Genomic DNA, 54,683 nt, shown 5'->3' with positions numbered 1-54,683 from the left:
TGACGTTCACGGCAACCAGCACCTCGCCCTTGTCCTGATCGTACATGGACTGGATCTGTTGCGGGGTCAGCGTCGCCACGGCTCGCATATCGCCCTGCGAGCGCTTGATGTAGTTGACCTTCATCGATTTGAGCAGCATCAGCTTGTCGTCAGGCATATTCATCCCCACCACAAAGCCGGTGGAGGTTTCCGCCAGCAAGGCCATCGCCGCCGCATGGACGCCGCGGATATGGTTCTGCACTTTCTTGCGATTGCGGATCGATACCGTCAGCCGGTCATGGCCGACTTCCTCGAAGCGCAGGCCCGCGGTGGCCAGGAACGGGACGATCTTGCCGAACATCATCGACAGCACAGGCCGGCGCCAGCCTACCGGCAACTTGCCGACTTTGTCCGCGATACGACTCATGCTGTTCTTGCGATACTCCATGCTACCCCCTCTATTATGGTTCTCGTGTCGTTATATTTGTTTCAGGCCCAGCATCACCCTTGCCTGCTCCTTCAACAGCGGCAATGCGTTCTCGTCGATGCGCGCCAACTGCAAGCCGCCCTGCAGCGCGGCGAACAGCAGCATGCCTACCGCTTCCGGGGTGCCGGCATAGCGCATGGCGCCGGCTTCGCGGCCCTTGCGCACGATGGCCACCGCCCACTGCCGCATCTCGTCGATGAAGGCGGCGGCTTCCTGCCGCATGTCTTCCGGCAGCGTTTGGAATTCGGTGCTGAAAATTCCGCTGGGGCAGATCTGCTTGCGTTGCTGGTAATACTGGTCCGACAGTCCGAAGTAGCTTTCCAACTGCTCGGCTGCGCCCCAGTCGGCCTGCTGCTCGATAAAGCGTTGAAAACGCCGGCGATAGCGCTGGATCAACGCCACCCCCAGATCGTTTTTTTTGGGAAAATGGTAATGGATGGCGGCATTGCGCACACCCAGCTCGCTGCTGATGTGCTGGTAACTGAAACCGTTGAAGCCGCGCGTCAGCAGCAACTCCTCGGCCAGATCGAGAATGCGCTTGCGGGTGTCGGTTTTGCTGTCGGAACCATTATGCATCGAAACACTCTACTTACTGGTTAGTAAGGTGTCAATCGCCGCTCCCGCTGCGGCGTTCCTCTGTCCGGAGCGGTGCCACATAAACTAAAATGATGGCTGCTCCCATTCCCGAAACGCGCGCCCCGCGCGCCCATTCTGCCAAAACATGACCGAACACATTGCTCCCGATCTGGAATCCGCCCTGCGCCGCCTGTGCCGCGAACCCGGCCAGACCGAAGCCCTGGCGGGGCTGATCGCCGCGCTGCGACCCGATAAGCGACAAGCGCCGCAACAGGCGACCATCAGCCTGCAGGCGCTGTCCTTCCTGCTGGAACATCACGCCGACTACCGCCAGGCATTGCGGCAGTCGCTCAGCACGCTGCTGGCGGAGAGCCGGCAGATTCCGCTGTACACCGAGGCCGGCATTCTGGCCAATGACGGCTTCGGCTCCACCCTGCTGCACCGCCTGGGCGAGCGCATGCTGCCCATGCCCTACAACCCCGACTCCCTGCGCGACCGCTTCGGCCTGCTGTTCAACCGCCAGGATGATTACCAATGGCTGGGCGCGGTGCCGGACGCCACCTGGCACGCCCTGTGGCGCGCCATGGCCTGGCATGAAACGCCGCGCCAGGACAGCGAGCGCCAGACCCGCCTGCAATTGCTGGAATCGGTGCAGGTGCTGTCGGCGCGCATCACCGCCATCGGCCTGGAGCCGGAACTGGTGCGGGTGTGTCCTGAAGTGGAACGCTTCGCCTCGCCTTTCATGCACCTGAACGCCGAAGTGCAGCGTTACGTCGACAGCTATCGGCAGGCGCTGGTGGATGGCGTGCCGCCGCCGGAAGACGAAAAACAGGTGCTGGTGCTGCTGGAGCAGTGCGAGGCCATCCTGGGCCGGGTACGCAAAAACGCCGCGCGCTACGGCATCTCAGTCAATCTGACCTATCACAGCCTGCGCCTGGCGCAAAGCATCGCGCGGCTGCGCGCGCTGCTGGAGCTGCTATCTCCGGAACATGATCCGGCGCAGCGACCGCAGCTGTTCCGCCTGCTGGTGGATTTCTCCCGCGCCGAAAACCGCAAGTACAGCGTGCGCGACCTGTTCAAATCCAATACCGAACTGCTGGCGCTGCAGGTGACCGAGCACGCCGGCCGCCATGGCGAGCATTACATCGCAGAAGACCGCCGCGACTGGTCCAAGATGGGCAAGGCGGCGATGGGCGCGGGCTTCATCGTCGGCTTCATGGCCCTGATCAAGCTGATGCTGGCGCGCGGCCACCTTCCGCTGCTGTGGGAGGGCATAGGCTTTGGCCTGAACTACGCCATCGGCTTCATCATCGTGCAGATCCTGCACTTCACCATCGCCACCAAGCAGCCGGCCATGACAGCGGCCCGGCTGGCTGCGGTCTTGCATGAACAACACGGCCGCAAGAAGCAGCTGGAACAACTGGCGGAGCTGATCGTCAAGGTGGTGCGCACCCAGTTCGTCGCCATCATGGGCAACGTGATGCTGGCCATCCCGACGGCGGCGCTGATCGCGCTGGGCTGGAACGCGCTGTTCGGCGCGCCGGTGGTCGACGCTGCCAAGGCGCAAAAGCTGCTGCACGAGATCGATCCAATCCACAGCCTGGCGCTGCCGCACGCCGCCATCGCCGGGATATTCCTGTTCCTGTCTGGCCTGATCGCCGGCTACTACGACAACAAGGCCATCTACCGGCGCATTCCGGAGCGGATCGCCGGCCACCGCCTGCTGCGCAAGGTGCTGGGAGAGAACCGTGCCTGGCGGCTTGGGCATTACATCGAGCACAATCTGGGCGCGCTGGCCGGCAACTTCTACTTCGGCATGTTCCTGGGTCTGACCGGCACCATAGGCACCATCCTGGGCCTGCCGCTGGATATCCGCCACATCACCTTCTCGTCGGCCAACCTTGCCTTCGCCACCGTGGCGCTGGATTTCCAGGTGCCGCTGACCGTCGTGCTGCTGGGCGTCGCCGGGGTAGCCTTGATCGGCGTGGTCAACCTGGCGGTCAGCTTCTTCCTCGCGCTGTGGGTGGCGTTGCGCTCGCGCAAGCTGTCCGGTTCGCTGCTGCTGCCGCTGATTCCCATGCTGGCCAAGAGCTTCCTGCGCCAGCCGCTGCGCTTCTTCATCCCTCCCGCTTCAGTGGCGCCGGCCGCGGAAGCCGAAACTGCGCCGGCCGATACCACCAAGAACTGACCCGCGCCAGGCGCTAGCGCATACGCTGGCGCTTGGTTCGTCATGCCAGAATCTAAGTTCTAACGCAGACAATCGGCGATCTTCTAGTTATAAATACCTAGTATGCTAATCTCTCGAACCCGGCGAGTTGCGCAGGATGGCTCGCCCGGTCGCCACCGGCCTGCCGAGGTAGCCATGGATTTGGAACAAGAACTAGCCAACCACGCCGAGTTGAAACAATGCCTGAAAGAAGCGCTGTCCAGGCAGAACAGCCTGGATGCTGACGCGGTCTCCCGTGACGACCGTTGCCAACTGGGCCAATGGCTGCACAGTCATGCCAAAGGCGCCTATGGCGGCCTGGGCATCCTGCAGACCTGCATCAGCCGCCATGCCATGCTCCATCGCGAAGCCGGCCAGATCGCGCGCCTGATCAATCAGCGCCGGTTTCAAGACGCGGCGCGCGCCTTGGACGATGATGCCCTGGATGTGGCGATCAGCGCGGCCGCTTCGTCAATCCACCTGCTGCGGCAGGCGATAGGCGAGGACAAGCCAGAGTCCGCATGAACATCACGGCCGCGTTTGGATGCGGCTTTCCAGAATCGATGATGCAGCCAGTGCGCCCCGCCCCATCAAGCCTGGCGAGCAAGTTGCCCTAACTTCGCCTAGCCAGCTGCGCAGACAAGGCCATCGCCGCCCGCCAGGCAAAGGCATAGATGGAAAGCTGCGGATTGGCGCCTATGCTGGTGGGAAATATCGAGCCATCCGCCACCGTCAGATTGCGCCATGACCAGTGGCGTCCATGGTCATCGACCACGCTGCGCGCCGGATCGTCGCCCATCGCCATGCCGCCCATGACATGGGCGCTGACTAACTTGGCCTGCAGCGCCTGCAAGGGCAGTGCCTCTATCATCGCCTTGGCCTGGCCAAGACGGCTTGCCGGATTGGACTGCTCGTGCAAGGGCAGCACGATTTTCGCGCCGGCCGCGAACTGTATCTCCGCCATCGCCAGCCAACTGCGCCGCACGCCATCCCACAACACGTCATTCAGCGGATAATCAAGCAGCGGCGAGCCATCGCCGCGCAGCTTCACTTCGCCGCCGACGCTGTCTTCATTGAAGCCATCACGCAGCAGCGCCAAAGTGGCATGCAGATGCGGAAACTTGCGCCACAGCCCGGCCTGCTCCGGGCCGAAGCCCGGAAACGTCACGCTGGCGAGCAAAGGATGGATAGGCGGCACCTCCAGCTTGAAGCCAAGCGGGCCATCCAGCGGCTGGGTATGCATGTAATGGTCGGAATAGACGGTTTGCGGCGCGCCATTGTAAGGCTCCACCCGCTCCGGCATCAGCGCTGCAGACAGCGCCACCGGATGCAGAAAGGTGCGTTTTCCGGTCAAGCCGGACGGGTCGGCCAGTCCGCTGCGCAACATGATGGCGGGCGTGCCGATCGCGCCTGCCGCCAGCACCACATGGCGCGCGCGCACCGACAATGTGCGCCCGCTGGGCGTAACCCCGTCGGCCGACAGCAGGCTGCCCTGCACCTCGGCGATGCGGCGCTGCGCCTGGTCAGGCTGCAAGCGGTCTACCCGAGCCCGCGTCAACAGCCGCGCGCCCTTGTCCAGCGCGGCGGGAATACAGGTCACCAGCATGGATTGCTTGGCATTGGTCGGACAACCCATGCCGCAATACCCCAAATTCCAGCAACCGCGCACATTGCGGCTGATCCGGGCGTGGCGCAGCCCCAGCGCCAGACAGCCGCGCTCCAGCACCAGATTGTTGGCGTTCGGCTCACCCTGCCAAGGCGCGATGCCCAGCCGCTGCTCGACTTTGTCGAACCACGGCCGCATGGCCTCTTCGCTGAGAGCCGTCAGGCCGTGCTGATCCCGCCACCAGCGCAGAGTATCGCCCGGCGTACGGAACGAACTGGTCCAGTTGACCGTGGTGCCGCCGCCAACCGCGCGGCCCTGCAGAATCGATATGCCCTTGTCCGCGGTCTGGCGCGCGGCCGATTCCTGGTACAACTGCGGATAGGCTTTCGCCTCGCTCAAGCGGAAATCGGACGAACTATACAGGCCGCCTTCTTCCAGAATCAGCACATCCAACCCGGCCTGGCTCAGCACCTCGGCCGTGATGCCGCCGCCGGCGCCGCTGCCTATGATCACCACATCGGCTTCCAGCTTGAGATCCTGGCGCTGCGCCGCGCCATCGATGACCTTCCAGCCTCCCGCGATGCCCTGCCGTATGGGATCGACTATTTTATCGCTCACGGCAAACGCTCCATCACCATGGCTGGCTGCTGATAGCCGATGGCCGCCCAGCTAGCCGGGTTCCCATACCAAGCGGCATTGATCAATTGATGGAGTCCTTGATAGGCGCTGCGCAGCAGCAGAAAGCGGCTGTTGCGCCAGCTTTGCAGAAAGCTGGCCAGCGCATCCGGCGTAGCCTGCCCCCACGGCGCGGACACGCCGGCCAGCCAACGCCTTGCCCAACGATTGCCCAACAGATCAAACAGCTGCCGCACTTCGTCGCGACAGGCCGGCGGCAGTCCGGCCACCGCCTGGTCCACGCCGGCGACAACGGCGGCCAGCGGCAGATCACGGAGCCCCAGCATCACCGGCGCCAGCGCGGCGATGATCTGCGCATCCGCCGGTTGCAGCCAGCGCAGCGCGCCCCATTCCGTTTGAGCCGAGTCGTCCCCTGCCGGCGCTGCCAGATAGCCTGCCAGCGCCAAGGCCGCCGCGCCCAGCGCGCCCGCCTGCAAGAACTGTCGTCTGCTTGGCATGTCAGTGCCGCAACATCAACTTCAACATCCACTCCACCAGGCGGCCATAAGGCGGCCGGGTCATCCAGGTGCCGGCCAGACGGCTCTGCCGGAATACCGGTTTGAGCTTGGAAAAGGTCAGAAAACCCTCTCGCCCATGGTAATGCCCCATGCCGGAAGGGCCGACGCCGCCGAACGGCAGGCTCTCCTGCACCACATGCAGCAGGGTATCGTTGACGCTGACGCCGCCTGAAACCGTTTCTTTCAGCACCCGCTCGATGCGCAAAGCGTCATCGTCGAACAAATACAAGGCCAGCGGCCGCGGCCGGGCGTTGATATAGGCCAGCGCCTCGTCGAACTTGTCGTAGCTGACCACCGGCAGGATGGGGCCAAAAATCTCCTCGCGCATCAATTCGCAGTCATCCGGGCAGTTTTGCACCAGCGTCAACGGCAGCTTGCGGCTGTCTACCGCCGCCTCGCCGTCGGGGCTCAGGCTCTCGATGCGGGCGCCGGCCTGGCGGGCGGCATCCAACCAGCCTTGCAGCCGGCGGTAATGCCGTTGGTTGACGATGGCGCTGTAATCCGGATTGTCCGCCAGCGTCGGATACATGCGCTTGGCGGCGGCGCGGATCTCCTCGAGCAGCGCCTCGCAATCCTTGGCATTGACCAGCAGATAATCCGGCGCCACGCAGGTCTGCCCGGCGTTCAGCATCTTGCCGGCGACGATGGCTTCCGCCGCGCGTTTGAGATTGGCGCCGCGCGCCACCAGCGCCGGAGACTTGCCTCCAAGCTCCAGCGTCACCGGCGTCAGGTTTTCTGCCGCCGCGCGCATCACATTGCGGCCTACCGCGGTGGAACCGGTGAACAGCAGATGATCGAACGGCAGCCGGGTGAAGGCCTGGGCCAGCTCGGCATCGCCATTCACCACCGTCAGCAGATCATCGCCGAAATACTGCCGCGCCAGCTTTTGCAGCAGCTCGCCCGTGGCCGGCGTGTATTCGGACATCTTGACCATGACCCGGTTGCCCGCCGCCAGCGCAGCGGCGACAGGGCCAAAAGACAGAAACAGCGGATAATTCCACGGCACCACCACGCCGACCACGCCCAGCGGCTGCGGAATCACGCTGGCGCTGGCCGGTTGGAACCAGATGGAAACGCTGCGGCGGCGTGGCTTCATCCAGGTTCGCAAATGGCGACGGGCATGGCGCACTCCTTCCAGCGAAGGGAAGAGCTCCGCCAGGCGGGTTTCCACATCGCTGCGATGACCGAAATCGCGGCTGACGGCGTCAACCAGCGCCTGGCGGTTTTCCTGCATCAAGCGTTCCAACGCGGCCAGCCAGGAGCGCCGGGTTTCCGCTGACGGATACGGCGCCGCCCGCGCGACGGCCTTGAGCCGGGAAAACGACTCGAGCAGCGCGCTCTCGGCTTCTGTGGGCATTTTGATGGCGTCCATAGTATGATCCTTGTCTTACATAGCCGAACAACCGTTTAGAGTTCGCGCTCTAGCCTAGATTAGCACCAGCCCCCTCGCCTGTCACTATGCCGGCCGCTTATGTCTCAGCCCAAACAGCCACGCCGCCTCGTCCGTAGTATCATCGTCGGCAGTACCACCACTCTAGCCATCGCCTGACTCCATGCTGATCGATTTCTTTTACGCGCTGCGCAATGCCGGCCTGCCGGTCACCCTGAAAGAATTCCTGCTGCTGCTGGAGGCGCTGCAACGCAATGTCGCCTTCGGCAATCTGGATGAGTTTTACTATCTGTCGCGGGCCGCCCTGGTCAAGGACGAAAAATACTTCGACCGCTTCGACCAAGTGTTCGGCCATCACTTCCAGGGGCTGGAAATGGCGCTGGATGACCTGCAGCGCGCCATTCCCGAGGACTGGCTGCGCAAGCAGGTGGAAAAATATCTCAGCGAAGAAGAAAAGCGGCAGCTGCAGGCCATGGGCTGGGACAAGCTGATGGAAACCCTGCGCCAGCGGCTGGAGGAGCAAAAGGAACGCCACCAGGGCGGCAACAAGTGGATAGGCACCGGCGGCACCAGCCCGTTCGGCGCCTGGGGCTATAACCCGGAGGGCGTGCGCATAGGCCAGAACCAGTCGCGCCACCGCCGCGCGGTGAAGGTGTGGGACCAGCGCGAATTCCGCAACTTCGACGACAAGACGGAATTAGGCACCCGCAACATCAAACTGGCGCTGCGCCGGCTGCGCGAGTTTGCCCGCGACGGCGCCGAAGAAGTGCTGGATCTCGACGCCACCATCGCCGCCACCGCTCGCAAGGCCGGCATGCTGGATATCAAGATGCAGCGCGAACAGCACAATAGCGTCAAGGTTCTTGTGCTGTTCGACGTGGGCGGCTCGATGGACGACCATATCCGCGCCTGCGAGGAACTGTTTTCCGCCGTAAAGACCGAATTCAAGCACCTGGAGTATTTCTACTTCCACAACTGCGTCTACGAATCGGTATGGAAGGACAACAACCGCCGCCACAGCCAACGCTTCCCCACCTGGGATCTGATCCACACCTTCGGCCGCGACTACAAGCTGATCATCGTCGGCGACGCCAGCATGAGTCCGTACGAAATCACCTTCCCCGGCGGCAGCGTCGAGCACATGAACGAGGAATCCGGCGAAGTCTGGCTGCGCCGGCTGCTGGAGCACTTCAAACACGCCGTCTGGCTCAACCCCTTGGCCGAAGAAGCCTGGCCCTACACCCAGTCTGTGAGCATGCTGAAGCAGCTGATGGGAGAACGAATGCATCCGCTCACGCTGGCTGGACTGGACCAAGCGATGCGCGATCTGAAAAAAACCGCCGCTCCGGTCAAAAATTAACGTCGGCACACAAATTTTTGCTTGAGTCCCAAGCAAGTTGTAGCCCAGAATGAACTCAGAGGCGGCCACACATGATCCGAAACCCGCCTCGGATTCAGCCACGGGGAGTCATACCATGCAAATCCTTCTTTTAGCCGCCCTGTTCATTGCGGTGATCGCTGTCGCCAAATTGCTGGCTACCCCGGTTCAACAGCAAGGAAAGCTGGTGCCGATCCGCATCCGGACTGACGAGCAAACTCGTCGCCGCCGCTGATCCCATCGCGTCTTGTCCCGCAAAAGCGCGCCTCTGGCGCGCTTTTTTGTTGCTGCCGCGCCAAGCACGCATTGCAAACCGCTTGAAATACAAATTCACATGTCTTCTTAAAGCTGCAACACAATCACGACTGATTGCCACTAGAATGGCCGCGCATTAAAACAATGTCATTCATAACCGCAAAGGATCATGTCGTGAAGAAACTCGTTCTTGCTGCCTGTCTGCTCGCCCTGCCCCTGGCCGCCCTGGCCGACGCCAAATCCGACTGCCGCGCTGCCGCCGGCAGCTACCTGACCGGCACCGTGGTGAGCGGCCCCAGCTATGCCTATGGCCAGAACCTGAATGGCGTGGAGCTGTCGCACACCCACGTCCGCCTGAAAGCGGACCAAGACGGCCGCACCTATGACGTAGCCATGGACAATGTATTCGCCTCCGGTTATGACTCCGCCGGCGAAGACGTGCCGTACCCGCTGAACACCATCCAGGCCGGCGACCGCCTGCAACTGTGCGGCCAGCTGTATACCAGCGGCGTCGGCATCCACTGGGTGCATACCAATTGCGGCGCGCAGCCCACTCGCCGCCAGCCCAATGGCTGGGTCAAGAAGATCAATGCCGATGGTTCGGTCAGCGGCAACTACGAAGCGAATACCGAATACTGCCAGCTGTGGCCGTAAGCCCGCCTCTGCGGCAGCCATGAAAAAAGCGCACCCGAGGGTGCGCTTTTGCTTGGCCAGCCAGACAGCTTAGAAGTCCCTTTGCGGCACCAGCACGGTCCGGTTGCCATTGCTTTCCATCGGGCTGACGATGCCGGCGGCTTCCATTTCCTCGATCAGCCGAGCCGCGCGGTTGTAGCCGATGCGCAGATGACGCTGCACGCCCGAAATCGACGGTTTGCGCGTGCGCAGCACGATCTCCACCGCCTCATCGTACAGCGGGTCGGTTTCCGTCGCCGCCTGCGCCTTGGCGGTGGCGGCAGCCGAATCCTCGTCCGCTTCGCTTTCTCCGGTCAGCAAGCCCTCCACGTAATCCGGCTCGCCAAACTGCTTCAAGTGCTCCACCACGGCATGCACTTCGTCGTCGGTGACGAAGGCCCCGTGCACGCGCTGCGGATAGCCGGTGCCGGGCGGCAGGAACAGCATGTCGCCCTGGCCCAGCAGCGATTCGGCGCCCATCTGGTCCAGAATGGTCCGGCTATCCACCTTGCTGGACACCTGGAAGGCGATCCGCGTCGGGATATTGGCCTTGATCAGGCCAGTAATCACGTCCACCGAAGGCCGCTGGGTGGCCAGAATCAGGTGGATGCCGGCGGCGCGGGCCTTCTGCGCCAGGCGCGCGATCAACTCCTCGATCTTCTTGCCGGCCACCATCATCAAGTCGGCAAACTCGTCGACCACCACCACGATGAAAGGCAGCTTGTCCAATGGCTCCGGCGTTTCCGGCGTCAGGCTGAACGGATTGGCGATGCGCCGCCCGGCCGCCGCGGCTTCCGCCACCTTCTGGTTGTAGCCGGCCAGATTGCGCACGCCCATGGCGCTCATTAGCCGATAGCGGCGCTCCATCTCGCCCACGCACCAGTTGAGCGCGTTGGCGGCCAGCTTCATATCTGTCACCACCGGCGCCAGCAGATGCGGAATATCGTTGTAGACCGACAATTCCAGCATCTTAGGATCGATCATGATGAAGCGCACTTCATCCGGGGTGGCCTTGTACAGCATGGACAGAATCATCGCGTTGACGCCCACCGACTTGCCGGAGCCCGTGGTGCCCGCCACCAGCAGGTGCGGCGCCTTGGCCAGATCCATCACCACCGGCTCGCCGGTGATGTCCTTGCCCAGCGCCAAGGTCAAGCGCGAGGCATTCTGCTGAAACACGTCGGCGCAGAAAATTTCCGACAGGCGGATCATCTGCCGCTTGGGATTCGGCAACTCCAGCCCCATGCAGGTCTTGCCCGGTATGGTTTCCACCACGCGGATCGACGCCAGGCCCAGCGCACGCGACAGGTCTTTCATCAGGTTCACCACCTGATTGCCGCGCACGCCCACCGCCGGCTCCACCTCGTAACGGGTGATCACCGGGCCGGCGTAAGCATCCACCACGCTCACCTTGACCTTGAACTCGGCGCACTTCTCCTCGATCACGATGCCGCGCTCGATCAATTCGTCCTGGCTGCACGCTTCCTGGACGCCATCGGCCGGTCGCAGCAAATCCAGGCCCGGCAGCATGGCGTCATCGTAGCTTGGCCGCGGGACCGGCTCCGGCGCAAGCGCCGACTCCGATTGCGGCGCGTTGTCGGCAACTAGCGCCGGCATCTCAGCCGCCGGCTTGTCGATCAGGACCCAGGGCAAAGAAACAGCGGGCTCGGCTTCAGCCACCGGGGCAGACCCTTCTTCTTCGGCGGATGTGGCGACGGCAAGCGGTTGCGGCGCAGTCTCCGAGATAGATTCCGCCCCCGCCGCCATAACGGTGGGCATGGCCCGCGGCGACGGAACATCCGCTTCAGGCTCCGATGCCGGCTCAACTACCGGCGCCTCCACCAGCACCCACGGCATGGGCGTGGCAGCCAGGCTGGCGGCAGCCGCCGCCAGGGTCGGGGCGGCTGGTTCGATGCCCGCATGCGCGGCGGCTTTCCGCTCAATTTCCGGCTTGACGTCAGGTGGCGACGATAACACCTCGCGGGTCTGCGGCCAGCGCCACGGCGTGCGCATGGCCGTCGTCTCGACACGCTCCGACGCCACAGGCGCCGGCAGCGGCGCCTGTTCCGGCTCCATCGGTGGCGCAAGCGTCGTCGACTCGAGCGCCGCCTCAGCATCACCGTCCATAAGGGCAATGGCCTCCGATGCGGCGGGCTGCGGCTCCGCCGCCTGTCCTTGGACGGAGGATTCCTCAGTCGCGCCCAACACCGGCCAAGGCTCGGCGGAGGCATCCTCCGCCTCGATCTGGGGGGGCGTCGGCGACTGCGGCGCTGGCTCGGCGACACTTTCAGCCTGCGGCGCCGTACTGGCTACAATCGGCTCGCGAGGAGCGGCATCTCCGGGAGCGGCCTGCGCCGCTTTGGCAGGCTGCGGCGGCGTCTCGGTCGGCGTGATGCGCCATATCGGGTCTGAGGTGACTCTCGGCGCAGCCGGCTCCGGCTTGCGCAGCGGCTCCAACACCACCAAGGGCCGGGCCGGTTCTGGCTTGGCCTCCGGTTTGGATCGCGGAATCGGCACCAGCTCCACCGGCGGCAGCGGCCTGGGGGCGGGCTCGGGAGCACGCCGATGCGCATGCAGATTGGCTACAGCGGCGCGCACTTCCTGGCTGGCTATCGTCGGCAAGGGTCTCTCTTCCTTGCCCGCCGGCTCGATGCCGCGCACGCGTTGGCGGCGTCGATAATCCTGCCGCATATTGCTTTGCATTTCAGACAGGCCGATTACCGGCAGATCACTGGACTCGGGCAGGCGCGGCTGCTGGCGTGGCTTCTTGCGGTGCTCGCGGGAAAGCTCCAGCGTCGGCAGATCCGCTGGCGGAGCGCTGAACTGCGGCGGCCGCCGCTTAGGCAACGTGATGGTCTCGCGGGGCTTTTCCGCGCTGGCATGGAATGGGGCCGGACGCTGACGGGGAGCGGGCCGCAGCGTGGCGAGCGGCGGCTCAGGCGTAGCGGGCGCGGCGGATGACGGCTCCGCATCCGCGACCGCAACCGCTGGCTCGCGGGGAGGCGTCGGCGCCATGGTTGGCGCATCTTCCGACGGCCGCTCGGCTTCTTCTGCGAAATAATCCGGCTCGTAACGCTCGGCGCGCCCCTCCACGCCGAGCACACTATCCAGCTTTTGCTTCAAGCGATCCAGCGGCATCCGGCCGCTCTTGATCAGCCAGCCGGCCAGCCCCAGCAATACCAACACAATGACTACAAACCACACAATCGCAAACCCCGAATCGAATCCGCCCGCGCCAGGCGCGCGGCAGTATTATTCATGGCAGCCTGATGATGGGATTCATCCGTCAAGCCGTCTGTCACTTTATGTCCGAATTGTAACGGTTTTACTGGCGCGGCGGCAGCGGGCATGCCTAACCCAGCGCCAGATCAGCGCCAGATCAGCGCCTGCACGGCAATCGCGAACAAGGCCGCGATCACATCATCGATCATCACGCCGAAACCGCCGCCAACACGCTGATCAAACCAGCGGATCGGCCATGGCTTGACGATGTCGAATAGCCGGAACAGCGCGAAAGCCAGCAACCAGCCCGCCCAGGTGGCCGGCGCAAAGGCCAGCACCAGCAGCATGCCCACCACTTCGTCCCAAACGATGCCGCCGTAGTCATGCACGCCCAGCGCCTTGCCGGTGACATCGCAAACGTAGACGCCGATCAGAAACAGCGGCAGGCACAACGCCGCCAGCGTCCAGCCGCCGACACCCAAGGCGTGCAGCGGAAAGAACAGGGGATAAGCCACCAGCGTGCCCCACGTGCCGGGCGCCTTGCGCATCAGGCCGCTGCCAAAGCCGAAAGCCAGCAAGTGGGCCGGATTGCGCAGCAGAAAACGCCAGTCTGGCGTAATTTTCAGCGTTTCAGCCGAAGTGGTCATAACCATCCTTGTCCAATTTGATTTCCACGTCGGCCGAATCCAACAGCCGCGCGCCCTTCCCCGCCACAATCCGGCCGATGCGGCTGACGCGGCAGCCGCACGCCGCTGCGGCCGCTTCAATGGCGGCGCGCTTGGCAGGCTCTGCAGTGAATACCAGTTCGTAATCGTCGCCGCCGGCCGCCAGGCAGGCCAGAAACTCGCCGCGCCGCGCTTCCAGCGCAGGATGCGACGGCAGCGCATCGGCCCAGACCTCGGCCGCGACGGCCGATTCGTCCAGAATATGCCCCAAGTCGGCCATCAAGCCATCGGACACGTCGGCCGCGGCATGCGCCAGCGGCAACAGCGACGCGCCCAGCGCCAAACGCGGCTCGGGGTATTCGAGTTTGTAACGGGCGGCGGCCAACAGTTCCGCGTCGTTTACATTCAGCCACCCCAAGCGCTGCCGCACCGACAAGGCGCCCAAGCCCAATTCGCCGGAGACCCAGATGTCGTCGCCCGACTGCGCGGCGGCGCGGCGCAAGGCCTGGCCGGCAGGCGCCTCGCCCAATATCGTGACCGACAGCGTCAACGGACCGCAGGTGGTGTCGCCGCCTATCAGCTCCACGCCATGCGCGTCGGCCAGCGCCAGGAAGCCGGCGGCGAACTCGGCCACCCAGGCCTCATCGGCCTTGGGCAGCGCCAGAGACAGCAAAGCCCAGCGCGGGCGCGCGCCCATTGCCGCCAGATCGGACAGATTGACCGCCAGCGCCTTGTGGCCCAGCGCGCGCGGCGCGACGTCGGCGAAGAAATGCCGTCCCTCCACCAGCATGTCCACCGACATGTGCAGATCATGGCCCGGCGTCGGCCGCACGATGGCGGCGTCGTCGCCGACACCCAATAGCGCCGATGGCGCCGGCCGCTTGAAATAACGGCCTATCAGTTCAAACTCGTTCATGGCCCCTCACGCAAAAACACCCGCCTGCGGCGGGTGTCGTCGATGGCGGCACGCCGCGAGGCGCTACGCTCAGTCCTGTTTGCGGCGCTGCTTCTGCGCCAGCACTTCGTCGCCGCGCACATCGGCGGCCAGCTTGTCCAGCACGCCATTGACGAATTTGTGGCCATCGGTGCCGCCAAAGGTCTTGGTGATTTCGATGGCTTCATTGATGATCACCGGATACGGCGTTTCCGGGCTTTGCGTCAATTCCAGCGCGGCCATCAGCAGCACGGCGCGCTCCACCGGGCTGACTTCGTCGTCGGCGCGTTCGTAGTAGCGGCTGACCTGTGCAGACAGCGTTTCCACATCCTTCAACACGCCGTACAGGATGCCGCGAAACAGCGCCTCGTCGGCCTTGACGAAGTATTCGTTCTCGCGCAGGTGTTTTTCGATCAGCGAAGCCGGGCGATCCGGATTCAGCTCCCATTCGTAGATGCCTTGCACGGCGAATTCGCGTGCGCGGCGGCGAGCGGTTTTCATGGTGGCGATTCCTTGGAAAGAACAAGGGAAGCGCGCGATGCGCCTCCCTGTGATGGCTGGCGGCGACTGACTCAGCCGCGCAGCGTCTTGTGCAGATTGGCCATCTCCACCGCGACGCGGGCGGCGTCGCCGCCCTTTTCCTGCATGCGGACTTCCGCCTGCTCGTCGGTCTCGGTGGTCAGGATGGCATTGGCTACCGGGATGTCGAAATCCAGACCGACGCGGGTGACGCCGGCGCCGGATTCGTTCGATACCAGTTCAAAATGATAGGTTTCGCCGCGGATCACCGCGCCCAGCGCCACCAGCGCGTCAAAGCGGCCGGTCTTGGCCATGGTCTGCAGCACCAGCGGCACTTCCAGCGCGCCCGGCACGGTAGCCAGGGTGATGTCCTGCTCGGCCACGCCCAGCTTGCTCAGTTCGGACAGGCAGGCGTCGCGCAGGCCGTGGCACACCGGCGTGTTGAAACGCGCCATCACGATGCCGATTTTCAGGCCCTTGCCGGACAGATTGGGTTCAATACGCTGGATAGCTTCAAGCATCGGAAAGTCCTCGCGGCGAAAACACTAAGGAAAGCCGGCAATTGTAGCGCAAGCGCGGCAATTAAGCCACGCCCGGACCGCCCTCGCCATCGACATGAAAATGGTGCGGCTGGCAGAAACTGGTCACTTCCAGCTCAAAACCGGTCATCGACGGCAGGCTGACCGGGCTGGACATCAGCCGCATCTTGCCGACGCCCAGCGCCTTCAGCATTTGCGCGCCGATGCCGAAAGTCTTGCTGTCCCACTTCTGCCGCGGCGGCTCCTGGCCCAAGGCGCGCTGCGCCAGGTCGGCGCCGGTTTCGTCGCGGTACAACAGCACCACCACGCCGCGTCCCTCTTCCTCTATGGTTTCCAGCGCATTGGGCAGCGTCCACGAGTGATGGCTGCACAGCGGGGCCAGCATATCGATCACCGACAGCGGCTCGTGCACGCGCACCAGAGTGTCATGATCCGCGCTGATCTTGCCCTTGCTCAGCGCCAGATGGGTGGCCGAGGTGGTGATGTCGCGGAACACGTGCAGATCGAAACAGCCGAACGGGGTATCGACCTCGCGCTGGCCGACCTTCTCCACCAGCGATTCGGTGCGGCTGCGGTACTGGATCAGGTCGGCGATGGTGCCGATCTTCAAGCCATGCTCCTCTGCGAACTTCAACAGCTCCGGCAGACGCGCCATGGTGCCGTCGTCATTCATGATTTCGCAGATCACGCCGGCAGGCTCGGCGCCGGCCAGCATCGCCAGATCACAGCCGGCCTCGGTATGGCCGGCGCGCACCAGCACGCCGCCGTTCTGCGCCTTCAGCGGGAACACGTGGCCCGGCTGCACCAGGTCGCTGGCCTTGGCCAGCCGGGCCACGGCGGTCTTGATGGTATGGGCGCGATCGGCGGCGGAGATGCCTGTGGTGACGCCTTCGGCCGCCTCGATGGACACGGTGAAGTTGGTGCCGAAACTGGTGCCGTTGTTGCCGGTCATCATGGGCAGGTTCAGCAGCTTGCAGCGTTCCTCGCTCAGCGTCAGGCAGATCAGGCCGCGGCCATGCTTGGCCATGAAATTGATCGCCTCCGGCGTGACATACTCCGCCGCCATCACCAGGTCGCCTTCGTTCTCGCGGTCTTCCGCGTCCATCAGCACCACCATCTTGCCGGCTTTGATGTCGGCGATGATGTCTTGAATCGGGGATATGGCCATGCTCTCTTCCTTTGTCGGTTCGCCCGTTCTACGCAGGCAGCAGATCCAGCGCCCGGTATTCGCCGAGCTTCGCCACTTCGCCGTCGCGCAGCGCCAGCGGCCGATTGAACAGCGGGCCATCCACCACCAGTGTGTGGAACTCGCCCGCTTCGCCGCAGGGATCGACGCCCTCGGCCAGCATTTCTTCAATCAGGGCCGCGTCGAACACGCGGCCCAGCCATTTTTCATCCGCCAATGCCGTATTGACCATCACGATGCGGGCGACAAAGCCGGCGGCGACGAATTCGCGCGCCAGGTCGGCCCGCTTCTGTTGCCATAGCGGCAAAAAAGCGCGCAAGCCGGCCTCAAGGCAGACTTGCTCTTCCCATTCGCGATGCGCGTCGAGGTCGATGTCGCCAAACACCGCCAGCCTGACGCCGTCATCGGCGGCGCGGCGCAAGGCCTCGACGAAGACCTCGCGATAATCGCCCCAGCTCGCCCGCCCCAGGCGCTGCGGCAAACCCAGCGCCTCCGCCTGCATCGCCAGCACTTCCGGCCGCACGCCATGCGAACGCGAGCGTTCTCCGCTTTCATCGCACATGGTCAACAGCAGGACGGGCTTGACGCCCAGCCGCACCGCGCGCCACAGCGCGAGGCAGCTGTCCTTGCCGCCGCTCCAAGAAGCCAGCGCCGGCTCGCCGGCCAGCATCACACCGCGTCTCCGCGCTGCGCCAGCACCCGCTCCACGGTGTCGACGATGGCCTGGGTTTGCGGATCGATCTCGATATTGATCTGGTCGCCCGGCGCCCGGCCGGCAATATTGGTGCGGGTCAGCGTTTCCGGGATCAGATGGACGCAGAAGCGGCGGTTTTCAACCGCGCCTATGGTGAGGCTGATGCCGTCGATGCCGATATAGCCCTTGGTGAACACGTATTTTTCCAGGCCGGCCGGCAGCGCGAACCACACGGTGCGGTTGTTCGGCGATTCGATCACCTCCACCACCGTAGCCAGCCCCATCACATGGCCGGACATCGCGTGACCACCAATATCGTCGCCAAAACGCGCCGCGCGCTCGACATTGACCCCGTCGCCCACCTTCAGCGCGCCCAGATTGGTGACGCGCAGCGTTTCCTGCATCAGATCGAAGTGAACCCGATCGCCGTCAACGCGGGTGACGGTGAGACAGCAACCGTTGTGCGCCACCGAGGCCCCCAATTGCAAGCCCGGCAGCATGGCCTGCGGCAAACGTACGATGTGGGTCCGGAAATCCTGCTTTTCTTCGATGGCGACCACTTCGGCCACGCCCTGGACAATGCCGGTGAACACGGAACGCTCCTTCAATCTGCTTAAGTACCGTCATTGTACCCCGCTATCGCGCAGGCCGTCGCCATATTCGCAGCCTGAAATCCGCCGAAAAAGCCGCGACAACAGGATTTCCGTGGGGCGGCAAGTCCGGTAAAATAGTCGGCTTTATCGAATTCCAAGCAAGTCACCCCATGTCCGTCGAACTCGCCCGCATCGCCGAAGAAGTTGCGCACCGCCGCACCTTCGCCATCATTTCCCACCCCGACGCCGGTAAAACCACGCTGACGGAAAAACTGCTGCTGTTCTCCGGCGCCATCCAGATGGCAGGCACCGTGAAGGGCAAGAAGGGCGGCAAGTTCGCCACCTCCGACTGGATGGAGATCGAAAAACAGCGCGGAATTTCGGTGGCGTCGTCGGTGATGCAATTCGACTACCGCGAGCACACGGTCAACCTGCTGGACACCCCGGGCCACCAGGACTTCTCCGAAGACACCTATCGCGTGCTGACCGCCGTGGACAGCGCGCTGATGGTGATCGACGCGGCCAAGGGCGTAGAAGAGCAGACCATCAAGCTGCTGAATGTCTGCCGCCTGCGCAACACCCCCATCGTCACCTTCATGAACAAGTGCGACCGCGAAGTCCGCGACAGCCTGGAACTGCTGGACGAAGTGGAAAACGTGCTGAAGATCCGCTGCTCGCCCATCACCTGGCCGATCGGCATGGGCAAGACCTTCCGCGGCGTGTACAGCCTGTTGAACGACGCGGTGATCCTGTTCGAAGCCGGCACCGAGAAGCTGGTATCCGACATCGAAGTGATCCAAGGCATAGACAACCCGCGCCTGGACGAACTGTTCCCGCTGGAAATGGAACAGCTGCGCATGGAGATCGAACTGGTCAAGGGCGCGTCCAACGAGTGGAATCTGGACGAATTCCTGGCCGGCGAGCTGACTCCAGTCTTCTTCGGCTCCGCCATCAACAACTTCGGCGTTCGCGAGATCCTCAACGCGCTGATCGACTGGGCGCCGGCCCCGCAACAGCGCGACGCCACCGTGCGCAGCGTGGACCCGACGGAAGCCAAGTTCTCCGGCTTCGTGTTCAAGATTCAAGCCAATATGGACCCGAAGCACCGCGACCGCATCGCCTTCCTGCGTGTCTGCTCCGGCCAGTTCGAACGCGGCATGAAGATGAAGCATCTGCGCCTGAACCGTGAAATCTCCGCCAGCTCGGTGGTGACCTTCATGTCGCACGACCGCGAGATCGTGGAAGAAGCGTTTGCCGGCGACATCATCGGCATCCCCAACCACGGCAATATCCAAATCGGCGACAGCTTCTCCGAAGGCGAAGAGCTGGCTTTCACCGGCATTCCGTTCTTTGCGCCGGAAATGTTCCGCTCGGTGCGCATCAAGAACCCGCTGAAGCTGAAACAGCTGCAAAAAGGCCTTCAGCAGTTGGGCGAGGAAGGCGCGGTGCAGGTATTCAAGCCGCACAGCGGCGGCGATTTGATCCTGGGCGCGGTCGGCGTGCTGCAGTTCGAAGTGGTAGCCAGCCGCCTGGCCGCCGAATACGGCGTGGACGCGATTTTTGAATCGGCCAGCATCTGGTCGGCGCGCTGGTTCACCTGCGACGACCGCAAGAAGCTGGATGAATTCGTCAAGACGCTGCAGATGAACATTGCCACGGATGCTGGCGGCAACCTGGCCTATCTGGCGCCCAACCGCGTCAATCTGCAGCTGACGCAGGAACGCTGGCCGGACATCGTGTTCCACGAGACGCGCGAGCACGCCGTCAAGCTGAACGACTAAGCAGCCCATGCGCACCTTCCTCGATCTGATCGCCTTCCTGCGGGAAAACTACTCGCACGAGATTACCCGCTCGCTGCTGCTGATTCTGACGCTGCTGATCATCCGCATCGTAGTCGACCGGCTCCTGGCGGCGAATCAGGGCGTGCCGGTCGAGGAGCGCCGCCGCTGGTCGGTCAACACCCGAAACGGCCTATTCCTGGCGGGACTAGCCGGCATAGGCTTCATCTGGGCCAATGAGCTGCAGACGCTGGCCGTCTCCATGCTGGCCTTCGCCGCGGCGCTGATCCTGGCCACCAAGGAATTGATCATGTGCATCTCTGGCGGCGTCGTCCGCCAGATGTCGGACAGCTACAGCCTGGGCGATCATATCGAGATCGGCACGGTGCGCGGACGCGTGGTCGACATCGGCCTGCTGTCGACCACCGTGATGGAAATCGGCCCCAATCACAGTTCGCACCAAATGACCGGCCGCGCCCTCACCTTCCCCAATAGTCTGCTGCTGTCCACGCCGGTGATACGGGAAAACTATATGGGCGAATACGTGATGCACATCATCAATGTGCCGCTCGCCTACACTGTGCCGCCAGCTCAGGCCGAGCGCCTGCTGATGGCGGCCGCGGAAAACACCTGCCTGGCGCATATGGAATTGGCGCGCCAGCACATGGAAGAAATGGCCAAACGTTACCTGGTCGACATCCCATCGGTGGAGCCGCGCATTTCCATTCAGCCAGTCGACGAAAAGCGCTATCAGTTGATCTTGCGCATCGCCATCCCCGCCCGCGAAAGGCAACGTATCGAACAGGCCGTCCTGCATCAGTTCATGGCTGACTGCTACCCCGCAGCCGCCGACTAAGAAATAGAGCAAGAACTCCAAACATCGTATACAATTGCGCTACGCGAAGCCCTCACCAGCCGGTGCCTCATGAGTAAAACCAGAATCAAAACCTACGACCGCATCATCCAGGAAAGCCTCAAGCTGTTTAATGAACAGGGCGAGCGCAGCATCACCACCAACCATATCGCAGCCCACCTGGGCATCAGCCCGGGCAATTTGTATTACCATTTCCGCAACAAAGAGGAAATCGTATATCAGATTTTCATAATGTACAGGGAGTTCATCAACCAGCGCCTGGCCGTGCCGGAAGACCGCAAAATGACGGTCGACGATCTGGTGAACTATCTGGACACCGCCTTCCTGGCGATGTGGCAGTTCCGCTTCATGTTCTACGATTTGCCGGGCCTGCTGGCGCGCAATCCGCAGATGCAGTCGGAGTACCACCAGTTCGTCAACACCGAGCTGAAGAACATACTGGGCGAACACTTCCGCGAATTCATCCGGCTTGGACTGTTGAAAATGGATGAAGAGGATATCGAGGCGGTCAGCATCAATATCTGGCTGGTAGTGAAATTCTGGTTCGCCTTCGAGCAGACATCCCGCCCCAAGGCGCCCATCACCGAGGAGTCCGGCCACCGCGGCGTCCTGCAGGTGCTAGCCCTGCTCAAGCCTTATGTGCAGCCGGAATACATGCATGCCTTCCGGTCTTTGTACGAAAGACACACTACGCAAAAAACGTCATGACCAAAGCAACAAAGCCACCCTGGGGTGGCTTTGTTGCTTATGCTTTACCGCATGCGTCAGGCCGCCTGAGCCGCCCCCGGCACCAGGTAGTCACCCAGCTCGCCGGCAGCCAGCAGCTCGCGCAAATAATTGCCCGGCTTGGTGCCGATGTATTCAAGCTGACGCCCACCCTGCCGCGCCACCGCGCCATCCGCGCACACTTCCATCTCCGCCTCCAGATTCCACTGCGTCGACGGCGCATCCGGGTCCACCGGCTCCAACGACACAGTCAAACGGAAGCGGCCATCGCGGGAACACACATCCAGCAGTCCCAGCAGCCCCAAGTTGTTGCGGACATCGGCATCGTCCGCATCAAAAGCACCTGCAGTCAAAGCCTGCAGCACCAACACTTCAGGAAAAGTTGTAGTCATGGCTCTACCCCGAGGGTTCCCCCTCATAAACAAGCTATTGGATTATTGTGACCGCATCGCGCAAGGCTTGTGGCCCAGGCTCAGCAATCCGACATTCACTGATGTCTACCCTCATCATGCGGACAATTGCCTGCCGAGACAATGCCCACCTAGGGAAAACCCATACTCAAGGGATTAGAACTGTACTTTTGGACACTCACAGCGTGGCTGTCCATGTCACACCAATCCCAACAAAATGACGAATAAAATATAAATTCACATAAAAATCCATTACGTTTACTTTTCGCATGCACTCAATTGACAAAGCCCCGGCATGCCGAGGCCTTCATTCCACTCGCCCACCTGCGCGGTGGCAATTCGGCTCAGAACAATTTGTAGGCAATGTTGAGAATGGTCAGCAAACCAATGGCCGTGACGAAAACATTGTCCACACGCCCCCTGTATGTCGCCAACGCCGGCACTTTGCGGATGGCGTACATCGGCAGCAGGCATAGCAGCGAGGCGATGATGGGTGCGCCCATGGCCTCGATGAGATCCAGGATGTTGGGGTTGACGTAAGCCACCAGCCAGGTGGAGCCCATGATGAACACCATGCTGATCATATTGAGCCGTCTTTCCGGCACGCTCGCCTCATCGCCGTGATAGGCAAACTTGACGATCAGGCCGTTCAAGCCTTCCAAGGTGCCCAGATAATGGCCGAAGAACGACTTGAAGATGGCCACCAGCGCAATCAGCGACGCCGCATACTCCAGAATGGCGGCGAACACGGAACGCTCTCCCGCCATGCCTGAGAAGTGATTGGCCAGATAAGACAGCACCGGAATGTTCTGCGCCTTGGCTTCCGCCATGTTCTGCGGCGACAGCGTGAACAGGCAGCTGAAGGCAAAGAACATCACGACCGCCACCATCAGCATGCTGGCGCGCGAAATGATTTGCGCGCACTTGCGCTCGGTTTGCTCGCGCCCCAACTCCGCCTCGCACTCCTCGCGCTTGGACACCACGAAAGAAGACACGATAGGCGAAAAATTGAACGAGAACACCATGATGGAGACGCCCAGCCAGACTGTCACCAGGATGCCGTCGCCCCCCAGCAAGGACAAAGAGCCCAGATCCACCTGCTCGATGGCCGCGCTGTTCCAATACGGAATCAGCGACAGCGAGATCAGCACCAGGCTGGCTATGAACGGCCACACCAAGTAGCTCATGACTTTCACCATCAGGTCCTTGCCGAAGTAGATGACGAAGGCCATCAGCAACAGCAGGCCCAGCGCAACCAGGCCGCGATTGAGCGCAGGCAGTTGCAACTGGTTCTCCCAGAAGGTCATGAAGGTATTGGTGATGGTGACCCCATAGATCCATAACAGCGGACAGATGGCGAAGAAGTACAAAAAGGTGATGACCACGCCCCCCGTCTTGCCGAAATGCTCTTCCACCGTGCTGGTGATGTTGCCAGAAGGATTACTGCCCGACAGGCACAGCCTGGCCAGCGCGCGGTGGCAGAAAAATGCGATGGGGTAAGCCAGCACCAGCATGATGAGGATAGGAACGAGGCCGCCGAAACCGGCGCGGATCGGAAAGAACAGCACGCCGGCGCCGATGGCCGTGCCAAACAGGCCCAGCGTCCATGTGGTGTCGGTTTTGCGCCAGGCGAGACTGGGCTCGGCAGGGCTGATGGCGATTGTGTTTTGCGGATTCATGATGACACGCCCTTGAGAATTTAGTAGAGGGTTTCCGGCTCGAGTATCTGCGAAACGCGGGAAAGGTCGATATTGCCGCCGGAGATGATGCTCACGGTTTTCCTGCCTTCAATGTGATTTTTCAGCTTCCCGCTCAATAAGGCAGCCGTAGCCAGCGCGCCAGCCCCTTCCGTGATGATCTTGTTGCGCTGGATCAGCGCAATCATGCTGGCGCGAATCTCCTCTTCATTGACCAGCACGATGTCGGTGACGAGATCCTTGACGATCTCAAACGTCAGCTTGCCCGGCCTGGCCACATCGCAACCATCGGCCAGCGTGCCTTGGTTGCGGTGATCGGTGATCTTGCCGCAGTAATACGATGACGCCATGCCGTGCACGTTCTCCGCCTGCACGCCTATGATGTTGATCGTAGGGTTGATGGACTTGATCGCCACTGCCACGCCGGAGATCAGCCCGCCACCACCAATCGGCACAATCACGTTATCCACGTCGTACAGGTCTTCCAGAATTTCCAGGCCTATCGTGCCCTGCCCCGCAATCACCTTGATGTCGTCGTAAGGCGGGATGAAAATACGCCCTTCCATTTCGACGATCTCGCTGACCTTGGCGATGGTATCGTTAAAGTTGTTGCCATGAAGAACGACTTTGGCCGAGTAATCACTCGTCGCCGCCACCTTGGACTTGGGCGCGCCGCAAGGCATCACCACCTTGCCGTCTATGCCGAGCATGGCGCAAGACAGCGATACGCCTTGCGCATGGTTGCCGGCCGAACACGCCACCACCCCTCGTCGCCTTTCCTCTTCCGTCAACGAGCTGAGCTTGTTGAATGCTCCGCGTATCTTGAACGATCCGGTACGCTGCATATTCTCGAACTTGAGGAAAATCTCGCCTTTGCACTGCTCGCTCAGGTAGTTGGAGCGCGGCTGGCCAGTTTTGTAAACACGGCCGCGCAGCCTTCCCTTGGCGGCGGTGATGTCATGGATGGAGAGGGGCAGATTGTCAAAAGTCTTCATTGTGTAACTCCCTATTGCGTCGAGCTAACCTTTACCGCTGTGACTCCGAGCCTGGGTACCAAAGAGCGGACTTCCACCACCCGGCGGCCAGGACTTCCGGCAGATGGCATGGCAAAAGGCTCCCCATGCACAGCAGTCGGCCGGCAAGGCTGCTGAAGCGATAGCATGGGAAAGTCAAGGAAGGAGAAAGAAGCGCTTGGGAAGAAACTGGCAGGCAAGACACGTAAACAAGCTTCACCGAGAACCACCACCGGCAAGTTCGGGTGGTCACCACGGTCTTCACGCTTGCATTGCACCACATATTTCATTCCGCCTCGGCACGGCACAACATGAACATGCGAAACTGCAGCCACCTGTCGGCGCATGAGCCATCACGGGCTCCATAACCGCGCAGGCATGTAATGTCTTCACTACATCGGCAGGGCACCGCAAGTATCCCCGAGTGCCGATGCCTATCCAAGCGCAAAACTGCGATTATTTGATATTTAACAGTTAAAGATTGCTTACTTATTTAGCATTAATTTAAAGCATTAGCTTTAATGCGTCGCACTCATCCCAAAAAAGAAAAACCCCGGCATGCGCCGGGGCAGTTCGGTCAAGCGCGCTCGGGAGTCAGTCAGCCAGCACCTTCGCAATGGCTGCAGCCACGTAATCGACATTCTTGCTGTTCAGCGCGGCCAGGCAGATCCGGCCGGTGGAAACAGCATAGATGCCGAACTCTTCGCGCAGACGCTCGACTTGCGCAGCGGTCAGGCCGGTGTACGAGAACATGCCGCGCTGCGCCGTGATGAACGAGAAATCGGCGGCCACGCCATGCGCCTTGATCGCTTCCAGCAAGGCCAGGCGCATGGCGCGGATGCGGTCTCGCATGCCGGCCAGCTCTTCTTCCCACTGGCGACGCAGTTCCGGACTGGACAGCACCGCCGCCACAATGGCTGCGCCATGGATAGGCGGATTGGAGTAGTTGGTGCGGATCACCCGCTTGAGCTGCGACAGCACGCGAGCCGACTCATCCTTGCCGGAGGTCACGATGGACAAGGCGCCCACGCGCTCGCCATACAGCGAGAAGCTCTTGGAGAAGGAGCTGGCGATGAAGAATTGCAGGCCGGAAACAGCGAACAGGCGAACGGCCAGCGCATCGGCGTCGATGCCGTCGGCGAAACCTTGATAAGCCATATCCAGGAACGGCACCAGGCCGCGCTCGCGGCAAACGGACACTACTTCTTCCCATTGCGCGGCGGACAGATCGGCGCCAGTCGGATTGTGGCAGCAGGCGTGCAGCACAATGACGGAGCCGGCGGCCAGCGATGCCAGGTGCGCCTTCATCGCGGCGAAATCGACGCCGCGCGTCGCCGCCTCGTAGTACGGATAGTTTTCCACTTCAAAGCCGGCCGACTCGAACAAGGCGCGATGGTTCTCCCATGACGGGTCGCTGATGTAAACCTTGGCCGCAGGGTTCAGCCGCTTCAGGAAGTCCGCGCCTATCTTCAAGGCCCCGGTGCCACCCAGTGCCTGAGCCGTCACCACCCGGCCAGCCGACAACAGCTCGCTATCGGCGCCGAACAGCAGCTTCTGCACCGCCACGTCATAAGCGGCCGAGCCTTCGATAGGCTGATAGCCGCGCGCGGGCAGTGCCTCCAGCCTGGCCTTCTCCGCCGCCTGCACCGCCGCCAGCAGCGGAATCTTGCCGTCATCGTTGGAATAGACGCCCACGCCAAGATTCACCTTGGTGCTGCGGGTGTCGGCGTTGAAGGCTTCATTCAGACCGAGAATGGGGTCGCGGGGCGCCAGCTCCACGCCGGCGAAGATCGAAGAGGTCATATCAGACTCCATGAATTTGCAGATGGGCCGACACGCTTCAGTCGACCATGAAAAACGGATTGCGTTGTTGCCTTTCGAAGGCACGTTGTTCGCTGTCGAACAACAGTCTAACACGGCCAGGGCCGGCGCCGACAGGCCCGACGCCTGTCCGGCACGGCAGGATATTGCGCCACTCGGCGTCCAAATCGCCTATGATGGCAAGATCAACAAGCAAAAAGCCCTATCCGTCGTCATCCTGCCGATTTTACGCCACATGGAGACAAACATGAGAAAAGGCATTCTGTTGTTCTGGCCCTCATTCATCATCGCCGTGCTCGCAACCGTCGTCTTCTACTCCGTATTCGACCCCGCCGAGCTCACCCTGCACGGGCACGCGCTATTCGCCGACAAGCTGACGGCCTATTCCGTATTCATGCTGATCAGCTGGGCCTTCGGCGCGCTGAACACCTCCATCGTGCTGCTGCTGGAGAAAAGCGCCCGCGACATCAACGGCTTCGCGCCGCCGCCCGTCATCAGCGGCGACGAAGACGGCTCCCCGACTTGAATCCGCCAAGAAAAAGGGCCGGACTGCATCGTCCGGCCCTTGTTTTTTAGAACACTTTCAAGCCCTTCAACATCACCACCAGAATCAAGGCCGGCGATACGAAGCGCAACACGATGAACAGCACCCGGAGCAAGCCTTCGTTATTCAGCTTGCCGCCATTGCTCAACGCGTCGCGGAAGCGGTCATAGCCCCACACCCAACCAGTGAACAGGCAGAGGAAGATTCCGCCCAAGGGCATCAGCACATTCGATGTGACAAAGTCGAACAGATCGAACATGGTCATGCCATGCAGCTTGAAATCCGCCGCCAGGCTATTGGACAAGGCGCAGCCCGCGCCCACCACGGCCAACAGCAGCAGATTGATCACGGTCGCCTTGACGCGGCTGATGCCGAAACGCTCGCTCAGCACCGACACCGGCACCTCCAGAATGGACAGCATCGCGCCGGTGGCGGCGATCGCCGTCAGCACAAAAAACACCACCATGAAGACATGACCCAGCGGCATGCTGGCGAACACCGCCGGAATGGTGATGAACAGCAGCGACGGCCCCGCCGCCGGCTGGAAGCCAAAAGCGAATACCGCCGGGAAGATGGCGATGCCGGCCAGCAGCGACACGAACAAGTCGGCGCACATCACGCGGAAGGTGGTGGCCGGAATGTTCTGATCGTCGCGGAAATAGCTGCCGTAGGTGATCATGGTGCCCATGCCGATGGACAGCTTGAAGAAGGCCAAGCCCACCGCCGTCAGCACCACGCCGGCGCTGATCTTGGAAAAATCAGGCGTAAACAGGAAGGCCAAGCCTTGGCTCGCGCCTGGCAGCATCAAGCTGCGCACGCCTATCACCACCAGCAGCACGAACAGCAGCGGCATCAGCTTCTTGGTCACCGCCTCAATGCCTTTGGAAACGCCCAGCAGCAGAATGCCGCCGATCAGCGCCAGCACCAGCCACTGCCACAGCAGCGACTGCACCGGATCGGAAATCAAGGCGGTGAATGCGCCCGATGTCACCTTGGGATCGCGCGACAGGATATCGCCGCCAATGGCCTTGAAGATGTAGGCGAACACCCAGGCCGCCACTTCAGAATAGAAGGCCATGATCAGGAAGGCGGCAAACACGCCGAATGCCCCGATCAACCACCACGGCTGCCCCTTTGGGGCCAGCGTCGCCAACGTAGTCACCGCGTCGCGCTTGGCCTTGCGGCCCAGCATGATCTCGGAAATCATCACCGGCAAGCCCACCACCAGCGTGGCCAACACATACACTACCAAAAAACCCGCTCCGCCATTGGTGCCAGTCAGATATGGGAATTTCCAGATATTGCCCAGACCGACCGCTGATCCCAAGGTAGCCGCAAGCACGCCGAAGCTGGAAGTGAATCCGTCGCGCGCCTTGGCCGCCCCACCCGATTTTGTTTTGTCCTGACTCATTGTTTTTCTCTCTACCACCTAAGAAAGAAGCCCGCGCGGAGGTCGTCCGGGCGGGCTCTCATTGACCTTCGATACTACAAGGCCGGGATTTTGAGGCCTAACGCAGCTCCAGGCAAAACTTTTTTTGAGTCTATTTGATCAGCTTGCTAGTCAACGCTCCCAGCCAGTCGAAGCAGGCCGACAACTGGGCCTTCTCTATATACTCGTCCGGACGATGCGCTTGTTCTATCGAGCCCGGACCCAGCACCACGCATGGCATGCCCGCCTGGCTGAACAACCCCGCCTCGGTGGTGTAAGCCACTCCTGCGCCGCCCTCGCAGCCGCACAGGCTGGCCACGTAATGGCGTATTTCCGAAGCCGGGTCGGACTCGAATGCCGGGCTATACACCACAGGCTCGATCACGATGTCCGCCTCCGGCGCGACCTGACGCATCTCCACCAGCAGCGTCTCGGCATAATCCGCTACCGAGGCGACCAAGCGTTGCGGCTCGTCGCCGGGCAGCCAGCGGCACTCGAACATGAATTCGCAATCGGCCGGCACGATATTGCACGCCACGCCGCCATGAACCAACCCTGTCTGCATGGTGGTGAACGGCACATCGTACAGCGGCTGATGATGGCCGAATGCGGCTTCGGCGTCGGCCAGCTTGCGGATATGGGTGATCAGCCGGGCGGCGTATTCGATGGCGTTGACGCCGTGCGGCGTCAACGAGGAGTGCGCGGCGCGCCCCTTCACTTTGCAGCGATAGTGGGCAATGCCCTTGTGCGCGATGACCGGGCGCATCGAAGTCGGCTCGCCGACCAGGCAGCCGGCAATCGACTCGCCATCGGCAAGCAGCCCATCGATCAGCCTCCCCACGCCGAGGCAACCCACTTCCTCGTCGTAGGACAAGGCAATGCCTATGCCTTGCCTCAGCCGGTCTTCATTCGCCAATTGCACAAACAAAGGCACCTGCGCCAGCACGCAGGCGATAAAACCCTTCATGTCCGCGCTGCCGCGTCCATAGAGCCGGCCATCGCCTCCATCGGTCAGCTCGAACGGCGGATAGCGCCACTGCTGCCCATCCACCGGCACCACATCGCTATGCCCAGACAGCACGATCAAGGGCAATCCCGGCTTGCCGATGCGCGCGAACAGATTGGCCTTGCCGCCATCATCATCGTAGGTGAGCCTGCAAGCCAGGCCGAAGCCGGCAAGATAAGCCTGCACCCACTCTATCAATTGCAGATTGGAATGGCGGCTGGTGGTGTCGAAACGGATCAGCTCGGCCAGCAGCGGGACAACGGTTGGATTCATAGTCGGACTCGGCGAATTCTGGATATGGCGTTGCCGTTGAGTCTGCACTCAAGCCTGGCGGTCGGCAATAGCGGCGAATCATTCGCATCTGCGCCAAGAGCGGCCGCATAAAAATGCTTGTCAAATAGTCGAATATTGAATATAATCCGTTCTCTCTATGGCGGGCCTCCCCGCATTGCACGGTAGCGAACCTGGTCAGGTCCGGAAGGAAGCAGCCACAGTTACTTAGTGCAAGTGCCGGGGTTCAGGCTCGCCACCCCTCCCCCAGAATTACCCGTCGAGATGATTGCAGATTTGCGACAGTCAGGCGTCTTTTTTCGCCGGCCTCGCAAAATCCCATTGTCCTTGACAATAAGATTGCGCTAACATTAGCAAAACTGAATTTTCAAATTCATGGAACTTCACTAATTTCCCTGCATCATAAATATTCCTGTTGGATTTTTTTTGCTATTTTTAGTAAGCAGGGCGAAGTCCTAAAAAATACTAGAACCATTTGTTTCAGATACGAGAGGAACACTCATGAAACTGTTTGAAAAGATCCCGAACCCGCGGGAAATCCGCCGCAAGCTCGGCCTGAATCAGCAAGAGTTCTGGAGCCGCATCGGCGTTACCCAGTCCGGCGGCTCCCGCTACGAAAGCGGCCGCAACATGCCGAAACCGGTACGCGAGCTGCTCCGCCTGGTTCACGTCGAGCAAATCGACCTGTCCAAGGTACGCCGCGAAGATTTCGAGATTGTGGAATACCTGAAGGAAACCCACCCCGATCTGTACAAGAGCCTGCGCAAAGCGGTTCGCACCAAGATCGAAGCGCAAGAAGGCGGCGCCGAAGCGGCCGCCAACTGATTGCCATAAATATAAGAAAAACAAAGCCGACGCGGCCTACCCGCGTCGGCTTTTTTGCCGCTTAAGGCCGCCTACTCCCCGGCATAACGGACCAGCAATACCGGCACATCCGCCACCTTGAGCACGCCCTCGGCCACGCTCCCCATCAGCAAATGCATCAGCCCGCCCAAACCGTGCGTGCCCATCACGATCAGATCGGCGCCCCAGGCGCTGGCGTCATCGGCCAACACCAAGGCGATCTTGTCGCCCCAACTCTCAAGAATCTGGCACTCCGACTCCACACCCAGCGATTTCGCCCTATCCACCGCCTGCTGCAGCACCTGCTCCCCAGCCTGCTTGATCGACTTCTGCAGCTCCGTCGCATCCAGGAACTCGGTACCGCCCCAGCCAAACTGCGCCAGATCGACAACATGAACCAGCCGAACCGTCGAAGCGAACGCCTTGGCGAGCTTGCAAGCTTCAATCAGCGCCATCATGGAGGTGTCGCTATCATCCACCGGCACAAAGATTTTCTGATACATGACATGCAGCTCCTATATGAATTTGGCTTACACTCCCAGTCTATCAAGACCCGCATCATGATGTTTGACACAGATTAGGTCTTATAGACATAAAGGCCATATCCGCCTCTCACCTTTTCAGTATACCAAGCCATGGCACGCATCAAACTTGAACTTCCTGAGCGCATGTTTTTCGAGACCACGCTGGACATCCGGATCAGCGACATCAACTACGCCGGCCACCTGGGCAACGACGCGGTGCTGCGGCTAGCCCACGAGGCGCGGCTGCGCTGGCTGAAATCGCTCGGTTACCCGCATGAGCTGCAAGTGGAAGGACTGGGGCTGATCGTGGCGGACACCGCCATCTGCTACCGCGCCGAGGCCTTTCATGGCGATGCCTTGCGCTTTCGCCTCGGTGCCGACGACATCAACCGTCATGGTTTCGATCTGATTTATCAGGCAGTCGATGACAACAGCTGCAAAGAAGTGGCAAGATTGAAAACAGGTGTCGTCTTTTTCGACTATCAGACACGCAAAGTCGCCCCAATGCCGGAAGCCTTTACCGGAAAGCTTAGCCAATAGCAAATAAGGAATAGCGCCATGAGAAATTACTCGCCCAACAGCCCAGAGGCGATGGCCAGGCTCCTGGCCATGTTCATGATCACCGACGGCAACATGGACCCGCGCGAACTCGAGTTGCTGGAAAAGCTGCACGTCTACCACCTGATCAATCTGCCGCGCAAACAGTTTGCCCAAGTGCTGCGCGACTACTGCGACGACCTTTCCGACGAAGCCGGCGAAGACGGCTCCATCCGCCTGCTGGATCGCGAACGGGTGGACAACCTGCTGGCCGAAGTCAGCGACCGGCGCAAGCGCATCCTGACCTGCGTGCTGGCGATGGACATCGCCAAATCCGACGGCACCATCAGCGACAGCGAAATGGCCCTGCTCAGCCACATGATGAAAAGCTGGAGCATCACGCTGGACGACCTGGAGCGCGAGTTCGCCCGCTGATCCGCATGCCCGGGGCGCCTGTCTTTCAGCCGCCGCCCCTTTCTCTCACCCATTGCCATAGTTGACTCAATGAATACCCGTTTTACCGGCACCGAACGCTATATCGCCACCGACGACCTGATGATGGCCGTCAATGCCTCCATCGCCCTGCAACGCCCGCTGCTGATCAAGGGCGAGCCCGGCACCGGCAAAACCATGCTGGCCGAGGAAGTCGCCGCCAGCCTGGGCCGGGAGCTGATCGTCTGGCCGATCAAGTCCACCACCAAGGCGCAGCACGGCCTGTACGAATACGATGCCGTATCGCGGCTGCGCGATTCGCAACTGGGCGACCCGAAAGTCCACGACATCGCCAACTACATCGTCAAGGGCAAGCTGTGGCAGGCCTTCGAAGCCGATCAAGCGCCGGTGCTGCTGATCGACGAAATCGACAAGGCGGACATCGAATTTCCCAACGACCTGCTGCGCGAACTCGATCAGATGGAATTCTTCGTTCACGAGACGCAGCAATTCGTACGCGCCAAACAACGCCCCATCATCATCATCACCTCCAACAATGAGAAGGAGCTGCCGGACGCCTTCCTGCGCCGCTGCTTCTTCCACTACATCCGCTTCCCGGACGCCGAAACGATGCAATCCATCGTCGACGCCCACTTCCCCAACATCCGCCAGCAGTTGGTGCAGCAGGCGCTGGAAGTGTTCTTCTCCATCCGCGAACTGCCGGGCCTGAAAAAGAAACCCACCACCTCGGAGCTGCTGGACTGGCTGAAATTGCTGACCGGCGAAGCCATCAGCGAGACCGAACTCGCCGCGCGGCAGGAACGCAACGCGCCGCCGCCGCTTGCCGGCGCGCTGCTGAAGAACGAACAGGATCTGCAATTGTTTGATCGCCTGATGCAGATGGCGCGGCTGCGGCGCTGACATGCGCGACGACATCGCCCGCTTCATCGACCACCTGACCGTCGCCGGCCGCAGCCCGCACACGCTGGCGGGCTATCGCGCCGATCTGGAAACGCTGACTGGCCAGTTGCAGCCCAAAACCCTGGCCGAAGCCCAAGCCATCGACTTGCGCAAAGCATTGGCGCAACAACATGCGCGCGGCCTGGGCAGCCGCAGCCTGGCGCGACGGCTGTCCGCTTGGCGCCAGTTCTATCAATGGCTGCAGCACAGCGGGCAACGCGAAGACAACCCGGCCAGCGCCTTGCGCGCGCCGAAACGCGACAAACTGCTGCCCAAGGCGTTGCCGGTCGATGGCGCGGCGGCGCTGCTGGACAGGATAGAAGGCGATGACGAACTGGATGCGCGGGACCGCGCCATCTTCGAGCTGGTCTACAGCTGCGGGCTACGCTTGTCGGAAACAGTGGGATTGAATCTGCAAGACGTGGATTTCTCTGATCAGCTATTGCGGATTCGCGGCAAGGGCGGCAAGGAAAGACTGGCGCCGATAGGCGCGGAAGCGATGCGCCGGGTGCAAACATGGCTGGCGCAACGCCAGGCAGCCACAGACGAGCCCGCGCTGTTCACCGGCCGCCACGGCCGCCGCCTGGGCGGCCGCCAGATAGAAAAACGGCTGCGCGACTGGGCCATCAAGACCGGCGCCAGCCAGCATGTCCACCCGCACATGCTGCGCCACTCCTTCGCCTCCCACCTGCTGCAGTCCTCAGGCGATCTGCGGGCAGTGCAGGAGCTGCTGGGCCACGCCAACCTGTCCAGTACGCAAATCTACACAGCGCTCGACTTCCAGCATCTGGCCAAGGTCTACGACCAGGCGCATCCCCGGGCGCGGCAAGCGCCCGCCAAACCCGACACTGACGAAGACAGTTAAGCCGCGCGCACGTGGCCATGGATGCGTTGCAACAGCCGCGCCAACGCTTCTTCGACAGTTTGCTGCCGAACGGCTTCGCGGTCGCCGCAAAAGTGGCAACTCCAAGCCTCCGTCTGTCCGCCGGGATGGGCGATGGCCAGCCAGACCAGGCCCACCGGCTTTTCCGGCGAGCCGCCATCCGGCCCGGCAACGCCGGAAACCGCCACGGCCCAGTCGGCATCGGCCAGTGCCTGCACGCCGACCGCCATTTCCCGCACCACCAGTTCGCTGACCGCGCCGTGATCCATCAACGACGACGCCTGCACGCCCAGCAACTGCTGTTTGGCCTGATTGCCGTAGCTGACCACGCCATGGCTGAACCAGGCAGAGCTGCCCGGAATGTCGGTGATGGCGGCGGCTATCAATCCACCCGTGCAGGACTCGGCCGTAGCGATGCTTTCGCCGCGTCCGAGCAGCAGCGCGCCGAGGTCGGCGGCCAGTTGTCTGCTATTTGCCATGTCGTTCTCTGTAGTGCCTGATCAGGCCGTTGGTGGAGCTGTCGTGCGACAGCGCGCCGGTGTCGCCGGATAGTTCCGGCAGGATGCGCCTGGCCAGCTGCTTGCCGTACTCCACCCCCCACTGATCAAACGAGTTGATGCCCCAGATCACCCCCTGCACAAACACCTTGTGCTCATACAAAGCCATCAGCATGCCCAGGGCATAGGGCGTGACTTTGTCCAGCGCCAGCGTGTTGGAGGGCTGGTTGCCCGGAAACAGTTTTTGCGGCAGCAGCATGTCCAATGCCTCGCCCGATAAATGCCCCAGCTCCTGCATCACCTCGGCCTCGCTTTTGCCGCGCATCAAGGCCTCGGTCTGCGCCAGGCAGTTGGCCACCAGGACGTCGTGCTGATTGCCCAGCGGATAATGACTGTTCAGCGGCAGAATGAAGTCGCATGGCACCAAGCGCGTGCCTTGATGCAGCAGTTGGAAAAAGGCATGCTGGCTGTTGGCGCCCTCCTCGCCCCAGATCACCGGCCCGGTGTCGAAATCCAGCGCTTCGCCGCAGCGCCCGACCCGCTTGCCGTTAGACTCCATATCCAGCTGCTGGATGTGGGCCGGCAAGCGCCGCAGGCCATGATCGTAGGGCATGATGGCATGAGTATGCGCCCGATAGAAGGTGTTGTACCAGATGCCGATGAGCGCCAGCAGCACCGGCATATTGGCTTCGAACGGCGACTCGAAGAAGTGTCGGTCCATGGCGTGGCCGCCGTCGAGAAAGGCCCGGAAATGGTCGTAGCCTACCGACAGCATCACCGGCAAGCCGATGGCGGACCATACCGAGTAGCGCCCCCCCACCCAATCCCAGAAGCCAAACATATGCTGCGGATCGATGCCGAAAGCCCGCACCGCCGGCTCATTGGTGGACACGGCCACAAAATGGCGGGCGATATCGGCTTCCGTCCCCGCCTGCAGGAACCAGCCGCGCGCGGCCTGGGCGTTCAGCAGCGTTTCCGGCGTGGTGAACGATTTGGAAGCCACGATGAACAGCGTGGTGGCCGGATGCAGCGTCTCCAGCGTCCGCGCCAGATGCTGGCCATCGACATTCGACACGAAATGGACGTTCAACTCCGGATGCGCATAGGCGGACAAGCTTTCTTTGACCACCAGCGGCCCCAGATCCGAGCCGCCGATGCCAAGATTCACCACATCCCGAATCCTTTGGCCGTCAAAACCCAGCCACGCGCCGTCGCGCACCTTGTCGCTGAAATCGCGCATCCGCCGCAGCACCTGATGCACATCCGCCACCACATCCTGGCCATCCACCACCAAGCTGGCATCTTCCGGCAGGCGCAGCGCGGTGTGCAGCACGGCGCGGTCTTCGCTGATATTGATGCGCGCGCCATCGCGCATCCGCTCCATCCAGCCTTTCAGATCCGCCGCCCGGGCCAGATCGAACAGCAACTCCAGCGTGCGCTCGGTGATCCGGTTCTTGGAGTAATCGAGCAACAGGCCGTCCAATTCCAACGAGAAGCGCTGGAAGCGGTTTGGATCCAATTGAAACAATTCGCGCATGTGCATCTGGCGCGTCGCCCGCTGGTGCTGATGCAGCTTGGCCCAGGTTGGCGTGCTGTTGATGTCGATGTGGCGGTGTGCGGCCATGTTTTCTGCCGATGGGATATTCTGAATGAAAAAAAGAGGGCTGGCCCAAGGACCGGCCCCGCTCGAATGGCTTGCCTCGCGCTTATAGCTTGAGGAAATGTTCGCGGTAGTAGCGCATCTCCTCGATAGACTCGAGGATGTCCGCCAACGCTTCATGCTTGCCGCGCTTGACCACGCCCTTGGCCACTTCCGGCTTCCAGCGCTTGCACAGCTCTTTCAGGGTGGACACGTCCAGATTGCGGTAATGGAAGTAAGCTTCCAGCCTGGGCATCCAGCGCGCCATGAAGCGGCGGTCTTGATGAATGGTGTTGCCGCACATCGGCGTGGTCCGTTCGGGCACATACTGCATCATGAACTCGAGCAGCGCCTGCTCCGCCTCGGCCTCGCTGACCGCGGAGTTTTTCACCTTCTCGATCAGACCGCTCTTGCCGTGCGTGTTCTTGTTCCAGTCGTCCATCGCGTCCAGCACGGCGTCCGGCTGGTGGATCACCAGCACGGGCGACTCGGCCACCACATTCAGCTGGCTGTCGGTGACGATCATCGCGACTTCGATGATGCGATCGGTATCCGGATTCAGGCCCGTCATTTCCATGTCGAGCCAGATGAGGTTATTGGTATCTTGTGCCATACTAGCCAATCTTGAGAAAACCCTGCCATTTTCCTTCATTGCCGCCGCGGCGGCAAACCCGACACCCATATCGATACCCATGACCGACGCATTTTCCCTACTGTTCGCCTGCGCGCTGGCGTTGACGTTGAGTCTGAAACTGTGGCTGGGCGGACGGCACATCCGCCATATCGCCCGCCACCGCAACCAGGTGCCCGCGGCCTTCCGCGACAGCATCACCCTGGAACAGCACAGCCATGCCGCCGATTACACCATCGCCAAGACCCGGCTCGGCCTGCTGTCGGCTTGGCTGGACACCGCGCTGATCGCCGCCTTGACTTTCGGCGGCGGCCTGCAATGGCTGGCCGTTCACTCGCTGCAATGGTTTGCCCAGCCACTGCTGTCCGGCCTGGCGCTGATCGCCGCCGTTACGGTGATCAGCGGCCTGGTTTCGCTGCCGCTGAGCCTGTATGGCACATTCGGCATTGAGGCCCGCTTCGGTTTCAACAAGACGACAATCGGTCTCTACCTGATGGATCAGGTCAAGGGACTGATGATCGGCGCCGTCATCGGCCTGCCGCTGGTGACCCTGGTGTTGTGGCTGATGGACATTTCCGGGCCGCTATGGTGGCTGTGGGTGTGGTTGGTGTGGTCGGCTTTCCAGTTGCTGATGGTAGCCATCTTCCCCACGGTGATCGCCCCGCTGTTCAACAAGTTCCAGCCGCTGCAGGACGATGCGCTGAAGACGCGCATCGAGTCGTTGCTGCAAAGAGCCGGCTTCAAGAGCCAGGGTGTGTTCGTCATGGACGGCTCGCGCCGCTCCAGCCACGGCAACGCGTATTTCACCGGCTTTGGCTCCGCCAAGCGCATCGTGTTCTTCGATACTTTACTCTCGCAGCTCAACCACGCCGAGATCGAGGCCGTGCTGGCGCACGAGCTGGGCCACTTCAAACGCCGCCACATCGTCAAGCGCATCGCCATGGCCTTTGGCCTGTCGCTGGCGCTGCTGTGGGCGCTGGGCCAGCTGCTGCACGCGCCGTGGTTCTACGCCGGACTCGGCGTCACCGTGCCGAGCACCGCGATGGCGCTGATCCTGTTCTTCACCGCGACACCGGCGTTCACCTTCCCGCTGACGCCGCTGTCCAGCCGCATGTCGCGCCGGCATGAGTACGAGGCGGACGATTTCGCCTCGGAACAGACCCGCGCCGACGATCTGATCGGCGCCCTGGTCAAGCTGTACCGCGACAACGCGTCCACGCTGACGCCGGACCCTATCCACTCCATGTTCTATGATTCGCACCCGCCCGCCGCGCTGCGCATCCAACATCTGAAAGGAAACCACGCATGAATCTGCTGGAATTGTCCTGCACCCCGCAACACGGCCAAAGCCCGCTGGCTGACAACACGGTCAAGCAACTGCTGTCCTCGCTGCCGGAATGGCAGATCGCCGGCATCGAGCTGAACAAAACTTACCGTTTCGCCAACTACCATGAAACGATGGCCTTTGTGAACGCGCTGGCCTGGATCGCCCACCAGGAAGACCATCATCCGGATCTGTCGGTGCATTACAACCGTGTAGTCGTCAACTTCAGCACCCACGATGCCGGCGGCCTGACCCTGAACGACTTCATCTGCGCGGCCAAGACCGAAGCCTTGATCAAGCGCCCATGACAGCCAGCGTAGGTCAAATCATCCGCAGCCACGGCCGCCGCTTCATCGTTGAAGCCAACGGCCAAACCTATGACTGCACCACCCGCGGCAAGCGCGTCGACTATGCTTGCGGCGATATCGTGGACATCCTGGTACAGAATCAGGAGCAGGCGGTGATCGAGCGCGCCCATGAGCGGCGCAGCCTGCTATACCGCCAGGACGACTGGAAGACCAAGGTCATCGCGGCCAACGTCACGCGCATCCTGTTCGTCATCGCCGCCGTGCCCTCGCCGAATGAGGAGCTGCTGGGCCGCTGCCTGATCGCGGCCGAGGCCGGAGACATCGAGCCCGTCATTGTCGTCAACAAGTGCGACCTGCCGGAAACCGCCGCGCTGCTGGAAAAATTGCAACTGTATGTGAAACTTGGATACAAGCTGGTTACACTGTCGGCCAAACAGGACTTCACCCCGCTGAAACCCTTGCTGCAAGGGCATACCAGCGTCTTGGTGGGGCAATCCGGAATGGGTAAGTCCACCCTGACCAATGCCCTGCTGCCTGAGGCCAACGCCCGCATTGGCGACATCTCCACCGCGCTGGATTCCGGCCGTCATACCACCACCCACGCCACGCTTTACCACCTGGACGAAAGCAGCCACCTGATTGACTCGCCCGGATTGCAAGAATTTGGTTTAAAGCACCTTAAAGCGTTTGATCTAACTCATTATTTCCCAGAGCTGCGCAGGTATATTGGACAGTGCCGTTTCCATAACTGCACGCACCGGGTCGAACCTAATTGTGCGATCATAAACGCAGCGGAAAAAGGCGAGATTGCGGCGCATAGACTGGGCTTGTTGCAGCGTTTGACGCAGGAGCTGTCGAAAGCGCATTTGTAAATAAGCAAGCACACACTTCTTATTTACTTTTTATATCGCGCTAAATATTCTGTAAGAAAAGGGGTTCAGTATTACGCAAGCATAAACTCAACACCAAAAGAGGAGCCAGCATCATGACGAAAAAAATCGCGCTAGTCACCGGCGGCATGGGCGGTATCGGAACCGCCATTTGCAAAACTCTGGCCGAAACCGGCCACACCGTAGTCACCACCTATAGCAAATCAGGCCGTGAACAAGCCTGGCTGGCCGACATGAAAGGCCTGGGCTTCACTGACATCCACTGCTACCAGTGCGACGTTGCCGACTTCGCCGCCTGCCAGTCCATGGTGGCGCGCATCGTCAAGGATCTCGGCCCGGTTTCCATTCTGGTCAACAATGCCGGCATCACCCGCGACGCCAGCTTCAAGAAGCAGACCAAGGACGACTGGGACGCCGTCATCCGCACCAATCTGGATTCGGTGTTCAACATGACCAAGCCGGTGCTGGACGGCATGCTGGAAGCCGGTTTCGGCCGCATCATCAATATCTCGTCCATCAATGGCCAGAAAGGCCAGTTTGGCCAGACCAACTACTCCGCGGCCAAGGCCGGCATGCACGGCTTCACCATGGCCCTGGCGCAGGAAGTCGCCAAGAAGGGCGTGACGGTCAACACCATCTCCCCGGGCTACATCGCCACCGAAATGGTCATGGTGGTGCCGGAAGACGTGCGCAACAAGATCATCGCGCAAATTCCGGTCGGCCGCCTCGGCAAGCCGGAAGAGATCGCCGCGCTGGTCGGCTTCCTCAGCTCCGAACACGCCGGCTTCATCACCGGCAGCAATATCGCGATGAACGGCGGCCAACACATGATGTAAGCCCGCCAAGGCTCCGCACACTGACACGCCGCCCCGCCCCGGGCGGCGTTTTCTTTTTGGCCAACCCGTGTATGCTATCGCCTTCCCCAACCCGAATACGCAATATCCATGGCAGAAAATCTGATCATCGAAGGCGACAGCAAGGAAGACAAGTACCGGACGCTGCTGCCGCAAGCGCACGCCCTGATTGATGGCGAAACCGACGTCATCGCCGCGCTGGCCAACCTCTCCTCCGCCCTGGCCATGACTTTTGGCTGGCTATGGACCGGCTTCTATCTGGTCAAGGGCGAGCAATTGGTTCTCGGCCCCTTCCAAGGACCGATCGCCTGCACCAGAATCCCCCACGGCCGCGGCGTTTGCGGCAGCGCCTGGGCGCAGAACCGCACGCTGCTGGTGGAGGACGTGGACGCCTTCCCCGGCCATATCGCCTGCTCATCCAGCGCGCGCTCCGAAGTGGTGGTGCCCGTTCGCGACGCCTCCGGCAAAGTGGTGGCGGTGCTGGATATCGACTCCGACCAGTTGGCCAGTTTCGATCAGATCGATGCCGACTACCTGGAGCGCATCGTCGCGCCGTTGGGCGCGCTGTTCCCGGCCTGACATCCCTCCCGCGACAATGAAACAGGCCCGCAGCAGCGGGCCTGTTTCATTGCCTGGATCGCTTCGCGATTATTTCTGGATATCCAGCAACTCCACCTCGAAGTACAGATCGGTGTTCGGCGGAATCGCGCCCGGCGCGCCGCGGCTGCCATAGGCGGTGGCGGCGGGGCAGAACAGCTTGGCCTTGCTGCCCACGCTCAGCGCGCTGACGCCCTGCGTCCAGCACGGAATCACGCGATTCAAGGGAAAGCTGATCGGGCCGCCATTCTTGTACGAGCTGTCGAACTCGCGTCCATCCTTGAATGTGCCGCGGTAATTGACCTTGACGGTATCGGTTGGCTTAGGTTTGACACCCTTGCCCTGGGTCAGGATTTCGACCGTGACGCCAGACGGCAAGGTCTGCGTAGCAGCGGCCTGGGCCGATGCGGCGAGCGCCAGCAGCGCCAGAGCGGGAACAATGCGGTTCAGCAACATAACTCCTTCATCGGGAAAAATATAAGAACACCGCCAACCGCCGCTAGCGGTACTGAATCGTGCCGGATTCGGCCAGATCCTCCAGCAGGCGTTCAACGCTGGCGCCCGGCATGATGAACGGGTCCAGCACGGGCAAGGACGAGTGGCGCAGCAGGATAGAGGCGTTCAACTGATCCAGCGCCACCTCGGCCATGCTCCAGTTGGCGAATTTGCGCTGCTCGATTTCCGAGAACGACAACAAGGTCAGCGAATGATGGCGAGCATCGCGCGCCAGCTTCAGATACAGACGGCTGACATGGACCCTGCTGCCCTCCAGCACCTGCACGAACACATCCTTGCTGTAACACAGGAGGCCGGTAATGCCCAACGGCGGATTATACTTGCGCGCCGCCAGCAGAATATCGTCCACCAGCGCCTGTTCTATCGGTTGTTGCGCCCGGCTGCAGTAAATCAGGCGAACCAGCATGGCCATGCTCCTCGATCATTTATGCATCAGCGACAGGAATTCCCGACGCAGCGTGGCATCCGTCAGGAACGATCCTCGCATCACGCTGTTGGTCATTTTGCTATTGCTGTCCTTCACGCCGCGCCAGTGCATGCAGAAGTGGTCGGCCTCCATCACGATGGCCAGGCCATTAGGCTGCAGCTTGCGCATCAGCAGGTCGGCGATTTGCGAAACCGCCTCTTCCTGTATTTGCGGGCGGGACATCACCCACTCGATCAGCCTGGCGTACTTCGACAAACCGATCAGATTGGAATTCTCGTTGGGCATCACCCCCACCCATACCCGGCCGATGATGGGGCACAGATGATGGGAGCAGGCGCTGCGCACGGTCACCGGCCCAACGATCATCAATTCGTTCAAACGTTCCACATTGGGGAACTCGGTGCTGGGCGGCATCGGCACATAACGACCGCGGAACACTTCGCGCACAAACATCTTGGCCACGCGTTTGGCCGTCTCATGCGTGTTGTGATCATGCTCGATGTCAATGACCAGGCTCTCCAGCACTGTTTTCAATTTAGCCTGGACTTCGTCTTGCAGCGCATCGAGCTCGCCGTCCTCGATGTAGTCGGCGATATTATCGTTAGCATGGAAACGCGCGCCGGCCTCTTGCAAACGGTAGCGAATCTTTTGGGAAACGGATTCCGGCTGGTTCTGCTTGTCGGTTTTGCTCATTGTTGATTATTAGTTCGCAAGAAAATGGAAATCATTTCGAATATACACCAATCACCCATGGCGGAAGATAGCATCGGGCCTGAATTCTTCATAGCCAGCGTGGCATAGTGAGCCGATGGTAGTGCAGCTGATGGCGGCATGCAAACCTCGCCATCCGCGACCCGCATCCACGGCGATGCCAGCGGCTTTCTCCCGGGCAACTCGCTCAAAGCGTCAATGCTATATAAGTAGACCGCGAACATCAACAAAATGATTTGGCATGAACAATCCTTGCCGCGCCGCATGCGGCATGCCAAAGAAAAACGGCACCCGCTTGCATGGAAGCGAATGCCGTTCTGACTGCATGCACAAAGGCTCAACCGGCCAACAGGCATACCTCGCGCTTAGGCAGCGCAATCTTATGATCCGTGCTGTATTGGTAATCGTGGAACACATGTTCCGCGCTGAGCAACTGGTAGCTGCCGTCCGCCAAACGATGCGTTGTGTCCTTCAGACGATACGCATAGTGGCCGCAGGTCCAGCAATCGAAATTGCGCATATGGGTGCACAGGCAGGTTTTCTCCCAAACGGGCACGCGGCGCTCGCCCGGATGGGCCTCATGCGCTTTATGGTAAGCCTCGATATAGGAGCAGCTGCCCTTCGCATCCAGCAGATAGCCGTAAGCCTCGCAATTGGGCCGGATGCTGTCGCCAATCGCCGGACAGCCCTTGATCATCCGCATCGGATAGCCGGTGGGTGACAGCTGATTGACCTCGATATCGTCTTCGTCGGCCTTGAAATACTCCTGCTGCACCTTCTCCGGCAAGCCGCATTCGCGCGTCACCGTGAAACGGGTCGCCACTTGCACCGCGCCGGCGCCGGCTTCCAAGAAACCCGCAGCGTCGCTGCCAGTGAAAATGCCGCCGGCCGGAATCAGCGGGATATCCAGCTGCTCGGCTTTCAACCAGTCGCGGATTTCAGTAAAGATGCTTGCCAGATCGTACTCGGCCCAGTCCATGCCGAAACCGAGGTGGCCGCCGGCCAGCGGCCCTTCCACCACCACATAATCCGGCATCCGGCCGCAACGGCCGTTCTTTTTCAGGAACAACTGCAGGGCGCGCAGCGAGGACACGATGATGCCGAGCTTGGCATCGCGAAAACGCGGATGATCCTCGATCAGCGCGAACGAACCCAGGTGCAGGCCGGCCGCCAGCGTGATGCCGTCGATGCCGGCATCCAAGGCGGCGCGCATGCGTACCCGTAGCGTTTCCTTGGGCGCGTTCATGGTCAGCTTTTCCATGCAATTGATGAAGACCAAGCCATCGCCCTGCTTCTGCTGCATGGCGTTGCCGACGTGAAGCCGCGTGGCCTCTTCCAGCACGCCCAGATCAAACTGGACAACCGACTTATCCGGGTTGTCCACATTGAATTTGTACTTCGCCAGCTTGGTCTTGACGAACTTGGTGTCGAAACGGCGATCCGTCACCGTCGGCACCATCGCGTCGGATATATGGCCGACGCCACCAAGCCTGGCAGCTTCCAACGCCAACCGGGCAGTGGAAATGTCCACCCCCATGCCGCCGATCATGATCGGCACCAGTTGCTTGTTGCCCAGCTGCAGGCGAAAATCATCAACACACTTCATTTTGACGGCTCTCCCCTAAGTGCTGGGGCGGATTATCACCCGCAAAAAACGGAAAATCCACATTTTTAGAGTTTTTGCTCATAGCGCCCGACGTAGCCGGCCTATCCAGCCAACGTCTCTCTCACCAATATCCGCAGCGCCGGCAGCAACTCACTCTCAAACCAGGGATTTCTCCGTAGCCACAACTGATTGCGCGGACTGGGGTGCGGCAGCGGCACAACGGCAGGCCAGTATTCGCGCCAAGCCGCCACCGTCTCGGTCAGCGTTTTCTTGCGCTGCGGCAGATGATAGGCCTGGGCATACTCGCCCACGGCCAGCACCAGACTGACATCGCGCAGCAAAGGCAAGAGCCGCGGATGCCACAGCGCCCGGCACTCCGGCCTGGGCGGCAGGTCGCCGCTGCGCCCGGCGCCCGGGTAGCAAAAACCCATCGGCACAATGGCGAAGCAGCTTGCATCATAGAACTGCGCCGCATCCACACCCAACCAATCACGCAAACGCTCGCCGCTCGCATCCTGCCAGGGAATGCCGCTTTCGTGGACCTTGCGCCCCGGCGCCTGCCCCGCCAGCAAAATGCGGGAATTCGGCGCGGCCCGCAGCACCGGGCGCGGCCCGTGCGGCAAATGCGCCTCACAGTGCCGGCAAGCGGCGATATCCAGCAGCAGCGCCTCCACAGGCTCAGCCATGCCCATGACCCAGCGAAGCCGCCATCCCCATTCCCGCAAGCAATGCTTCCAAGCTCAACGCCTCGGCCGCATCCATTTCCATCAACACGCCGCATGCGCCGGCAAGCAGCGCCGAAGCGGCCAAAATCGGCGCCAAGCTCGCGCCGCCCGCCGCTACGGGCGCCACCAGCACAGGCAGATGCGTTTCGCGCCGCAAGCAGGCCAACTCGCCCACATCCAGGCCCGCCGCCTCGCCCTCGCTCCCGCAGTCACACAGGATGATTCTATGATTGCCGCCCACCGCCACATGCTCTGCCGCCAGCAGCCATTCGCCAAGCCTCACGCGATTATTCCGCTGCAAGATGACAGGTTTGTTGATGCGGCCGACTTCTCGCAACAATTCCACCTGATGCAGGCAATGCGGCGGCAATAGCAAGCCGCCCAGTTGCAATTCCAGATACACATCCAGCAAGCGCAAATCGCGCAGCTCCGCCACCGCCACCAGCCCATGCTCCGCCGCCACCTCGCTCAGGGTTTCCAGATCGGCCGCGCCCATGGGGCGGTAACGATATGGGTTGTCATGGCCGCTGCGGCCTGCGAATAACAAGCGGCCGCCCGCAGCCTTGATCCGGGCCGCGGCGGCGGTCAGCGCGTCGCGGTTCCAGTCATGGCCGCAACCGCCCAGCCAGGCCGGCGCGCCGCCGCCAAAGGCGACATCGCCGATGCGCACAATGCTGTCTTCAGGCTGCGCCTCGCGCGAAACGATGCGGTAATCGCTGACTACGCGCAAGGCGCGGGCAACGCCCGGCATCGATTCGAACCAGGCCGTCTCCAGACCGCGCTCCTGGCCCACCGCGCCGATCACGGTACGCTCGCTGCCGCGCGACACATGCGCCATCAAACCCTGCGCTTCGATGCGCGCCACCACGGCGGCAATCTCGGCATCCGTCGCAGAGCCATTCATTACGATGATCATTTCCGCACTCCACCATGATGCTGCCCGCCAGCATCCGCTCTATTGCGCCATTTGCGCACCACCCGCCGCACCAGCCTGGACAAGGCCGAAGGCTGGGATAGACGCTGCCGCAGCTTGAACAGGGCAACCCGGGCCCATCGCCACGGCAAGGACGCATGCAGACGCTCAAACACCCAGGCGCGGCAACGATGAAAACCATCATATAGCCGCACAAACCAAGGCACTTCCATCAAAGCCGGCCGCGTCAGCGTGAACAAGCGCGCCACCAGCGCGGTGCCGCCCAGCTTGGCCAGCAGAATCACCGCCAGCCCCAGCAGGGCATGCCCCTGCTCGATCAGGAACAGCGCCGCCAGCTTGACCGGCAACAGCGCCAGGGCCGGCGCCAAAAACAGCGCCAACGCCACCTTGGGCGAGCTGGCGGCGATGCGGCGCTCCAGCGCAGACAGCGGCGGCCACTTGGCAAACCAGGCCACCGCGCCGGCCAATTCGTCCCAGGCATACTCTTCAAACACGATAATGGCCGCCAGCAACAAGGCCAGCGGCCAGGCCAGGACGCGCCGACATCTCGGCCAAATGCCGGATTTGGACGACATCGACGAGGGCCTTGGCATCAGGTCTTGCTCAGGTCCAGCCACTTGGGCACCGGCTGCGGACGATACTCGCGCATCCAATCCAGCAGCGCCGGCAGGCTTTCGCTGCGCTGGAACAGGTTCAGGTTGCCGGCCGGCACGAAGCCCTCTTCAACAGCGCGATCGACCATCGCCTGCAGCGGCTTGAAGAAACCGCCGACATCCAGCATCCCCACCGGCTTGTTGTGCACCGACAGCTGCGCCCAGGTCAGGATCTCGAACAATTCGTCAAACGTGCCGAATCCGCCCGGCAAGGCGACGAACCCGTCGGACAGCTCGGCCATCAACGCCTTGCGCTGATGCATGGTTTCGGTGACATGCAGCTCGCTCAGCCCCAGGTGCGCCACTTCCTTCGCCTTCAGAAACTCGGGGATCACCCCCACCACGCGTCCGCCCGCGGCCAGCGCGGCATCCGCCGCCACGCCCATCAGGCCGATGTTGCCCGCGCCGTAGACCAGCGTGATGCCCTGCTCTGCCAATGTGCGGCCGAATTCGCGCGCCGCTGCCTCGTATTCCGGCCTGGCGCCTTTGTTGGAGCCGCAAAACAAACAAATCGATTTCATCTTCTTTTTCTTCCCAAACTTCCAAAACAATAAGGGCCGGAAAACCGGCCCAGGATCACTCACAGCCCGTCACAGCACCGCCGACGGATAGGAGCCCAGAATCTTGACGTAGGATGTCCGCTCCTGCAGCCCCTTCAGCGCCTGCTGCACTTTCTTGTCCTGGCGATGGCCTTCCAGGTCGATGAAGAACACATAGTCCCACAACCCGGCGCGCGAGGGCCGCGACTCGAACTTGCTCATCGACACGCCATTGGCCGCAATCGGCTCCAGCAGGTAATGCACGGCGCCCGGACGATTCGGCGCGGACACCACGATGGACGTTTTGTCCTGCCCGGTGGCGCCGACATCCTGCAAGCCCAGCACCAGAAAACGCGTAGTGTTGTTAGGCTCGTCCTCGACGTTCTCCGCCAACTTAAGCAGGCCAAAGCGCTCGGCCGCGGCCTGGCCGGCTATCGCCGCCGCCGAGGCGTCTTCGGCCGCCATGCGCGCCGCCTCGGCATTGCTGGCCACGGACACGCGCTCCACGCTGGCCGGCAGATTCTTGTTCAGCCATTCATGGCACTGCGCCAGCGCCTGGGCGTGGGCATAGACGCGGCGGATGCCCTCCATGCCCTCGATGCCGCGCAGCAGATGATGATGGATGCGCAGCACCACCTCGCCGCAAATCTTCAACGGCGAACTGACCATCAGGTCCAGCGTGCGGCCGACCGCGCCTTCGGTGGAGTTCTCCACCGGCGCCACCACGTAATCCAGCGCGCGGGACTCCACCTGGCGGAAAGCCTCGTCTATCGAACTACAGGCCACGGTGCGGGCGGCATGGCCGAAGTGCTTGATGGTGGCCAGTTGGCTGAAGGTGCCTTCAGGCCCTAGATAGGCAATGGACAAGGGTTTTTCCAGCGCCAGGCACTCGGACATCACCTCGCGGAACAAGCGGGCGATCGACTCTCCCGGCAGCGGACCGGGGTTCAAGTCCTTCAGGCGGCGCAGCACCTGGGCTTCGCGCTCTGGGCGGTAAATCACGCCGCCGCCCTTGATCTCGCCGATTTCTCGGGCATGGTTGGCGCGCTGGTTGAGCAAGGTGAGAATTTCGACATCGATGGCGTCGATGGCGTCGCGGTGTTGCTTGAGCAGGTGTTCCATCGTCACGGGCAGGGATCTTTCATGCGGCTAATGGAGGAATAACCATAGTTTCCGCGAGAACCCTATCCATCGCAAGCCTTGCCGGTCGGGGCAAGCGCGCGCAACCAAACTAGAGCCAGCGAGGCGGCCAGAATCAGGATGCCGCCCAGCAGGCCGCGCAGCCCCAGCGACTCCCCAAGAAACAGCACGCCCAGCAGCACGGTCACCACCGGCTCCAGGGTCGACACCACCGAGGCCAAGGTCGGGCCAATGCGGATCAAGCCCGAGATGAAAGCCGCGATGGCGACAGCGGTGCCCAGCAAGGCCAGCGCAGTCACGGCCCCCCAGCCAGCCAGGGTATGCGGTAGCCGCAGCCCCTGGCCGATTGCCAAACTCGAGAAGATCGCTGCCGCCACCGACAATACTAGGGCGGAAGCGCAAACCGGATGGGCATCGGAACGAATACCGCCGCCCAGCAGGATATAGCCCGAATAACACAGCGCGGCGCCGAAGGCCAGAGCCAGTCCCCACGGGCTGCCAGACAAGCCGCCGCCTAGCATGAGCGCCAACCCGGCGCTCGCCAAGGCAATGGCAAACGCCTCCGCCCGGCCGAAACGATCCAGCCCCAGCAAGGCGCCGCCCAATGCCACCAGCGCGGGATAGCTGTACAGCACCAGCGCCACGGTGGCCGATGCGGCGTAATGCAGCGCGGAAAAATACGCCCAGGCCATGGCCGCATAGACCGCTCCCATCAAGCCATACGCCATCGCGGCTCGCCCGCTAGGCCAGCGCCATCCACGCCAGATGCCCCAGCCCGCCAAGACCAGCGCGGCAATGACAAAGCGGTAGGCCAACAGGCTGGCAGTATCGACACCATCGCCATAGGCCAGTTTCGCGAACAACGCCATCGAGCCAAAACCGCAAGCGGACAACAATACCAGCCAGATGCCAAGCCAATCGCCGGAACCGAACAGCTGCCTGGCTGAAACGCACCGCGTTTCAGCCATGGCGCAAACGCTCCACCAAGGCCAGGACATGCTCGGCCGTCTCTATCGGCCGCTCCAGCGGAAACAGGTGGCCGCCAGGGTGGGACTCCACCTCGATGCCGAAATGCCGGCGCATGTAATGGATGTCGGCAGCGCTCAGCACATCGGAATCCGCGCCGGCGATGAAGCCGGTCGGGACTTTCTGGCGGCCTTTGTGGCAGGGGAAATTGTGCGGCAGCGTGGCGTAGATATCATGCTCCACTCGCGGCCGGAATTTCAGCCTGCGTCCGCCCTGCCCGTCGTCCTGGGTGCCGAGTTCAGCGTAGTCGGCCAGACATTCGGGATCGAAACGCGCGAACATCGGCTTGCGCGCGAAATAATCATGCACCATGTCGACCGAAGCCCAGTTGTCGCGCCGCTTCAGGGTATTGCCGCCCGGCGTGACTTTCTGGATGAAACCCAGCCGCTTGGCTAGCCAGATGCCAAACGAACGACGCGGCCCCATCAATGGCGAATCGAGTATCACGATGGCGCGGAACAAATCCGGCCGCTTCCTGGCCGCGTAGAACATCAGGAAGCCGCCCAGCGAGTGGCCGACGCCGACCACCGGCCCGGCATAGCTGCGCTCGATGTGCCGTATGCTTTCGTCCACCAGATGCGGCCAGCAATCGGTGATGGGAAAGGCCGGATCATGGCCTATGGTGTCCAGGTAACCGACTTCATGCCGCTCAGCCATCTTGTTCAGCATCTTGCGATAGACCGAAGCTGGAAAACTATTGGCGTGGGCAAAATGTATGGTTTCTCGCATAACCCCTCATGCATAACGTCATTCTTATTTTTCATATCCGCTGCGCTGTCGGCGCGGGGTTCGGCCGGATATACTGGCAGCCGTCCGTCTGCTGGCGGAATGCGCGGTTTCGCATTTGCCGCGCCAGACAATTTGATGCATATTGCATCACACTGAGACAAAACGGAACCGCCCCGCGCCCGCCGCGTCTTACTTTCATCGCAACCCCAACCAGAGTCTGCAAGTGCAAGCATACCTCAACTCCATTCACCGCCTGGCATGGCAATGGCTGATGGCGTTCGTCGCCTGCCTCAGCATTGCGCTGCCTGCCCATGCGGTCAACCAAGACGACCTGCTTCCGCCCGAGAAGGCTTTCGCCGCCGAGGTCAGCCGCAGCGGCGACAAGCTGCAACTGACGCTGGACGTGGCGCCCGGCTACTACCTGTACCGCGACCGCATCGCCATCAGCACCACGCCGGCCGACCTGACCGGCAAGCCGACGCTGCCGACCGGCCAGGAAAAGAACGATCCTTACTTCGGCAAGCAGGTGATTTACCACGGCAAACAGCAGATCGTCATCCCGCTGAACGCCGGCGCGCCGGCCGACTTCCAGCTGAATGTCCGGCTGCAGGGCTGCGCGGAGGCCGGCGTCTGTTACCCGCCGTACACGCACAAGCTGAAGATCGGCGCCGTCAGCGGCGAGGCCGGCGGCAAAGCGAATTCCTGGCTCGGAGGCGCCGCCACCGCGGGAAAATCGCCGGCCGGTAACAGCGAGTTGGCGGCCAAGGGTTGGCTGACCACACTGGGCACTTTCTTGCTGGCGGGTCTGGGCATGGCGTTCACCGCCTGCATGTACCCGCTGCTGCCCATCGTTTCATCGCTGATTGCCGGCCAGGGCGCAACCCTCACCCGCGGCCGCGGATTCCTGCTGTCCCTGTTGTATGTGCAAGGCCTGGCGCTCACCTACACCGCCGTCGGCGTGGTGGCCGGCCTGACCGGCTCGCTGCTGACCGTGTGGCTGCAGCAGCCCGCGGTGGTGCTGACTGCGAGCGTGCTGATGGTGGTGTTCGCGCTGTCCATGTTTGATTTGTTCACCATCCAGTTGCCCAGCGCCCTGCAATCCAAGCTGGCCGACACCTCCAACCAGCTGTCCGGCGGCAAGGCCGTCACGGTATTCCTGATGGGCGCGCTATCGGCCCTGCTGGTGGGGCCCTGCGTCGCGCCGCCGCTGGCGCTGGCGCTAGGCTATATCGGCAGCACCGGCGACGCCGTGCTGGGCGGCGCGGCGCTGTATGCCATGGCGCTGGGCCTGGGGCTGCCGTTGATCGTCATCGGCACCTTTGGCGGCCATGTGCTGCCGCGCGCCGGCAACTGGATGAAGGCGGTGAAATCAGCCTTTGGCGTGGTCATGCTGGGCCTCGCCATCTGGCTGGCCACCCCCTTCCTGCCGGCCGCGCTGGTGATGTTGCTGTGGGCGGCGCTGCTGATAGGTTCGGCGGTGTTCCTTGGCGCATTCGACAGCCTGGCGACAAACGCCAAGGCCAGCGCCCGCCTGGGCAAGGCCCTGGGCTTGCTGCTGTTCCTGCTGGGCGGCGCCCAGCTGGTGGGCCTGCTGTCCGGCGCGGACAATCCGCGCTATCCCTTGAAGTTCATCGCCGCCAGCAGCGCCGAGGGCACCGCCAGCCATGCCTTCCAGGCCATCGGCTCCGCCTCTGAGCTCGATGCCAAGCTGGCCGAGGCCAAGGCTGCGGGCAAGCCGCTGCTGCTGGACTTCTACGCCGACTGGTGCGTCGCATGCAAGGAGATGGAAGCCGAGGTCTTTCCGCAGCCGCAGGTGGCCGCCAAGATGGGGCAATTCGTGCTGCTGCGCGCCGACGTCACGGCCAATAGCGCCGAACACCAGACGCTGCTGAAGCGTTTCGGCCTGTTCGGGCCACCCGGCATCATTCTGTTCGGCGCCGATGGCAAGGAGGCGCAACGCATCGTCGGGTTCACTCCGGCCGAGACGTTTGCCAGCCAGCTGGCTCAGGTGGCACACTAGCGCGAATTCAAGGCCGGCATGCCGCCGGCCTGTCCCGTTCCACCTTGCGGATACCACCATGCTGCCCATTCCCGGCCGATCCAGCCTCAGCATCCTCAACGTTTTCCAGATCGCCATCCTGGCCATGCTGGTCCTTGCCTGCATCAGGATACTGCAACCCTTCCTCGGCGCCCTCACCTGGGCCGCCATCATCGCCATTTCCGCCTGGCCGCTGTACAGCAGGCTCAAGATCCGGCTACGCGGCCGGCACAAGCTGGCGGCGTTGCTGATCGTGCTGGGGCTGTCCTGCGCCCTGGCCATCCCCATCGGCCTGATGGCGCTGACGCTGGCGGACACCCTGCCGCACCTGGCCAATCTGACTCATGAACTCGGCGATTTCCGCCTGCCCAACGCTCCGGCCTGGCTGACCAGCCTGCCGGTGATAGGCGAAAGCCTGAACAAGATGTGGCAAAGCACCCAGGCCGACCTGCCGGGCTTTTTCGAAAAGATTCGCCCCGCAGTCAACGAAACCGTGCTGTTCCTGCTGTCCGGCGGCGCCAACCTCGGATTGAGCCTGCTGGAAATCGTGCTGGCCATCGTGGTGGCAGGCCTGCTGCTGATCAACGGCGACAAGCTGTGGGAGCTGGTGGAGCGCATCGTCTTGAAGCTGGGCGGAGAAACCGCCGGGGAGTTGCCGGAAGTGATCGCCCGCACCATACGCAGCGTCACCACCGGCGTGGTGGGCACCGCGCTGGCGCAAACCGTGCTGTGCGTGATTGGCCTATTGATTGCCGGCGTGCCGGGCTCGCTGGTGCTGGGCTTCCTGTGTTTCATCATCGCGGTGGCGCAACTGCCGACGTTGATCGTCTGGCTGCCAGCCGCGGCATGGGTGTTCTACACCGGCCACACCGCGCTGGGCACCTTCCTGGTGGTGTGGGGCTTCCTGCTGATCAACACCATAGACAACATCCTGAAGCCGCTGCTGATCAGCCAGGGCGCGCAGATGCCGCTGTCGGTGATCTTCCTCGGCGTCATCGGCGGACTGATCGCCTGGGGCGTGATCGGCCTGTTCATCGGCCCGACGCTGCTGGCTGTGGGCCTGACCATGCTGCGGCATTGGCTGGAGCGGGACGAAGTGGAGGAAATGGCCGGCGAAGGCGAACAAGGCTGACCTGCCGTAGGTCGGATGCCCCGCTAGCGGGCGATCCGACATCATTGCCCTCCCGCCAGACCTGCGCGCACGCAAGGCGGAACGCCCGACATAGCCAGGCTTACTCCCTACGGCATCAATAATCCGGGCAAGACACTGTCCAGTCCTGCCCTTCCTCCACCGCCAAATGGCACGCCAGCCGCCATGGAGTGGGCTCGTTCCACTCGTCCTGCGTCGCCAGCACGGCGTCTATCACCCCGGCGCGCAGCAGCACATTGCGCTCCTTACGGCTAGGGCGCTGCGGCGTGGCCATGCCGGCCACGCGCACCTTGCAGGTCCCGCAGGTGCCCTGGCCGCAGCGCCAGTGCAGCGGCACATCTGCCAGGCGGGCGACATCTAGCAGATTGTCTCCCGCCATCGCCTCGCTCTCATTCAGCAGCATGCCGCCTTCGCTGACGAAGCGGATGCGCGTCATGCCAGTTCCATGTACGGCAGCTCATCGCCGGGCTGGATGCGCTGACCCGGCTGCACCCAAGCCAGGCCGTCGGCCCAAGCGCAAGACATCAGCACGCCGGAACCCTGCTGCGGATACAGTTGCAGCTCCCAGCCGCTCGCGCCCGCCACCTTGCGCACGCGCAGGAACTCGCTGCGCTTGGAATCGGGCCGGTCCCAGACAAAAGCCGCCGGGAAACGCGGCGCGAACGGCGCGCTCTCTATCAATCCCATTCGCTGCAGCAGAAATGGCCGCAGCAAGGTCTGCAGCGTCACATAGCCGGACACCGGATTGCCCGGCAAACCGATGAAATCCGCATCGCCCACCTTGCCGAAAGCCAGCGGCTTGCCGGGCTTGATCGCCAGCCGCCACAGCGTCAGTTCGCCCTCGGCCTCCACCGCCGCCTTGACGTGGTCCTCTTCGCCCACCGACACCCCGCCGCAGGTGACGATGACGTCGGCCACCGCCGCCGCGTCGCGCAGCAATTGCCGCGTCGGCTCCAAAGCGTCGCCGACATGGCCCAGGTCTATCACCTCGCAACCCAGCTTGTGCAAGGCCGGGATCAGCCAAAAACGGTTGGAATTGTAGATCTGTCCGGCGGCCAGCGGCTGGCCCGGCTCCACCAGCTCGTCGCCGGTGAAGAATACCGCGACGCGCAGCTGCGGACGCACCGGCAGCCGAGCCAGCCCTATCGAGGCGGCCAGACCCAGATCGGCCGGCGTCAGCCTACGGCCCGGCGCCAGGATGGTTTGCCCGGCGGCGATATCCTCGCCGCGGCGGCGGATATTCTGCCCGGCCTGCGGCGCGGCGCTGAAGGCAACCTGGCCATCCTCGCCCACCACGGCCTGTTCCTGCATGATGACGGCGTCGGCGCCGTCCGGGATCGGCGCGCCGGTGAAGATGCGGGCGACGCTGCCGGCCGCCAGCGCCTGCGGCGCGCTGCCGGCGGGAATCCGCTGCGACACCGGCAAGGGGCCGCCGCTCTCGGCGCAGCGCACGGCGTAACCGTCCATCGCGCTGTTGTCATGCGGCGGCACATCGATAGCGGCGGTAACCGGCTGAGCCAGCACGCGGCCGGCAGCCTGCAGCAGGGAAAGATTCTGGTGGGTGTTCAACGGCCTGGCGCGCTCCAGCAGCCAGGTCAGCGCCTCTTGATAGCTCAGCATCGTGTTTCCTGTTCTGTCCGGCGGCGAACCCCTTCCCGCCGCTCGCAGTTGGCATCATAGCATGCGCCGAGATGCAAAAAGCCCGCCGGCACAGGCCGGCGGGCTTGGCAATGCAAACGCGATGGCGGGATCAGCGCGATTTGACGAAGGGCACCCCGATGGCCTTGGGCGCCACTGCGCGGCCGACGAAGCCAGCCAGCAGCAACACGGTCAGCACATACGGAATCACCGCGATGGCCTGCGACGGGATCTGCCCGATCACCGGCA

58 protein-coding genes and 1 other RNA gene (2 of these 59 cut by a window edge) are annotated in these 54,683 nt (G+C 62.2%); 22 read left to right on the top strand and 37 right to left on the bottom strand.

Annotated features, from left to right (window positions below; translation table 11 throughout):
• Both JHD59_RS00840 and JHD59_RS00835 read right to left on the bottom strand, forming a co-directional pair.
• Window positions 1-406: the 5' portion of a DUF4442 domain-containing protein gene (locus tag JHD59_RS00840; RefSeq protein WP_233163821.1), read on the bottom strand. The gene continues 86 nt to the left of window position 1, outside the view; the window shows 406 of its 492 coding nt (coding positions 1-406); its start codon is at window positions 404-406; its stop codon lies beyond the left edge, outside the window.
• Window positions 407-457: 51 nt separating this feature from the next.
• Window positions 458-1,042 (bottom strand): TetR/AcrR family transcriptional regulator, encoded by a 585-nt coding sequence (locus JHD59_RS00835; RefSeq protein WP_199152772.1) that lies wholly within the window; start codon window positions 1,040-1,042, stop codon window positions 458-460.
• 145 nt (window positions 1,043-1,187) lie between these two features.
• Between JHD59_RS00835 and JHD59_RS00830 the strand changes: the two genes are divergently transcribed.
• The gene (locus JHD59_RS00830; RefSeq protein ID WP_233163820.1) at window positions 1,188-3,230 is read left to right on the top strand and encodes a site-specific recombinase; all 2,043 of its coding nucleotides are present in this window, start codon (window positions 1,188-1,190) and stop codon (window positions 3,228-3,230) included.
• Between the two features lie 174 nt (window positions 3,231-3,404).
• Window positions 3,405-3,773, top strand: a complete 369-nt coding sequence (locus JHD59_RS00825) for a CZB domain-containing protein (RefSeq protein ID WP_199152771.1) — start codon at window positions 3,405-3,407, stop codon at window positions 3,771-3,773.
• Window positions 3,774-3,861: 88 nt separating this feature from the next.
• On the opposite strand, the gene JHD59_RS00820 is transcribed toward JHD59_RS00825, so the two are convergent.
• The 3 genes from JHD59_RS00820 to JHD59_RS00810 are packed head-to-tail and all read right to left on the bottom strand — an operon-like array spanning window position 3,862 to window position 7,419.
• Entirely contained in the window at window positions 3,862-5,472 is a 1,611-nt protein-coding gene (locus JHD59_RS00820; protein WP_368671500.1) for a GMC family oxidoreductase N-terminal domain-containing protein, read from the bottom strand.
• The gene (locus JHD59_RS00815; RefSeq protein WP_199152770.1) at window positions 5,469-5,987 is read right to left on the bottom strand and encodes a twin-arginine translocation signal domain-containing protein; all 519 of its coding nucleotides are present in this window, start codon (window positions 5,985-5,987) and stop codon (window positions 5,469-5,471) included. The genes JHD59_RS00820 and JHD59_RS00815 overlap by 4 nt, the downstream gene beginning before the upstream one ends.
• A gap of 1 nt (window position 5,988) precedes the next feature.
• Entirely contained in the window at window positions 5,989-7,419 is a 1,431-nt protein-coding gene (locus tag JHD59_RS00810; protein ID WP_199152769.1) for a coniferyl aldehyde dehydrogenase, read from the bottom strand.
• 181 nt (window positions 7,420-7,600) lie between these two features.
• On the opposite strand from JHD59_RS00810, the gene JHD59_RS00805 reads away from it, so the two are divergent.
• The 3 genes from JHD59_RS00805 to JHD59_RS00795 all read left to right on the top strand — a co-directional run bounded on the left by JHD59_RS00805 (window position 7,601) and on the right by JHD59_RS00795 (window position 9,724).
• A complete protein-coding gene (locus JHD59_RS00805; RefSeq protein ID WP_103320598.1) occupies window positions 7,601-8,797 on the top strand; it encodes a VWA domain-containing protein in 1,197 nt (398 codons plus the stop codon).
• Window positions 8,798-8,912: 115 nt separating this feature from the next.
• Window positions 8,913-9,050: a hypothetical protein gene (locus JHD59_RS00800; RefSeq protein WP_158248768.1), complete on the top strand. Its 138-nt coding sequence runs from the start codon at window positions 8,913-8,915 to the stop codon at window positions 9,048-9,050.
• 194 nt (window positions 9,051-9,244) lie between these two features.
• Window positions 9,245-9,724, top strand: a complete 480-nt coding sequence (locus JHD59_RS00795) for a hypothetical protein (RefSeq protein ID WP_199152768.1) — start codon at window positions 9,245-9,247, stop codon at window positions 9,722-9,724.
• Window positions 9,725-9,793: 69 nt separating this feature from the next.
• Here JHD59_RS00795 and JHD59_RS00790 read toward each other — a convergent pair whose 3' ends face one another.
• From JHD59_RS00790 to JHD59_RS00755, 8 genes are all read right to left on the bottom strand, one after another.
• Window positions 9,794-12,946 (bottom strand): DNA translocase FtsK, encoded by a 3,153-nt coding sequence (locus JHD59_RS00790; protein WP_368671499.1) that lies wholly within the window; start codon window positions 12,944-12,946, stop codon window positions 9,794-9,796.
• Window positions 12,947-13,110: 164 nt separating this feature from the next.
• Window positions 13,111-13,611, bottom strand: coding sequence for a phosphatidylglycerophosphatase A (locus JHD59_RS00785; RefSeq protein ID WP_199152767.1), 501 nt, complete (start codon window positions 13,609-13,611; stop codon window positions 13,111-13,113).
• A complete protein-coding gene (thiL, locus tag JHD59_RS00780) occupies window positions 13,595-14,545 on the bottom strand; it encodes a thiamine-phosphate kinase (RefSeq protein ID WP_199152766.1) in 951 nt (316 codons plus the stop codon). Before thiL ends, JHD59_RS00785 begins: the two co-directional genes overlap by 17 nt.
• Before the next feature lie 69 nt (window positions 14,546-14,614).
• Window positions 14,615-15,064, bottom strand: coding sequence for a transcription antitermination factor NusB (gene nusB / locus JHD59_RS00775; protein WP_043625360.1), 450 nt, complete (start codon window positions 15,062-15,064; stop codon window positions 14,615-14,617).
• Window positions 15,065-15,135: 71 nt separating this feature from the next.
• Window positions 15,136-15,603, bottom strand: coding sequence for a 6,7-dimethyl-8-ribityllumazine synthase (gene ribH, locus JHD59_RS00770; protein WP_199152765.1), 468 nt, complete (start codon window positions 15,601-15,603; stop codon window positions 15,136-15,138).
• A 61-nt stretch (window positions 15,604-15,664) separates the two neighbouring features.
• Window positions 15,665-16,789: a bifunctional 3,4-dihydroxy-2-butanone-4-phosphate synthase/GTP cyclohydrolase II gene (gene ribBA, locus JHD59_RS00765; RefSeq protein ID WP_199152764.1), complete on the bottom strand. Its 1,125-nt coding sequence runs from the start codon at window positions 16,787-16,789 to the stop codon at window positions 15,665-15,667.
• Window positions 16,790-16,817: 28 nt separating this feature from the next.
• Window positions 16,818-17,477 (bottom strand): diphthine--ammonia ligase, encoded by a 660-nt coding sequence (locus JHD59_RS00760; RefSeq protein WP_233163826.1) that lies wholly within the window; start codon window positions 17,475-17,477, stop codon window positions 16,818-16,820.
• Window positions 17,477-18,094 (bottom strand): riboflavin synthase subunit alpha, encoded by a 618-nt coding sequence (locus JHD59_RS00755; RefSeq protein ID WP_199152763.1) that lies wholly within the window; start codon window positions 18,092-18,094, stop codon window positions 17,477-17,479. Before JHD59_RS00755 ends, JHD59_RS00760 begins: the two co-directional genes overlap by 1 nt.
• 170 nt (window positions 18,095-18,264) lie before the next feature.
• Here JHD59_RS00755 and JHD59_RS00750 point away from each other — a divergent pair, with 170 nt between their 5' ends.
• From JHD59_RS00750 to JHD59_RS00740, 3 genes are all read left to right on the top strand, one after another.
• Window positions 18,265-19,875 carry a peptide chain release factor 3 gene (locus JHD59_RS00750; RefSeq protein ID WP_199152762.1) on the top strand — a complete coding sequence of 537 codons (1,611 nt, stop codon included), beginning with the start codon at window positions 18,265-18,267 and terminating at the stop codon, window positions 19,873-19,875.
• A gap of 7 nt (window positions 19,876-19,882) precedes the next feature.
• Complete coding sequence (locus JHD59_RS00745; protein WP_199152761.1) at window positions 19,883-20,728, top strand: mechanosensitive ion channel family protein; 846 nt, start codon at window positions 19,883-19,885, stop codon at window positions 20,726-20,728.
• A gap of 69 nt (window positions 20,729-20,797) precedes the next feature.
• Window positions 20,798-21,454: a TetR/AcrR family transcriptional regulator gene (locus JHD59_RS00740; RefSeq protein WP_199152760.1), complete on the top strand. Its 657-nt coding sequence runs from the start codon at window positions 20,798-20,800 to the stop codon at window positions 21,452-21,454.
• Window positions 21,455-21,510: 56 nt separating this feature from the next.
• Here JHD59_RS00740 and JHD59_RS00735 read toward each other — a convergent pair whose 3' ends face one another.
• The 4 genes from JHD59_RS00735 to JHD59_RS00720 form a co-directional block, all read right to left on the bottom strand.
• Window positions 21,511-21,864, bottom strand: coding sequence for a hypothetical protein (locus tag JHD59_RS00735; protein WP_146042158.1), 354 nt, complete (start codon window positions 21,862-21,864; stop codon window positions 21,511-21,513).
• A 362-nt stretch (window positions 21,865-22,226) separates the two neighbouring features.
• A complete protein-coding gene (tdcC, locus tag JHD59_RS00730; protein ID WP_199152759.1) occupies window positions 22,227-23,561 on the bottom strand; it encodes a threonine/serine transporter TdcC in 1,335 nt (444 codons plus the stop codon).
• 20 nt (window positions 23,562-23,581) lie between these two features.
• Window positions 23,582-24,574, bottom strand: a complete 993-nt coding sequence (gene tdcB, locus JHD59_RS00725) for a bifunctional threonine ammonia-lyase/L-serine ammonia-lyase TdcB (protein ID WP_199152758.1) — start codon at window positions 24,572-24,574, stop codon at window positions 23,582-23,584.
• 612 nt (window positions 24,575-25,186) lie between these two features.
• Entirely contained in the window at window positions 25,187-26,395 is a 1,209-nt protein-coding gene (locus JHD59_RS00720; protein ID WP_199152757.1) for an amino acid aminotransferase, read from the bottom strand.
• A gap of 10 nt (window positions 26,396-26,405) precedes the next feature.
• Here JHD59_RS00720 and JHD59_RS22710 point away from each other — a divergent pair, with 10 nt between their 5' ends.
• Entirely contained in the window at window positions 26,406-26,939 is a 534-nt protein-coding gene (locus tag JHD59_RS22710) for a hypothetical protein (protein WP_233163819.1), read from the top strand.
• Window positions 26,940-26,985: 46 nt separating this feature from the next.
• Here the strand turns inward: JHD59_RS22710 and JHD59_RS00710 are convergent, their stop codons facing one another.
• The gene (locus JHD59_RS00710; protein WP_103320586.1) at window positions 26,986-28,368 is read right to left on the bottom strand and encodes a sodium-dependent transporter; all 1,383 of its coding nucleotides are present in this window, start codon (window positions 28,366-28,368) and stop codon (window positions 26,986-26,988) included.
• Between the two features lie 130 nt (window positions 28,369-28,498).
• On the bottom strand, window positions 28,499-29,665 hold the full coding sequence (gene argE, locus JHD59_RS00705) for an acetylornithine deacetylase (RefSeq protein ID WP_199152756.1): 1,167 nt from the start codon (window positions 29,663-29,665) through the stop codon (window positions 28,499-28,501).
• A 159-nt stretch (window positions 29,666-29,824) separates the two neighbouring features.
• Between argE and ffs the strand changes: the two genes are divergently transcribed.
• Both ffs and JHD59_RS00695 read left to right on the top strand, forming a co-directional pair.
• Window positions 29,825-29,923: signal recognition particle sRNA small type (gene ffs / locus JHD59_RS00700), an RNA gene on the top strand.
• A 261-nt stretch (window positions 29,924-30,184) separates the two neighbouring features.
• On the top strand, window positions 30,185-30,508 hold the full coding sequence (locus JHD59_RS00695; RefSeq protein WP_043625385.1) for a DNA-binding transcriptional regulator: 324 nt from the start codon (window positions 30,185-30,187) through the stop codon (window positions 30,506-30,508).
• A gap of 71 nt (window positions 30,509-30,579) precedes the next feature.
• Here JHD59_RS00695 and JHD59_RS00690 read toward each other — a convergent pair whose 3' ends face one another.
• A complete protein-coding gene (locus JHD59_RS00690) occupies window positions 30,580-31,029 on the bottom strand; it encodes a universal stress protein (protein ID WP_103320584.1) in 450 nt (149 codons plus the stop codon).
• 132 nt (window positions 31,030-31,161) lie between these two features.
• Between JHD59_RS00690 and JHD59_RS00685 the strand changes: the two genes are divergently transcribed.
• From JHD59_RS00685 to xerC, 4 genes are all read left to right on the top strand, one after another.
• Window positions 31,162-31,590 carry a thioesterase family protein gene (locus JHD59_RS00685; protein WP_199152755.1) on the top strand — a complete coding sequence of 143 codons (429 nt, stop codon included), beginning with the start codon at window positions 31,162-31,164 and terminating at the stop codon, window positions 31,588-31,590.
• A gap of 18 nt (window positions 31,591-31,608) precedes the next feature.
• On the top strand, window positions 31,609-32,022 hold the full coding sequence (locus JHD59_RS00680) for a TerB family tellurite resistance protein (protein WP_043625403.1): 414 nt from the start codon (window positions 31,609-31,611) through the stop codon (window positions 32,020-32,022).
• Between the two features lie 69 nt (window positions 32,023-32,091).
• Entirely contained in the window at window positions 32,092-32,940 is an 849-nt protein-coding gene (locus tag JHD59_RS00675) for a MoxR family ATPase (protein WP_043625406.1), read from the top strand.
• Window position 32,941: 1 nt separating this feature from the next.
• A complete protein-coding gene (xerC, locus tag JHD59_RS00670) occupies window positions 32,942-33,844 on the top strand; it encodes a tyrosine recombinase XerC (RefSeq protein WP_199152754.1) in 903 nt (300 codons plus the stop codon).
• Here the strand turns inward: xerC and JHD59_RS00665 are convergent.
• From JHD59_RS00665 to orn, 3 genes are all read right to left on the bottom strand, one after another.
• Window positions 33,841-34,341 (bottom strand): CinA family protein, encoded by a 501-nt coding sequence (locus tag JHD59_RS00665; protein WP_199152753.1) that lies wholly within the window; start codon window positions 34,339-34,341, stop codon window positions 33,841-33,843. The genes xerC and JHD59_RS00665 overlap by 4 nt on opposite strands.
• On the bottom strand, window positions 34,331-35,983 hold the full coding sequence (gene pgi / locus JHD59_RS00660) for a glucose-6-phosphate isomerase (RefSeq protein ID WP_199152752.1): 1,653 nt from the start codon (window positions 35,981-35,983) through the stop codon (window positions 34,331-34,333). Before pgi ends, JHD59_RS00665 begins: the two co-directional genes overlap by 11 nt.
• An 82-nt stretch (window positions 35,984-36,065) precedes the next feature.
• Window positions 36,066-36,611, bottom strand: a complete 546-nt coding sequence (gene orn, locus JHD59_RS00655) for an oligoribonuclease (RefSeq protein ID WP_103320579.1) — start codon at window positions 36,609-36,611, stop codon at window positions 36,066-36,068.
• 79 nt (window positions 36,612-36,690) lie between these two features.
• Here orn and JHD59_RS00650 point away from each other — a divergent pair, with 79 nt between their 5' ends.
• The 5 genes from JHD59_RS00650 to JHD59_RS00630 all read left to right on the top strand — a co-directional run bounded on the left by JHD59_RS00650 (window position 36,691) and on the right by JHD59_RS00630 (window position 40,584).
• A complete protein-coding gene (locus tag JHD59_RS00650; protein ID WP_199152751.1) occupies window positions 36,691-37,938 on the top strand; it encodes a M48 family metallopeptidase in 1,248 nt (415 codons plus the stop codon).
• On the top strand, window positions 37,935-38,261 hold the full coding sequence (locus JHD59_RS00645; RefSeq protein WP_103320577.1) for a 4a-hydroxytetrahydrobiopterin dehydratase: 327 nt from the start codon (window positions 37,935-37,937) through the stop codon (window positions 38,259-38,261). The genes JHD59_RS00650 and JHD59_RS00645 overlap by 4 nt, the downstream gene beginning before the upstream one ends.
• Window positions 38,258-39,133, top strand: coding sequence for a ribosome small subunit-dependent GTPase A (gene rsgA, locus JHD59_RS00640; RefSeq protein ID WP_199152750.1), 876 nt, complete (start codon window positions 38,258-38,260; stop codon window positions 39,131-39,133). Before JHD59_RS00645 ends, rsgA begins: the two co-directional genes overlap by 4 nt.
• A 113-nt stretch (window positions 39,134-39,246) precedes the next feature.
• Complete coding sequence (locus JHD59_RS00635) at window positions 39,247-39,987, top strand: beta-ketoacyl-ACP reductase (protein WP_199152749.1); 741 nt, start codon at window positions 39,247-39,249, stop codon at window positions 39,985-39,987.
• A gap of 108 nt (window positions 39,988-40,095) precedes the next feature.
• The gene (locus JHD59_RS00630; protein WP_199152748.1) at window positions 40,096-40,584 is read left to right on the top strand and encodes a GAF domain-containing protein; all 489 of its coding nucleotides are present in this window, start codon (window positions 40,096-40,098) and stop codon (window positions 40,582-40,584) included.
• A gap of 69 nt (window positions 40,585-40,653) precedes the next feature.
• On the opposite strand, the gene JHD59_RS00625 is transcribed toward JHD59_RS00630, so the two are convergent.
• The 11 genes from JHD59_RS00625 to JHD59_RS00575 all read right to left on the bottom strand — a co-directional run bounded on the left by JHD59_RS00625 (window position 40,654) and on the right by JHD59_RS00575 (window position 49,608).
• Window positions 40,654-41,058: an FKBP-type peptidyl-prolyl cis-trans isomerase gene (locus tag JHD59_RS00625; protein ID WP_043625432.1), complete on the bottom strand. Its 405-nt coding sequence runs from the start codon at window positions 41,056-41,058 to the stop codon at window positions 40,654-40,656.
• Window positions 41,059-41,101: 43 nt separating this feature from the next.
• Window positions 41,102-41,524, bottom strand: a complete 423-nt coding sequence (locus JHD59_RS00620) for a BLUF domain-containing protein (protein WP_043625464.1) — start codon at window positions 41,522-41,524, stop codon at window positions 41,102-41,104.
• Window positions 41,525-41,539: 15 nt separating this feature from the next.
• The gene (gene folE, locus JHD59_RS00615; RefSeq protein ID WP_103320574.1) at window positions 41,540-42,238 is read right to left on the bottom strand and encodes a GTP cyclohydrolase I; all 699 of its coding nucleotides are present in this window, start codon (window positions 42,236-42,238) and stop codon (window positions 41,540-41,542) included.
• Window positions 42,239-42,593: 355 nt separating this feature from the next.
• The gene (locus tag JHD59_RS00610) at window positions 42,594-43,862 is read right to left on the bottom strand and encodes a nitronate monooxygenase (RefSeq protein ID WP_103320572.1); all 1,269 of its coding nucleotides are present in this window, start codon (window positions 43,860-43,862) and stop codon (window positions 42,594-42,596) included.
• Between the two features lie 101 nt (window positions 43,863-43,963).
• A complete protein-coding gene (locus tag JHD59_RS00605) occupies window positions 43,964-44,548 on the bottom strand; it encodes a uracil-DNA glycosylase family protein (protein WP_199152747.1) in 585 nt (194 codons plus the stop codon).
• The gene (locus JHD59_RS00600; protein ID WP_199152746.1) at window positions 44,541-45,503 is read right to left on the bottom strand and encodes a 3-deoxy-7-phosphoheptulonate synthase; all 963 of its coding nucleotides are present in this window, start codon (window positions 45,501-45,503) and stop codon (window positions 44,541-44,543) included. The genes JHD59_RS00605 and JHD59_RS00600 overlap by 8 nt, the downstream gene beginning before the upstream one ends.
• Entirely contained in the window at window positions 45,500-46,096 is a 597-nt protein-coding gene (locus JHD59_RS00595) for a hypothetical protein (protein WP_199152745.1), read from the bottom strand. The genes JHD59_RS00600 and JHD59_RS00595 overlap by 4 nt, the downstream gene beginning before the upstream one ends.
• A 17-nt stretch (window positions 46,097-46,113) precedes the next feature.
• Window positions 46,114-46,695: a TIGR00730 family Rossman fold protein gene (locus JHD59_RS00590; protein ID WP_199152744.1), complete on the bottom strand. Its 582-nt coding sequence runs from the start codon at window positions 46,693-46,695 to the stop codon at window positions 46,114-46,116.
• Window positions 46,696-46,764: 69 nt separating this feature from the next.
• Window positions 46,765-47,835, bottom strand: a complete 1,071-nt coding sequence (gene pheA, locus JHD59_RS00585; protein ID WP_199152829.1) for a prephenate dehydratase — start codon at window positions 47,833-47,835, stop codon at window positions 46,765-46,767.
• Between the two features lie 62 nt (window positions 47,836-47,897).
• Window positions 47,898-48,821, bottom strand: coding sequence for a DMT family transporter (locus JHD59_RS00580; RefSeq protein WP_199152743.1), 924 nt, complete (start codon window positions 48,819-48,821; stop codon window positions 47,898-47,900).
• Window positions 48,814-49,608, bottom strand: coding sequence for an alpha/beta fold hydrolase (locus JHD59_RS00575; protein WP_199152742.1), 795 nt, complete (start codon window positions 49,606-49,608; stop codon window positions 48,814-48,816). Before JHD59_RS00575 ends, JHD59_RS00580 begins: the two co-directional genes overlap by 8 nt.
• A 223-nt stretch (window positions 49,609-49,831) precedes the next feature.
• On the opposite strand from JHD59_RS00575, the gene JHD59_RS00570 reads away from it, so the two are divergent.
• Both JHD59_RS00570 and JHD59_RS00565 read left to right on the top strand, forming a co-directional pair.
• Window positions 49,832-51,628, top strand: coding sequence for a protein-disulfide reductase DsbD (locus tag JHD59_RS00570; protein ID WP_368671498.1), 1,797 nt, complete (start codon window positions 49,832-49,834; stop codon window positions 51,626-51,628).
• A 58-nt stretch (window positions 51,629-51,686) separates the two neighbouring features.
• Complete coding sequence (locus JHD59_RS00565) at window positions 51,687-52,778, top strand: AI-2E family transporter (RefSeq protein WP_199152741.1); 1,092 nt, start codon at window positions 51,687-51,689, stop codon at window positions 52,776-52,778.
• Window positions 52,779-52,893: 115 nt separating this feature from the next.
• Here the strand turns inward: JHD59_RS00565 and JHD59_RS00560 are convergent, their stop codons facing one another.
• From JHD59_RS00560 to JHD59_RS00550, 3 genes are all read right to left on the bottom strand, one after another.
• Window positions 52,894-53,232 carry a 2Fe-2S iron-sulfur cluster-binding protein gene (locus JHD59_RS00560; protein WP_199152740.1) on the bottom strand — a complete coding sequence of 113 codons (339 nt, stop codon included), beginning with the start codon at window positions 53,230-53,232 and terminating at the stop codon, window positions 52,894-52,896.
• Window positions 53,229-54,416 (bottom strand): gephyrin-like molybdotransferase Glp, encoded by a 1,188-nt coding sequence (gene glp / locus JHD59_RS00555; RefSeq protein ID WP_199152739.1) that lies wholly within the window; start codon window positions 54,414-54,416, stop codon window positions 53,229-53,231. Before glp ends, JHD59_RS00560 begins: the two co-directional genes overlap by 4 nt.
• A gap of 130 nt (window positions 54,417-54,546) precedes the next feature.
• Window positions 54,547-54,683, bottom strand: the 3' end of a protein-coding gene (locus tag JHD59_RS00550; protein WP_103320562.1) for an ABC transporter permease. 829 nt of this gene lie beyond the right edge of the window; 137 of the gene's 966 nt are visible here — the last part of the coding sequence; its start codon lies off the right edge, out of view — the gene reads right to left on this strand; its stop codon occupies window positions 54,547-54,549.

Source organism: Chromobacterium sp. ASV23 (assembly GCF_016428945.1).
Classification (GTDB): Bacteria; Pseudomonadota; Gammaproteobacteria; order Burkholderiales; family Chromobacteriaceae; genus Chromobacterium; species Chromobacterium sinusclupearum.
The sequence above is the reverse complement of the archived record's forward strand: the minus strand, read 5'-3'. Positions and strand labels throughout refer to the sequence as shown.

What these genes read in the sequence shown, in the direction of transcription:
- JHD59_RS00835 (WP_199152772.1), bottom strand. Translation starts at nt 1,042, where the DNA reads ATGCATAATGGTTCCGACAGCAAAACCGACACCCGCAAGCGCATTCTC.
- JHD59_RS00830 (WP_233163820.1), top strand. Translation starts at nt 1,188, where the DNA reads ATGACCGAACACATTGCTCCCGATCTGGAATCCGCCCTGCGCCGCCTG.
- JHD59_RS00825 (WP_199152771.1), top strand. Translation starts at nt 3,405, where the DNA reads ATGGATTTGGAACAAGAACTAGCCAACCACGCCGAGTTGAAACAATGC.
- JHD59_RS00815 (WP_199152770.1), bottom strand. Translation starts at nt 5,987, where the DNA reads ATGCCAAGCAGACGACAGTTCTTGCAGGCGGGCGCGCTGGGCGCGGCG.
- JHD59_RS00810 (WP_199152769.1), bottom strand. Translation starts at nt 7,419, where the DNA reads ATGGACGCCATCAAAATGCCCACAGAAGCCGAGAGCGCGCTGCTCGAG.
- JHD59_RS00805 (WP_103320598.1), top strand. Translation starts at nt 7,601, where the DNA reads ATGCTGATCGATTTCTTTTACGCGCTGCGCAATGCCGGCCTGCCGGTC.
- JHD59_RS00800 (WP_158248768.1), top strand. Translation starts at nt 8,913, where the DNA reads ATGCAAATCCTTCTTTTAGCCGCCCTGTTCATTGCGGTGATCGCTGTC.
- JHD59_RS00785 (WP_199152767.1), bottom strand. Translation starts at nt 13,611, where the DNA reads ATGACCACTTCGGCTGAAACGCTGAAAATTACGCCAGACTGGCGTTTT.
- thiL (WP_199152766.1), bottom strand. Translation starts at nt 14,545, where the DNA reads ATGAACGAGTTTGAACTGATAGGCCGTTATTTCAAGCGGCCGGCGCCA.
- nusB (WP_043625360.1), bottom strand. Translation starts at nt 15,064, where the DNA reads ATGAAAACCGCTCGCCGCCGCGCACGCGAATTCGCCGTGCAAGGCATC.
- ribH (WP_199152765.1), bottom strand. Translation starts at nt 15,603, where the DNA reads ATGCTTGAAGCTATCCAGCGTATTGAACCCAATCTGTCCGGCAAGGGC.
- ribBA (WP_199152764.1), bottom strand. Translation starts at nt 16,789, where the DNA reads ATGGCCATATCCCCGATTCAAGACATCATCGCCGACATCAAAGCCGGC.
- JHD59_RS00760 (WP_233163826.1), bottom strand. Translation starts at nt 17,477, where the DNA reads ATGCTGGCCGGCGAGCCGGCGCTGGCTTCTTGGAGCGGCGGCAAGGAC.
- JHD59_RS00750 (WP_199152762.1), top strand. Translation starts at nt 18,265, where the DNA reads ATGTCCGTCGAACTCGCCCGCATCGCCGAAGAAGTTGCGCACCGCCGC.
- JHD59_RS00745 (WP_199152761.1), top strand. Translation starts at nt 19,883, where the DNA reads ATGCGCACCTTCCTCGATCTGATCGCCTTCCTGCGGGAAAACTACTCG.
- JHD59_RS00740 (WP_199152760.1), top strand. Translation starts at nt 20,798, where the DNA reads ATGAGTAAAACCAGAATCAAAACCTACGACCGCATCATCCAGGAAAGC.
- JHD59_RS00735 (WP_146042158.1), bottom strand. Translation starts at nt 21,864, where the DNA reads ATGACTACAACTTTTCCTGAAGTGTTGGTGCTGCAGGCTTTGACTGCA.
- tdcC (WP_199152759.1), bottom strand. Translation starts at nt 23,561, where the DNA reads ATGAATCCGCAAAACACAATCGCCATCAGCCCTGCCGAGCCCAGTCTC.
- tdcB (WP_199152758.1), bottom strand. Translation starts at nt 24,574, where the DNA reads ATGAAGACTTTTGACAATCTGCCCCTCTCCATCCATGACATCACCGCC.
- JHD59_RS00720 (WP_199152757.1), bottom strand. Translation starts at nt 26,395, where the DNA reads ATGACCTCTTCGATCTTCGCCGGCGTGGAGCTGGCGCCCCGCGACCCC.
- JHD59_RS22710 (WP_233163819.1), top strand. Translation starts at nt 26,406, where the DNA reads ATGAATTTGCAGATGGGCCGACACGCTTCAGTCGACCATGAAAAACGG.
- JHD59_RS00710 (WP_103320586.1), bottom strand. Translation starts at nt 28,368, where the DNA reads ATGAGTCAGGACAAAACAAAATCGGGTGGGGCGGCCAAGGCGCGCGAC.
- argE (WP_199152756.1), bottom strand. Translation starts at nt 29,665, where the DNA reads ATGAATCCAACCGTTGTCCCGCTGCTGGCCGAGCTGATCCGTTTCGAC.
- JHD59_RS00695 (WP_043625385.1), top strand. Translation starts at nt 30,185, where the DNA reads ATGAAACTGTTTGAAAAGATCCCGAACCCGCGGGAAATCCGCCGCAAG.
- JHD59_RS00690 (WP_103320584.1), bottom strand. Translation starts at nt 31,029, where the DNA reads ATGTATCAGAAAATCTTTGTGCCGGTGGATGATAGCGACACCTCCATG.
- JHD59_RS00685 (WP_199152755.1), top strand. Translation starts at nt 31,162, where the DNA reads ATGGCACGCATCAAACTTGAACTTCCTGAGCGCATGTTTTTCGAGACC.
- JHD59_RS00680 (WP_043625403.1), top strand. Translation starts at nt 31,609, where the DNA reads ATGAGAAATTACTCGCCCAACAGCCCAGAGGCGATGGCCAGGCTCCTG.
- JHD59_RS00675 (WP_043625406.1), top strand. Translation starts at nt 32,092, where the DNA reads ATGAATACCCGTTTTACCGGCACCGAACGCTATATCGCCACCGACGAC.
- xerC (WP_199152754.1), top strand. Translation starts at nt 32,942, where the DNA reads ATGCGCGACGACATCGCCCGCTTCATCGACCACCTGACCGTCGCCGGC.
- JHD59_RS00665 (WP_199152753.1), bottom strand. Translation starts at nt 34,341, where the DNA reads ATGGCAAATAGCAGACAACTGGCCGCCGACCTCGGCGCGCTGCTGCTC.
- pgi (WP_199152752.1), bottom strand. Translation starts at nt 35,983, where the DNA reads ATGGCCGCACACCGCCACATCGACATCAACAGCACGCCAACCTGGGCC.
- orn (WP_103320579.1), bottom strand. Translation starts at nt 36,611, where the DNA reads ATGGCACAAGATACCAATAACCTCATCTGGCTCGACATGGAAATGACG.
- JHD59_RS00650 (WP_199152751.1), top strand. Translation starts at nt 36,691, where the DNA reads ATGACCGACGCATTTTCCCTACTGTTCGCCTGCGCGCTGGCGTTGACG.
- JHD59_RS00645 (WP_103320577.1), top strand. Translation starts at nt 37,935, where the DNA reads ATGAATCTGCTGGAATTGTCCTGCACCCCGCAACACGGCCAAAGCCCG.
- rsgA (WP_199152750.1), top strand. Translation starts at nt 38,258, where the DNA reads ATGACAGCCAGCGTAGGTCAAATCATCCGCAGCCACGGCCGCCGCTTC.
- JHD59_RS00635 (WP_199152749.1), top strand. Translation starts at nt 39,247, where the DNA reads ATGACGAAAAAAATCGCGCTAGTCACCGGCGGCATGGGCGGTATCGGA.
- JHD59_RS00630 (WP_199152748.1), top strand. Translation starts at nt 40,096, where the DNA reads ATGGCAGAAAATCTGATCATCGAAGGCGACAGCAAGGAAGACAAGTAC.
- JHD59_RS00625 (WP_043625432.1), bottom strand. Translation starts at nt 41,058, where the DNA reads ATGTTGCTGAACCGCATTGTTCCCGCTCTGGCGCTGCTGGCGCTCGCC.
- JHD59_RS00620 (WP_043625464.1), bottom strand. Translation starts at nt 41,524, where the DNA reads ATGCTGGTTCGCCTGATTTACTGCAGCCGGGCGCAACAACCGATAGAA.
- folE (WP_103320574.1), bottom strand. Translation starts at nt 42,238, where the DNA reads ATGAGCAAAACCGACAAGCAGAACCAGCCGGAATCCGTTTCCCAAAAG.
- JHD59_RS00610 (WP_103320572.1), bottom strand. Translation starts at nt 43,862, where the DNA reads ATGAAGTGTGTTGATGATTTTCGCCTGCAGCTGGGCAACAAGCAACTG.
- JHD59_RS00605 (WP_199152747.1), bottom strand. Translation starts at nt 44,548, where the DNA reads ATGGCTGAGCCTGTGGAGGCGCTGCTGCTGGATATCGCCGCTTGCCGG.
- JHD59_RS00600 (WP_199152746.1), bottom strand. Translation starts at nt 45,503, where the DNA reads ATGATCATCGTAATGAATGGCTCTGCGACGGATGCCGAGATTGCCGCC.
- JHD59_RS00595 (WP_199152745.1), bottom strand. Translation starts at nt 46,096, where the DNA reads ATGTCGTCCAAATCCGGCATTTGGCCGAGATGTCGGCGCGTCCTGGCC.
- JHD59_RS00590 (WP_199152744.1), bottom strand. Translation starts at nt 46,695, where the DNA reads ATGAAATCGATTTGTTTGTTTTGCGGCTCCAACAAAGGCGCCAGGCCG.
- pheA (WP_199152829.1), bottom strand. Translation starts at nt 47,835, where the DNA reads ATGGAACACCTGCTCAAGCAACACCGCGACGCCATCGACGCCATCGAT.
- JHD59_RS00580 (WP_199152743.1), bottom strand. Translation starts at nt 48,821, where the DNA reads ATGGCTGAAACGCGGTGCGTTTCAGCCAGGCAGCTGTTCGGTTCCGGC.
- JHD59_RS00575 (WP_199152742.1), bottom strand. Translation starts at nt 49,608, where the DNA reads ATGCGAGAAACCATACATTTTGCCCACGCCAATAGTTTTCCAGCTTCG.
- JHD59_RS00565 (WP_199152741.1), top strand. Translation starts at nt 51,687, where the DNA reads ATGCTGCCCATTCCCGGCCGATCCAGCCTCAGCATCCTCAACGTTTTC.
- JHD59_RS00560 (WP_199152740.1), bottom strand. Translation starts at nt 53,232, where the DNA reads ATGACGCGCATCCGCTTCGTCAGCGAAGGCGGCATGCTGCTGAATGAG.
- glp (WP_199152739.1), bottom strand. Translation starts at nt 54,416, where the DNA reads ATGCTGAGCTATCAAGAGGCGCTGACCTGGCTGCTGGAGCGCGCCAGG.